Raw genomic sequence first — 54553 nt, forward strand, 5'->3', positions numbered from 1 at the left:
CCGCTGAGCACAAAAGACGCCCCGCGCTTACATCCACGGTCGGGGCGTTTCTGTGCGCGCGGCGCCTGCCGCGCTTTAGCTGTGCGTCTCGCCGGCGCTTGTGCGGTTTCAATCATAGCCCGCGGCGCAAATCCCTCGGCATGAGCGTCGCGCCGATGCTTCGCCGCCGTCCAGGCCGTCGCCAGGCATTGCCCGACTGTCCAGCTGAGCCCGAGGCAAACATGCCTGTCGCGGGCCCACCACCACAGGAACTTCGTGCGACGCCAGAGCGGGTTCATATTAATGCGGCTCGCATCCTGTGGCGGCGAAGAAGTTCGATGCTTGGCGACCGTTGCGTGCTTCCCTTTGGCTGTTGTCGCTGATGGGCGACATCTTTATGCTCGGGACGCTCCGCAGGGGGACTCGCCATGAAAAGCTTCAGCAGATTTTTTGCCGCCGCAATTTTATCGGCCGGCCTGGTCGCGGAGACGAGCGGCGTCGCTTGCGCCGAAGATTTCTCGTATTGGAGCGGATCAAGCTATGGCGGCGATCGAGTCGACTATAGCGCCCGGATGGGACTCGGCAGCGCCGCGCTCGGCGCTGCTTCCGCCCATGCCATCGCTCCCTATTACCGGATGCCGGACTATAATCCGGTCTGCTCGCACTGGGAACCGATCTGGCCGCTGTTCCCTTTCTTGGGGTATGAGCTCGTGCACGTCCGCTGCTGAGGCGCGGACGGCGCCTAAACAGGATCGACGAGCTTCGATTTGTCACCGACGCCCGCCTTGTTCACGCGCGTTGAGACGATCCATTCGCGCAGCAAGTCGGCTGGCGGCGGTCGCAGCAGCGCTTGCGGCGCGGCGCCATGCATCCAAATGTCCGCGGCGCGCCAATTGAGGGCGCGCCAATTGAGAATGACGGGCTTGCGGTCGTGATCGGCCTCCATCCAAAAACTCCCGCCCGCTCAATAATATGCTAAAGCAGACTCAATGAGCCGGCATGCATGCTCCTTCATGCATAAAATCCATTTTCAAACTGTCACACTACCGCTATATACGGGTTCTTGACCCCACGTAGCCCGATGGCTGCTTCCGATTTACATGTATATCCCAAGTTGATTCCTGCGCCCCAATCGGCGTTTAATAAGAGCGCGCTATGTGACCGAGCTTATGCTCAGAAAGCCTGGCAATTTTCACTGGCGTGCCCATTTAAGTGGGGTTACGGGGTATGAGCTGGGCGAGATATTTGATGAAGGCGAACCATACAGTTTTCGCGATGCTCGTTGTTGGATACGTGGCCGCCGCGACTAAGTTTTTAAGATCGCTTTCGAGAGGGCTTTTTGGACGCAATCGCCGGCTAGCGTTTTATTTGGATGAAATTGGTTATAAACGTATGTCGCGTCGTAATTATCGCCGTGGACCGCTGTTTGACAACGCGGTAGTCGTGAGCGCAGTGCCCATTCTAGACCTCGATGATTCGTCTTTAGGCGCGTGTAAACCGCGCGGTGGGCGCGTTCCGCGCTGGAAACGTCTGCTTGACGTTGTTGGCGTGCTGCTCTGCGCGGCGTGTCTATGGCCGCTTGTGATCATGATCGCGTTGTTGATCAAGATTAGCTCGCGAGGCCCGATCCTGTTTCGGCAGGAGCGCGTCGGTTTGTTCGGCAAGCCGTTTGTGATTTACAAGTTCCGCACGATGGTCGTCGGCGCCGATACATGCGTCCATGAAGCGCATGCGGCAGATCTCATCGAGAGCGGCAAGCCGATGACGAAGCTCGATTCGCGCGGCGACACGCGACTAATTCGGTTCGGAAGGCTGCTCCGCGCGGCGGGACTGGACGAGTTGCCTCAACTCATCAATGTATGGCTGGGTGAGATGAGTCTTGTGGGGCCGCGTCCCTGTCTGCCGGGAGAAGCCGAGAGATACCAGATCTGGCAGCAGGAGCGTTTCCTGACGCCGCCGGGCCTGACGGGCCTCTGGCAGGTTTCAGGCAAAAACAAAACGACTTTCAACGAAATGGTCCAGCTCGATATCGAATATGTGCGTAAGCGCTCTCTGCTCCTCGACCTGAAAATCATCTTCAGGACAATTCCGGCGGTCATGGGCGAAGTGCGCGACATTCGCGCGTCGCCCCAACCGGCCAGCTGCGAGACGTCCGAAAGTCAGAAAGAACAGTGAGCTTTACGGAGCGCTCGCGTCACAGGCGGCAAGCGCGTTTCAGGGAATGCGCGACGCGATTTTGCTCATCATCGGTCATCTGATGGTAGAGCGGCAGGATGATGGAGCGTTCCTGCGCTTGCTCGGAATGGGTCAGAGGACACCGCAGCACGGCGTCGCGATATGCGGGTTCGCGGTGGCTGCACATGACGCCGCGGCGCGTCGCAATACCTTCATCAAGCATTTGCTGCATTGTTTCACGCTGATCGATGGCGGGCGGGAGGCGCACGCAGAAGCTTTGCCAGTTGCTACGCGCCCAGACCGGCTCTGACGGCAAAACAAGACCATCGATCTCTCCGAGCAGCGCGCGGTAACGTTCGGCCAACTGACGGCGCTTTTCATAGATTTCCGGCAAGCGCTTCAATTGTTCGCGGCCGACGGCAGCTTGAATGTCGGTCATTCGATAATTATAGCCCAGCGATTCATAGGACTCGAAAATGACTTGGTTGGCGCGGTGACGCACCGTGTCAGGAACGCTCATGGCGTGCTGTCGCAGCAATCGAAAGGTCTTGTCCCACTCGCCATTTGCGGTTGTGATCATGCCGCCGTCGCCAGTGCTCATGATCTTGCGCGGATGGAAGGAAAAGCAAGCGATGTCGCCGTGCGGCTTGCCGATTCGCTCCCAGCTGTCGGCCCAGCGGATTTCGCTGCCGATCGCGCAGGCGGCGTCTTCGATGACCGGTATGCGGCGTCGCCGGGCAATGTCGACGATCGCCTCAAGATTGCACGGCATTCCGATCTGATGAACGCAGAGAATAGCGCGGGTCCGTGCATTGATCATGGGCTCGATCAGACGGGGATCGATATTGAAGCTGTCAGGCTCGATATCGACGAAGATCGGAACAGCGCCGCAATAACGGATAGCATTCGCTGTCGCGATGTAGGAATGGCTGACCGTGATGACCTCGTCGCCCGGCCCAACGCCAACGGCGAGGAGTGCGAGGTGCAGCGCCGTTGTGCAATTCGAGACGGCGCAGGCATGCGAAGCTCCGACGACCGCGCTGAACTCCTGCTCGAATGCGGCGACTTCCGGGCCTTGCGAAATCCACCCGCTGAGAATGACGCGTCGTGCGGCGGCCGCCTCCTCTTCGCCCATCGCCGGCCTGATTATCGGTATCATCATGCGACGTCGCTCCGTGTCGCGCGCCACCAGTCGACCAGCTGCCTCAGGCCATCGTAAAGTCCGACTTCGGCCCGAAAGCCCAACATACGCTCCGCCTTGCTGATGTCAGCCAGCCGTCGAGTTACGGAGTTGACCTTGCGTTCGGGACCACGTTCGGGAGTAAGCTCGCTGCCCATGACGCGAAGGAGAGTCGCGGCGAGATCGTTGAGGCTTGTCTCCGAGCCGCTCGCGACGTTGAAGACGTCATCCTGAAGGTCGGAGGCCAGCGCGAGAATGTTCGATCGCGCGACATCGTCGATGTAGATGAAGTCCATCGTCGTATTGCCATCACCAAGGATTAATGGCCCCTGCCCAGCTTCGATGCGCTCCATCCAGCGAATGAGCACTTCCGTATATTTGCCGTGAATATCCATTCGCGGTCCATAGACGTTAAAATAGCGGAGCGCGACATAGGGCAACCCATACATATCGTTAAACGACCGTAGCAGTCCTTCCAACATGATCTTGCTAGCGCCATACCAGGTGCGGTTGTTATAGGGATGGTGTGTTTCCTTAGTCGGAAAATCATCTGCAAGGCCGTAAATAGAGGCGGATGAAGCGGCGACGACTTTCTTCACCTTCGCTTCTTTCGCAGCCTCAACGACGTTGAAGCTTCCATCGCACATGACGCCCAACGCCTCGCGCGGTTCCGCCGCACAGGCGGTGATGCGGAGCGTCGCCATGTGGATCACGGCGTCCATTCCGACCATAAGCTTACGCGTTAGCTCGGCGTCGCGAATGTCGCCGCGCACCAGCGAAACGCGCGGATCCTTGAGCGCGGCGTCGACATTTTTCAGCGACCCGCGACTTAAATCGTCGAGAATGACGATCTGCGCAGGCGCGTAATGCCGCAAAAGGAGGTCAATGGTTGTCGAACCGACAAGCCCGCAGCCGCCCGTAATCAAAATACGCGAGCCGTTGATCTCCATTTTATTCCTCTGCTCGGGGCTGTTGACTGACTGGCCGCGCCGGGTTCCCGACGACAACGACGCCCGGTGCGACGTCGTGAATCACATTACTTCCAATTCCGAGCATGGCGCCAGCGCCAATCGTCGCGCCATTGATGATCGAGCAACCGCTGCCGACATAACAATTATCCGCGAGCGTGACGCCGCCCGCAATCGTTACATTGGAGCCGACGAGGCAATAATCCCCGATCTTCGTATCATGATGAAGCACGGAATTTGGCAAGATACAGACGTGATCGCCAATGCTGCAATTACTGGTTACGACCACGCCCGCCATGACGAGGGCATTGAGCCCAATTTTGGCAAGCGGGGAAATTCGCGCCATCGGATGGATTACGCGCGCAAATCTTTCATCAGGCAGCCCCAGATCGGAAATCGTCTGGCGTCGCGCGCGAAACGACGTTGGACTGCCCGGCGCGGCGAGAACATGTGCGTCTGGGAATTTTTCGAACGCGCCGCGATCAAAGACCGGGAAGCCACGAGACTCTTTTCGCTTCTCTGGACTGTCGTCGACAAATCCGACGAAACGATAGGCGTCGCCAAGGCAGTCGAGCGCCTCGAGGCCATTGCCATTGAACGGAAAAATGAGCAGCGACGCGCCGCTATAGGGAGTCTGGGGCACGCGCCGCTCCGAAAGATATGATGACGCTCATATCATTCCCTGCACGAAAGCACGGCCGCCACGACCTCGTCGATCTGCTCCGGCGATAATTCAGGAAACATCGGCAGCGAAAGCACTTCCTTCGCCGCCAGCTCGGCATGGGGAAAACTTCCGGCGCCATATCCGAGATCCGAAAAGGCCGGCAGAAGATGGATCGGGGTCGGATAATGTATGCCGGTGGAGACGCCTCTCGCCTGCAATTGTTCTTGCCAACGGGCGCGTTGCTGCGTGCGTATCGCGTAAACATGATAGACATGACGCGCATAGGGCATCGCCACAGGCGTCTGCACCCCGCTACCGTTGAAAGAGTGATCGTAGCGCGCCGCCGCCATGCGCCGCGCTTCGGTCCACGTCTCCAGATGACGCAACTTGATCCGCAACACCGCGCCTTGCAGGGCTTCCATGCGATAATTATAGCCCTTGAGGACGTGCTCGTATTTCTTTTCGGCGCCCCAATCGCGCAACATCCGAAGCGTTCGCGTCAGCGCTGCATCGTTGGTCGCGACCATACCGCCTTCGCCATAGGCGCCGAGATTCTTCCCTGGATAAAAGCTGAAACAGGCCAAATCGCCCATCGAGCCGACGCGCCTTCCCTTATATTCCGCGCCATGCGCCTGCGCGGCATCCTCTATGACCATAAGGCCGTGCGCCCGCGCGATGGCGAGCAGCGGGTCCATATCGGCGGGTTGGCCATAGAGATGCACCGGGATGATCGCCTTCGTCTTCTTCGTAATTGCGGCTTCCAGCAACTTCACGTCGATCGTGTAGGTTACGGGATCGATATCGACGAGAACGGGAGTCGCGCCGGTATATTGGATTGCCGACACCGTCGCCATGAAAGTGAAAGGAACCGTAATCACCTCGTCATCGGGGCCAACGCCCGCGGCCAGAAGAGCGAGGTGGAGGGCGCTCGTTCCGCTGTTGACGGCGACGCAATATTGCGCGTTGCAATAACGCGCGAATTCCTCCTCAAATGCGGCGACTTCAGGCCCAAGCGTGAAATGGCAGCTCTCGAGGACTCGTTGTATTGCGGCGTTTACTTCTTCTTTGATGCCGGCATATTGGGCCTTGAGATCAACGAATGGAATCACGAGCCTTTTCTCCAGTCTTAATTTCAACAGTTTCACCGCGGCGTTTCATCGAGGTCGTCGCCGCTTCGATAAGCTCAACCACGCGCAGCCCGAGCGCGCCATCGGTGATCGGCGTTTCTCCAGTGCGGATGCAGTCAACAAAGTGCTCGCCCGCGACCCGCAACGCTTCGGTCAATTCCAACTTCGGCGCCCACATGTCACCCGTGCGATAACCAACCAGACGCTGGTAGATTTCCCTTGGGTCACTGGTAAAGCTCACCCCACAGTCATAGACCTTTACTTTCTCGGACGGCGCCATGTCGTCATAGACGATCATCTTGTTGGCGCCGCCAAGTAGAATTTGCCGCACCTTCACGGGCGCAAGCCAGCTGACATTGGTATGTGCGATCGTGCCTGACTCATAAAACAAACTCACGAAGGCTAGATTTTCCGGCATGCCGGGAAAATGGGTCGTTCCGCTCGCCGAAACGGCGATGGGGCGTTCTGGCAGAATGAAATCCAGTATCGAAAAGTCGTGAACCGCAAGATCCGAAATCACGTTCACGTCGTGTTGGAAAAGGCCAAGATTTACGCGCGTCGAATCGTAATAGTAGATTTTGCCAAAATCGCCATGCGCAACAATTTCCTGCATTTTCCGGATTGCGCTTGTGTAGAGAAAGGTATGATCGACGAACAACGTCAGTTTGCGACGCTTGGCAACCTCGACGAGCTGACGCGCCTGCTCGGAGGTTTCGGTCATGGGTTTTTCGATCCAGACATGCTTGCCGGCGTTGAGCGCCGCCATCGCAAGATCGAAATGCGTATCGACGGGCGTTGCGATCGCGACTGCGTCGATGCTGCTGTCATCGAGAATATCCTCGAGCGCGGACACAGTGCGCAGGCCGCGATAACGCTGCTGGACCCGCTGGCATTTTCCGGGATCTGGCTCGACCACGGCCTGGAGGTTGGCGCAAGGCAGTTCTTCAAAATTTCGAACGAGGTTCGTTCCCCAATAGCCGTACCCGACAACTGCTAGGTTGATTTCCGGATCATCCTTCGACATGCCATAACTCCAGCGTGGCGGCGAATAGCGTTCGCCGCGTCAGAACAATTCAAACAAGCAAAAAGACGCCCCATGCGTGCGCCCGGCTTGTTGCTAAGCTTTCACAATGTTCGCCCCGCAAAAACCCTTGCGCGTGCATACGTTGCGCGTATCGACCACGAGCTTCGCGTGATTGGCGATGAGCGCGTAGTCAATATCGTCGTGATCGGTTGATATCAGAACAGCGTCATATTCGCCAAGCGCTTGCGCGCTCAACGTGATGGATTCGCGTCCAGCCAAGGCGGCGTGTTCGCGCGTTTTCGGAATGACCGGAACGAAAGGGTCGTGCACGTCGCACCGTGCGCCTTGCGTTTCAAGCAACTCGATGAGGAGGAAAGACGGGCTCTCGCGCGTATCGTTGATGTTTTTCTTGTACGACAGGCCAACAACAAGCACGCGTGCGCCATTAAGCGCGCAGCTTGCGCGCTGGTTCAATTCCTCGGCAAGGCGCGAAACGACATAACGCGGCATCGTCGTATTGATCTCGCCCGCAAGCTCGATAAACCGAGTTGGCAAGCCGAATTCGCGTGATTTCCAGGTGAGATAAAAAGGATCGATCGGGATGCAATGCCCGCCCAGACCCGGCCCGGGATAGAACGCCATGAACCCGAACGGCTTTGTTTTAGCGGCGTCGATGACTTCCCAGACATCGATCCCCATCGCCGCATAAAGAACCTTGAGTTCGTTGACGAGCGCGATGTTGACCGCGCGAAATACGTTCTCTGTGATTTTGACGGCTTCCGCCGTCTCAAGATTTGAGACGCGAACGGTGCGCGTTACGAAGGCGCTATACAATTCATCCGCGAGATTGAGCGCGTCCAGGCCGTCGCCGCCGACGACCTTGGGTATTTTGCTCGTCGAAAATTCAATATTGCCCGGGTCCTCGCGTTCTGGACTGAAGGCGATATAGAAATCCTTACCGCTGCGTAGATGCGATTCTTCCAAAATTGTCTTGATGAGGTCGCGTGTTGTTCCTGGGTAGGAGGTCGACTCAAGGATGATGAGTTGGCCCCGCCGCAAATTCGGCAGTATTGCCCGCGCCGTCGCCTCGACATAAGACAGATCAGGTTCGCGATGCGCCGTGAGCGGGGTCGGCACGCATATCAGTATGGCGTCCGCGACCCGAAGATCACGAAAATCGCTGGTCGGTCGGAACCGTCCTTTTCTGATCGCGGGGACGAACAAATCCGCCGAAACATGGCTGATATATGATTCTCCGCGCTTGAGCGCGTCGACTTTCGCGGGGTCGATGTCAAGTCCGACGACCTCAAACCGTTCGGCGACCAGCGCAGCGACGAGTGGCAGGCCGACATAGCCGAGACCTACGACTCCGATCGTCGCGGTACGATCACGATACCGCGCAAGTAACACCTCTACAGGCAAACGCTCGTTTTGCATGTGCATATTATCCTAAGCTCGGCAGGCTCCACGAGCCTATATAATTTTGAAAAAGAACTTGGCAATTGTCATCTTTGTGTTTCGGCGCGCAATTTTGTCCCCCCTAAGCCCGGGGGTCGGCGTCCAAAATTGACCCCCCTTGCGAAGTGTTTGCAGGTCTGTCCGCTTTGGCATCGAGCGGGCGGTGAAGGATGATGGTGGTGGAGATGATTGGCCGGATACGGCGGGAGCATTTTCAGAAGGGCAAGTCGATCTCTTTAAGATGCGGATCGAGTTCGTCCATTCGCCTTCGGGCCGCATTGCGCCGCTCGATAAAGAAAGCCGATTGGCGATGTCGTTCATAAGTAGAGCCAATCGGGATAGCGCCCAGCGCCGACACATGCGCGATCCTAACTGCAACAATGTACTCGGCTCGACGGTCGACTTGAGGCGCGCGTCTTGCCGCGGCTGTCCTGGCCGGCGATTGATTGCGCGCCAGACCGCCGCAATAAGGCGTCGAGATCGCCTTCTTGAGAGTCCTCCGATGAAACGGTCTGCAGGACGCCCAAGAATGCAAGAAGGCGAGAATAAAGAAAATTTGCTGTTCGCGGACCGGTCCGCCCGCTTGGCGAAGTCCGAACGAAGCCGGGCGCGCCTATGGTAACGCTCCCTCGGAGTCGAGCGGAACGGAAACAAAGAGTATTGCCCGGCGCCCAATACGCGCACGGATACTGCAATCCGCCACGCCAAGCATAATTGGGTTCGGCGGCCATTGCGCCGCGGATGCGGAATTTCGCTATGAGAATGTTGATCGTCGAGGAACCAGCTCGACTTGGCGGGGTTCATTGCTGATCGCCTCAAGCGGAGATAATTGCGCCTGCTTCCCGCAGGGCCGTCGAGAGCATCGTGACGAATCTGATGGAGAACGCGGCGCGTGCGGAACCGCCCGGCGGAACGATCACCATTCGTCTCGCCCGCGACCGCAATTTGGAAGTCATCGACCATGGCGTTGGCGTGGACGTCGAAGATCGAGACGCCGTTCGCCTGTTTTTGCCGCCGTAAATTCACTGCTGCCCAACGCTCGCCAGATAGGTCTTGCGGATGAATTGCGGGCCGCCAATTCTGTTTCCATGGCGCGCGTGACACATCATGGAATGGAACAACGTCCCGTGGCTTAAGGTGAAAGGATCATCCGAATAAAGACTGTGCTTGCCCGCACAGGACTGTCCCGTTCGACCCTCTATCGCGTGATCGCCGAAGCCGCATTCCCGCGCCAAGCGCCTAGCAGCATCAACGGCGCGGGCTGGCGCGAGTCCGCGGTCAATCGTTGGATTGCCAATCCTGCTGGCTATCGAGCCAATCAATTGGAGCGTCTGTTCTAGACGCTCCCTCAAGCAGCCCGGCATGTCCTGCGCGAAATTGTGATCACGCCAAAATATGCAGGCTGCGCGGACGCTCTCAGCGCCGATATTTGGGAGCGGTTGGCGCATCGGGGCAAGGCGAGGAAGCGCCAACAGCGAAATTTCTCCTTTGGTGTCCACAGCGTCGTCCAGACGGCGGCCGAAGCGGCATTCAAGAAAGCATATTCTATATATCTATTTGATTTTATTGGTGGGCGCACAAGGGCTCGAACCTTGGACCCGCTGATTAAGAGTCAGCTGCTCTACCAACTGAGCTATGCGCCCGTCCGTCCAGCGCAAGGCGCTGTTCGGAACGAGCGGTGCGAATAACAAAACCGCTCGCGGCTGTCCAGCGTTACGCGCCGCCGGTGGGCATTTTCCTTTGTCGGCTAAGGGGCGGGCGCCGCCGGCCACCCATGGATCAGGCGCGATTTGGTGACGAGATCGGCCCAGGGGCCCCGATAGGCGTTGCCGGCTTCGGCGGTCGGCGCGCTCTGCTTGCGCGCGCAAACCGCGCCGGCTTCGGCTGACTTCGGCCCTTGGGCGTAAAAATAGATGACGTTCATTTTGAGCCGGGAGGCCAATTGGTTGAGAACGGTACCCCTTTTCAGGACATTGACGCCCCAATGGGCGTCACGCGGCCCGCCAGGCTTGAAACCATAGCCGTAATCGCCCTCGCCGGCGATGAGATCGAAGCGGATGTAGCAGAGCGCGCCCTCAGGCGCCGGCTGCGCCACCATCTCGCGGGTGACGATGACGTCCTGATTGTTGTGGCGAACCGCGTAGTCGACGGGAAAATGCCAGACATCGACCTTGTCGAATTGGGTCAAAAGCTCCGCCTCGTCCGGATCCGACGCCCGCGCCGCGGCCGATCCCAGGAACAGCGCGCTTGTCGCGATCGCGGCGGCGAATATGCGCCTCGGCGTGAATTCTCTCTTCATTTGTCCGTAAGCTCCCTCGATCCTCGCAAGTAAGCAGCGCCGCGACGGCCCGCAATCCCTGCGACACTAAAGCGCGAGGCTCGCTGACGTTCCCCGATCACGCCGGTCCTTTAAGGCGCGCTCGCGCCGCAAAACCTCAACACGTCTTCCCACGGCCGCAAAAGCGCGCTAGCAGTTGTCGAGAAGCAAAGAACGAGTTTGGTTATGTCGCGAAGAAAAATCGCTTTGATCGGCGCCGGCAATATCGGCGGAACGCTCGCCCATCTCGCCGGCCTCAAGGAATTAGGCGACATCGTTCTTTTCGATATCGTTGACGGCGTGCCGCAGGGCAAGGCGCTGGACATCGCCCAATCGTCTCCCGTCGCCGGCTTTGACGCCAAGCTTTCCGGCGGCTCCGACTATTCGGCGATCGAAGGGGCGGACGTCGTCATTGTCACGGCGGGCGTGCCGCGCCAGCCCGGCATGAGCCGCGACGATCTCCTGTCGATCAATCTCGGGGTCATCGGCAAGGTCGGCGCCGGCATCAGGCAATATGCGCCCGACGCTTTCGTCATCTGCATCACCAATCCGCTCGACGTCATGGTCTGGGCGCTGCAGAAAGCGTCGGGCCTGCCGACGCAACGCGTCGTCGGCATGGCCGGCATGCTCGATTCCTCGCGCTTTCGCTATTTTTTGGCCGAGGAGCTTGATGTTTCGGTCGAGGATGTGAGCGCCTTCGTTTTGGGCGGCCATGGCGACGACATGGTGCCCTCGGTGCGCTACTCGAGCGTCGCCGGCGTGCCCCTGCCGGACATTGTCGCGATGGGCTGGACCACCCAGGAACGCATCGACGCGATCGTCGAGCGGACGCGCAAGGGGGGCGGGGAAATCGTCGGCCTGCTCAAGACCGGCTCCGCCTTTTATGCGCCGGCGACCGCCGCGATCGCCATGGCGGAAAGCTATCTTAAGGACAAGCGCCGGGTGATGCCCTGCGCCGCCTATCTGACCGGACAATATGGCGTCGACGGACTCTATGTCGGCGTTCCGGTCGTCATCGGCGCCACTGGCGTCGAGCGGGTGATGGAGATTAGTCTCGACGAGACCGAACGGGCGATGTTTGAAAAATCGGTCGGATCAGTCCGCTCGCTGATCGAGGCGGCCAAGTCGCTCGATTCCGCCTTCGCCTGAGCGTCTTCCCCGAAGTCCCCGAGGTCAGATTATTCGCGATATTCGCGCGCCGCGCCGCCTCTGTCGTCCGCTCCTGCTTGGGCGCGACAAGAGGAACAATCCTTGCAAGTTGGGGTTACTTGTCTGAAGCCCTGCTTTTCTTTGAGAGGCTCGGACTTGCAAGATGGATTTCGCGCCATGTTTGACCCTGACGCTTATGTCTTTGTCAAAGTCATCGCCGTCGCCGGCACGCTGTATTTCGCAGCGCGCGCGGCAATTCTTCTAGGGCTTGCGGCGATACATTCGGTTGCTTTGCTTCCGTAACCGAGCTGCGGCTTTTTACGATTGAAGCCGGGCCCGGGCAAAACCTGTACGGGTTCAGGTCACGGAGTGAAATTACCGGGTTTTCGGGCTTTCTCCCGCTAATTCCTTCGCATCCGTGTCGGCGCGGCTGCGCGCTCTCGCGGCGGATCTGATCCCTGTGGGAGCGATAAGCGAGGCTTTCGCCGGTTGTTCAGCGCCGCTGCTTTGGGCGGCCCCTTCAGCGCCGTCGGAAGGCTCCTTGGGCTCGGGCGCATAGGCAAGCGAGTCGCGCCTAGCCTTTGAATTAGACTTTCTTGCCGCTGTTTTGGGCGAGTCGACAAGCCGCGCAATCGCGCTCGTCGCCTTTGCATCGAAAGTTTCCGGCCGAGCCGGGGGCAGGGGGGCCGCCTTCGCGCGACGACGCGGCGGCGCATCGTCGGCCGACGCATCATTCGAACCGCGGTCCGACGCGTCATTGTCCCGATATTCGACCGCGCTTTGCAGTTCGCGCGACCGGTCCACGGCGGCGAGCGCCGCGGAACGGTCATAGGCCATCTCTTTGTCGGCGAACGCGGTGAGCGAAGCGGGGCGCTGCGGCGGCAGCGGCGCCCGGGCGCCCAGCGTCGCCGTTGGAGAGGCCGCCGGCTCGGGCGGCTCCGCGCCCGGCGCTGAGAGCGTGGTTTCGCCGCGCGGCAGATCGGCCTCGGCGCGCGCGATCTCTTGCGCGCGATAGCGATTGGCTCCGGCCCGGCCCGACGCGGCGCCTTCTTCTTCAGCCTCGCCCCCGCTCGCCCCGCGAGCGGATCGCGGCGCAAGCGAGGCCCACTGCTTGCGCGTGCTCGGCGCAGGCGCCGTGACTTCCGAATCGTCTTCCTCGCCGCCGCTTGCGCCGCCAAACAGCATGGCGAAGAACCCGCCGAAGGTGCGCCGCGGCGCTGACGCGACATAGGCGCCGTCGCCGCGGGCTTCGATCTCAGCGCGCGCCTCTTCATAGCGCGCCAGCGGCTGGTTGTTGGTCGGCAGATGCACGGTCTTGCCGTCGGGGAACAGCCGAACCAGCTCGTCATAGCTCATGCGCGGCCAGTGGCGCACATTGCCGACGTCGAGATGCACGAATGGCGTGCCCGCCGTCGGATAATAGCCGACGCCGCCACGCTGCATCCGCATCCCGATTTCGCGGATTTGCGACATCGGCATGCCCGGCATGGTGGTGTCCATCGCCTTGCCGAGCATGTGCTGGGAATATTTCGCGACGGCGCGCGAACGGGCGCGCAGCATCGCGTTGGTCTCGGGAGAACGATAGGCGGAGACGACGTTCACGACCTGGTCGCCGGCGCCGGCGTTGCGATAGGCCTCCCACACCACGTCGAAGAGGCGCGGGTCCATATTGGTCGGCTCGTCGCGCCGCCAGTCGCGCAGGAACCAGTTCAGTTGCTGGAGGACGTTGGGGTCGTATTGCCCGTTGACAAGATAGGTCGCCGAAATCGATTCATGCGTATGGGCGTGGTAAAGATAAATCGTCCTTGTGTCGCCATTGGCGACCGCGGTTTCGGTGATTTTCGGCGCGAGCGTCGCCAGGCAAAGGACGAAGAGCCCAAGCGATTTCGAAATAAGCGATTTCGAAATAAGCGCTTTGGAAAGCGGGACGAAATTCAGGCGCGCGCTGGAGCGAGGCGTCGTCAATGGGTCGCTTCCTCGTCTCGCTTGAAGCGCGCCTTATCCGACGTCGCCCCGGAAAACCGACTATCCTTTGAACCGTCCGGCCAAAGGGAGCTCGCCGCGCCGGACGGCGCGAGGGTGGCGAAAAATCATAACAGAATACGCAGTTAGAATGCGTCGCCCCGTTGACGGTCGTTACCGCCCTGATTCCCCACCAATTCCGACGCTAGGGGAACATCGTGGCGAAAAATTGCTCAAGCTTCGCCGGGCTCAATTCGACGCCACCGTGCGCACGAACTGCTGTCCGAGGATCGGCTGCGCGCCGCTGATCAGCTGCAGATAGGCGGGCGACAATCGCGCCGGCTCCAGCGCCGCGAATTCCTGCAGCGTCGGCCGGCGAGGCGGCAGCGGCGGCGAGTCGGGAAGTTGGCTCGTCTGCTCCAGCTCGCCCGGGACGCCGGAGACCGGCTGGCGGTCGGCGACGGCGACGCGAATCGACGCGGTCTGATCGCCTGCGCCCGAAAGCGCGGTGGCGACGGCGGACTGGACCTTGTGCGCGATGTCGCCGAACGAGGCGAGGCTCGCGGCGGATTGGCCATCGGAGAGCGCGCTGGCGACGCGGGTTGTCGGCGTGCGCTGTTTGCGGGCGGCGATCATCGTTGGGCCGCCTTCGCAATTGCGCATGCCGAGCGCGATCAGCTCGGTCCCGGTCAACACCCGATATTCCCTGGTCAGATAGCCGAGGCGGGCCTGAACGGCGGCGGGGTAGGAGGCAAACAGCCGAGACGAGACGCCGAGGTCGGTCTCTCGGTTGATGGCGTTGTAGGCCTGGTGAAATTTGACCTTGGCGTCCGGATAGACGCAGACATTCGGCAGGCTGAGCGCCAGCGTGCAGGCCGAGCGGCATTCATGCAGCCTGACCTCGCGGTTCTCGCTGCGATAGCGTTCGGTGATCGCCTCATAATCGCTGACGAGACCGCCGACGTCCTTGTAGACGACGACCGGCGCCGGCATTGGCGGCGGCGACAAATAGCCCAAGACGCACCTCTACTCTATGCATGGGGGCTTACGCTTCAGCAGAGGTTCACCATTTCGCGGTGAACAACGCCTTAAGGGACAAAATTCAGCCCCTGATGCCGACGCGAAGCCCTGGCGCTGGCCGTTCTTGCAGAACATTGCGGCGAAAATGAAATAGAGCAGCCGGGCGTCCGCCCGTTTTTAAAGACATCTCGCCAGTGGGTTCGACAATGGCGGTTGTTTCGACCAAACGGCGGAAGTTTTGCTTATGGAGGTGCCGTCCGGCGATCGCTTCTACTGTCCGCTGTAGCTCGGTCAGCGTGAATTCCGGCGCCATCAACTCGAAAATCACCGGCCGATATTTCATCTTCGCGCGCAATCTGCCCATGGCTGTGGCGAGAATGCGGCGATGGTCGTGGCGCATCGGCGTCCCGAGCGGCGCCAGCGGCCCTCTTTTTTTCGCCGCTTCGCGGCCGTCGCGCAGCGCCTCTTCGAGCAGGCCGGCCTCGTAGAGAAGTTCGTAGCGCTCCAGAACATTCTCTTCATTGAACGCCCGGCCCCTGGCGCCGAACAGAAGATTGACCCGCATTCTGCGGGAAAGGCCGGAGGAGGAGGCTCCGTCCGGCGATTCAGAGACCCAGTTCTCGAGCCCGGGCGCGATCGTTTCCTCAATGATCGCCGGGGCGCCTTTTCGCCAGTCTTCCCAAGGGAAGAAATCATGCCAGCTGCGCCAGAGGCCGCCACGCCGATCGGCGTCCTGGCCGATGCGGGTCAGCGCCAGATAGCCCACCGACACCACATGCGGGTCACGGTCGCCGGCCCGGGCGTGTCGTCCGCGATCGCCGAACGTATAGAGTTGCTCGACATAGCCGAGCGGCGCGCCGGTTTGTTCGGCGACCCATTCGCGCAGTCCGATTTCGAAGGTGCGATGCCGGATCGGATCGAACGGTCCGGAGGGCAGGGCGGCGACGCCGGCCGGCCCGTCGGCGCGCGTCGTCAAAATCAGCGGCTCGTCGACGCGGATGGCGACGATCGCGGCGGTCAGACCGATTTCGACGGGCGGCGAAACTGGCGCAAACTCAGGCGCGGGCTGGCTACGCGTCGGCGAATTCGAGGGCGAAAGGCGCTCCCTCATAGCAGTCGGCCCCTCGTCCGATCGCGGCGATCGCGGCCGACATTCGCCCGCCTCGGCCGAGCCTTTCGTCGGCGATCGCGACCAGCCGCCGGTTCGGGGTCGCGGTCGGCGAGACGCGGCGCAGTTGGCGCGCGATGTCCATTTCGCTGCGGCGTGGCGTCAAGGCGCAGGCCGCGACGAAGGCCGCTGCGGGCGAGCGGCTCACCCCGGCGTAACAATGAATGACAAGCGGCGCGGAGCGGTCCCATTCTTCAAGAAAAGCCAACAGCCGATCGATATGTTCTTCGCCGGGGAGGATGTGGCCCTCCCGCGGCGCGTCGATATCAGAGACTGCGATCCGCAAATGGCGCTCTGGCGCGATTTCGCAAGGTCGAACAAGCGACGCCCCGGCCGTGAGAATGGTGACCAGCGAGCGCGCGCCGCTGTCGCGCACGGTGTCGACCACCTTGGTCAGCGAACAGACGTAAAGGCGCCCATCCGACATGTCGCTCCTCGGCGTTCGTCTTCAACTTTCGTCGACCGCCCGGAATCGAGCGAGAAAACGCGCCTCCGTCTCCGCGATGGGCGCCGGGGCGAGTTCGTCCATGAAGGGCTGCGGCGGGATCGCCGGGCGGCCGAAGATGCGCTCGGCTTCGCGCCGTGTAAAGCCCGCGAGCGTCACCGCCTCGAAAAAAGCGGCGGCGCGGTCGGCTTTCTTGCAGAGCAGCCGCAGCGCCGGCGAAGGAGAAGGCGGCAGAGAGAAACGCAAGAGAATTGCGCCGAGGATGCGGTCCTCCACCGCCTTGTAGGCGTCGCCGATCACCGCCTTGAACGGCGAGATCATGTCGCCGATCACATATTCCGGTGCGTCATGGAGCAGCATGTAGAGCCGCTCGGTTCGGGCGAGCGTGGGATCGAGCGCGCTCGCGATCCTTTCGACGAGCAGGCTGTGTTGCGCGACGGAGAAAATATGCGGCCCGACGGTCTGGCCGTTCCAGCGCGCGACGCGCGCCAGCCCATGCGCAATATCTCCGATCTCAACATCGAGCGGCGACGGGTCGAGGAGATCGAGCCGGCGCCCGGACAACATGCGCTGCCAGGCGCGGGGGGCTTCGCCGCGCGCCACGCGCCGGCCCTTCATTGAGGGGGAGCGCGTTGCGTCAGCCAGCGTCGCCCCCCACATGCCGATGACACCCGACCAAATGGTCGTCGACCATGCCGACCGCCTGCATGAAGGCGTAGACGATCGTCGGGCCGCAGAATTTGAAGCCGCGCGCCTTGAGGTCCTTGGAAAGCCGTTCGGACAGAGGCGTTTGCGTCGGCACGTCGCTCATCCGCGACCAATGATTGACGATCGGCTTCCCGTCGGCGAACGCCCATAGATAATTCGAGAAGCCGATCGTCGCCTCGATCTCGAGCCACGCCTGCGCCGACAGCACGGCGCCTTCGATTTTTGCGCGATTGCGCACGATTGCATCATTGCTCATCAGCGCCCCGATTCGGGCCTGATCGAAACGCGCCACCTTGTCGGGATCGAAGCCGGCGAAGGCGGCGCGAAAAGCCTCGCGCTTGCGTAGAATCGTGATCCACGACAGCCCGGCCTGAAATCCGTCGAGGATCAGCTTTTCGAAGAGCGCCCGGCTGTCGCGCTCGGGCCGCCCCCATTCATTGTCGTGATAGTCGAGATAGAGCGGATCGGCGCCCGGCCAGGGACAACGCGTCACGCCATCGATGCCGGACAGGACCGTCAGGTCGCGCCAGCCTGCCGGCTGTTCCCTGACTCGCGCCAAGAGGCCATCCTTTCGAAACTTGATCCGTGCGAGGGCGGCGGAGAACGCCGCGCCGCGGCTTTATCGCGCGTTCGGATTGCGTTCACAACCAAGTTGGGACTATCGTCGCGGCGGCGGAGGCAGATGGCGCGCGTCCTGCTTTGTGCGCCCTCGCAATCACTGCGGCTCGGTTCGCGCCGTCCATCGATGGAGATTTATATGGGGATCGCTGTTTCTCACGCCGCGGCCGGCCTTTTCGCCCTAGCCGTCGGCGTGGTCGCCGGTTCGGAGGCGGCCTATGCGCAGGCCAACGTATTGAAGGAATGCGGCTCGCAATATCAGGCCGCCAAGGCCGCCAATGAACTTGCCGGACAGAGCTGGCAGGATTTTTTGAAAGCCTGTCGCGCGCGGTTGGCCGAGCAGGCGAAGCCCGCCGAGGAGCAGCCCGCCGAACCCAAGCCCGCCGAACCCAAGCCCGCCGAAGCCAAGCCCGAAACGCCGCCGCCCGCCGCCGCTGAAGCGCCGCCGCCCGCCGCCAAGCCCGCCGAGCCGCCGCCGGTGACCGAGGCGAAGCCGCCCCAGGCGCCGCCCGCGACGGAGGCGGCCAAGCCGGCGCCGGACTCGAAAACCGCAACGCAGGAGCGCCAGAAGAAATGCGCCGCCGAATGGAAGACGAAAAAGGCCGAGTTCAAAAAGGCCGGTTCAAAAATCACCTGGCCGAAATATTGGAGCGAGTGCAATAAGCGGCTTAAAGCCGCAGGCGAATAACGCCCGGTCAGGCGAGCTAAAAAACCCGACGGCTTTTGCTGTCGGGTTTTTCGTGCGCACTTGCTCGGCGGCGAGTCGCATGGCAAAGGCTCTTGGCAGAGGAACGAAACCTACCGACAAACGAGGGCGCGCGTTTGGACAAGGCCGAATTGCGAAAATTGCAGTCTTTCCTGCGCCGCTCGCTCGGCAATGACGGCATTCGCGTCGTCGCGGATCCAAAAAATCCCGACGATGCGGCGGCGCATCTCGGCGAACGCAAAATCGCTTCGATCTCGGTCGACGACGAGGATGGAGATCGCTCCTTCGCCTTCGAGATGAAAATCCCGGTCGGACGCGAGGCGCTGCAATCCTATTTGCGCAAGCTGTTCGAGAATGACCGCCTGTCGATCGCGGCGCGCGGGCGCAAGACCGATTCCGTCGAGCTCAACGCCGATGGCGAATTTCTCGGCGTCATTTCGGCCGACGACCCGAAGCTTTCGAGCTTCACGCTGCAAATCGCGATTCTCGATTTCGATCTCGAGGACGAGTGAGCGCGGCGAAGGTCGCCGGCTCTCGATCGCCGTCTGCTTGCATCGCTCGCGTCAAAATCCCGGCAGTCGAAGCTCTGCGCGCAAACCGGCGGCCGGACTGTCGTCGAGGCGCAGCGAGCCGCCATAGGCGGCGGCGAGATCGACGACGATCGACAGGCCAAGACCCGATCCGGGCTTGGTCTCGTCGAGCCGCCGGCCGCGCTGCGTCGCCGCCGCGCGAAGATGCGGCGCAAGTCCTGGCCCGTCGTCGTCGATCGTGAAGCGCAGCGCCGGCCGCGCCGCTTCGCCGCCGTCGACGGAAACCTCGATCGTTACGCTGCTCTTTGCCCATTTGCCGGCGTTGTCGAGCAGATTGCCGATCATTTCTTCAAGGTCCTGGCGTTCGCCAAGAAAGCGCAATTGCGGATTGGCGCCGCCGGAGAAGATCACGCCCTTGTCGCCATAGATTTTGCTGAAGGCGCGCAGCAAGGCCTCGATTGACGGCGCGACCGGCGTCGCCGCGCCAAGCGCGCCCCCGCGCGCGGCGGCGCGGGCGCGATCGAGATAGAAGGAAATCTGGTCGCGCATGATCTGCGCTTGTTCCTGAACCTTCTGCGCGAGCTGGCCCGGCGCGGAGTCGGCTTCGTTGACGATGACGGAGAGCGGCGTCTTCAGCGCATGGGCGAGATTGCCGACCTGGGTGCGGGCGCGTTCGAGAATGTCGCGATTGGCGCTGATCAGCAGATTGAGCTCGTCGGCGAGCGGCGCGACTTCGCTCGGATATTTGCCCATGATGCGCTCCCACTCGCCACGGCGGATCGATGCGAGTTCGCGCTGCAACTGCCGCAGCGGACGCAAGCCGAAACGGACCTGAAACGCGGCGCCGATGGCGAGCGCGATGGCGAGCGCGGCGAAGGCGACGGTCAAGGCAAAGCGAAATCGCGCGATCTGCTCTTCCATCTCTTCGCCGCTGCCGGCGACCTGCACGAGATAAATGCCGACGTCGCCAACGTCGATGATGCGCTCGACAATGCGCAACCGTCGCCCGTCGGGTCCCTGCGCATAGCCGCGACGAAACCCGCCGATTTCCGCCGCGACGCCAAGGTCCGAGAGCTTCGGCAGCGTTCCGGCGAAGAGCGAGCGCGACGCTTTTATTTCGTGCGATTTGTCGTCGAGCCGGGTGATCTGCCAATACCAGCCGGAACCCGGCAATTCGAATTGGGGATCGCCGAGCTGGCCGGGGCCGGTGCGTCCCTCCTGGCCGGATTCGGAAACGTCGGCGACGATGGCGCGCAGATAGACGTCGAGGCGCCGTTCGAAAACTTCTTCGGCTTCGCTTCGGTAATAGGCGGTGAGAAGAATGCTGGCGACGAGCAGGACGACGAGGCTCATCGCCGCCGCCGTCAGAAAGAGCCGCGCCGCGATGGAGCGAAAAGAGCCGATCGCCAGGCCGCGCATGGGCCTAGCGCTTGTCGCCGGCGTCCTGTGCCGGCGCGGCCGCCATATAGCCCAGGCCACGCACGGTCTGAATCAGGTCGACGCCAAGCTTCTTGCGCAGCCGGCCGATGAAGACTTCGATCGTGTTGGAGTCGCGATCGAAATCCTGATCGTATAGATGTTCGATGATCTCGCTGCGCGACACGACGCGTCCGCTGTGATGCATCAGATAGGCGAGCAGCCGGTATTCATGCGACGTGAGCTTCACCGGCGCGCCGTCGACGACGACGCGGCCGGCTTTGGTGTCGAGTCGGACCGCGCCGCAGACGATCTCATTCGTCGCATGGCCGGTGGCGCGGCGCAGCAGCGCGCGGATCCGCGCCAGCACTTCCTCCATGTGGAAAGGCTTCGCGACATAATCGTCGGCGCCGGCGTCGAAGCCCTGCACCTTGTCGCTCCAGCGGTCGCGGGCGGTAAGGATCAGCACCGGCATGTCGCGTCCGGCGGCGCGCCATTCTTCGAGAATGGTCACGCCGTCCTTCTTCGGCAGGCCGATGTCGAGAACGACGGCGTCATAGGGCTCCGTCTCGCCGAGATGCCAGCCTTCCTCGCCGTCGAAGGCGCGGTCCACCGCATAGCCGGATTGTTCGAGCGCGCGAACGATCTGGCGGTTCAAATCCTTGTCGTCTTCAACAACGAGCAGCCGCAACGAGTCCTCCCTGCATGCCTGGGCTCAGTAGTCTATAGCGCCGGTATGAGCCCGGCCGCTGAAAGCGTCGACGCGAATTTTGACAATATGGCCATCGCGGCGCAGCAGGCTGATCTCATAGATAAGTCCTTCGCCCAATTGGCACAGTTTCGCGCCCAGCGGCTCGCCTTGCAGCCGCACGGCGGCCTCCCGCATGCTTCGGAACGGATCGGCGAGCTTATGCGCTTCGATCTTGCCGCGCGCCTGCGCCATGGTGAAACATTGCATATGCGCGGGAGGCGGATCTTCGGCGCGCGCCGAACATGCGGCGGCGGCCGTCGCCGCGAGGGCGGCGACGGCGAACGTCCGTAGTGCAAAACATCCGGCGGCCGGCATACGCCTCTCCCCGCCGCATATTCGGCCGAAAGCCATGAATGCGCAATGAATAGCCGCGCCCCCGCCGCGCTCAGCTTCCGGAAGCGCGGCAGGCGTCTCGCGTTTTCTTGTAATCGACGATCATCGCGGCGAGAGGCGCGCCCTTGGGCAATGCCCTCAACTGCTTCGCCGCGAGTTTCTGGTCTGCGAGCGAATAGGCGACGAGCGGCGGACAGCCGCCGCCCGTCGATCGGCACGCCGCAACGGCGAAGCTAAAAACGACCAAGATCGAGATCTTGCGAAACATCCTCGACGCTCCTGCGCTCGACCATGATTTCCGCCTGCCGCTTCGCGGCGCGCAAATCCGCTTCGTCGCGGCGCGCCTTTTCCTCCTCGCCGCCGCCGGCGACGAGGCGCGCGAGCAAGGCGCGCCCCAGACCGTAGAGGACGAGGCCGGCGACGACGACGAGACCGAGTTCGGTCAGCCGCGACATGTCACGCGGTTCCGGGCGGCGTCGACGTAATGCTGCGCATGATCGCCATCAGCGCCGCCGATCCGACGGCGACGGCGCCGGCTTTCGGATCATTGAGGACGGCGATCCAGTCGGTCGAGGCGAGCGCGCCGAAAAGCGCGACAAGTCCGGCCGCGATATAAGTGCGATAGCCTTGCATGTTGAACTTCCTTTCGTAATGCCGGAAAGCCGCCGGCGCGGTTTCACTTGCGGCCGAGCACGCGCGAGACGAATGGGTCCATGGCGAAGGCGGGGCCGGGATCGCGCTTACGCGTCGGCGCGATGTCGTCATGACCGGCGATTTCGGCGATGCCATAGGTCTGGCAGATCGCTTTCGCGATATCGACGGCGGCCGAGATTTGAACGGCGGGATAGATCATCCAGGGCTTCTGCGCGCCCTTGTCCAATTTATGCGCGAGCATCGCCACTTGGCTCGCCGGCACGCTTCTTCCGTTGCAGTCGGCGAATTTGCCATTGGCGAGCTTCGTCAATGGACCGGGATTGGTGAGCTCGATGCCGATCGAAAATGAGTTGCAGTTCGAGCGCCGTTTCCAAACGCTTTTACCGGCGTGCCACGCGACGCGATTGAAGGGCGCGAGCTGAGTCGCCGTTCCGTCGAGATGGATGACGAGATGCGCCGAGGCTTTCGCATTCGGATTGCACAGTCAGGAGATCGCGCCCGTCGCCGATTGAGAGGCGGTGTAATGCATGATCAGCAGCGAGGGTTTGAGAACGCCGCTGACGTTTGGCGTCGGCCTTTGCGCGACCGGCTTGTCGTCGAGATGCAGGACATGATTCTTCACGGCGTAGGCCATGAGCCGACTCCTTCCAGTTTCGTCGAATGGGCGTGTTGAGGCGCGCGAACTCTCTCGCGCGTCGCCGGCGATTCACGGCTCGATGGGAGTCGAGCGGGAGCGCCGCCAGTTCTTGGTCAGGGTTCGCCTGGGGGCGCCTGAATCAGAAGAATTCGAAGATGATGGCGTAGCCGGCGCCGCCTGCGCCGCCGGCGCCGGACGCCGCGCCGTTGCGCGACGCGCCGCCCCCGCCGCCGCCGCCGCCACAGAGTCCGCCTGCGCCGCCCGCGCCCGGCGCGGTGAGATCGGCGGCGCCGCCGCCGCCCCCGCCGCCCGCTTGTTCGAGCGGACCGACGCCGTTCGACCATGCGCCGCCAGCGCCGCCATCCTTGACGCCGCCCGTCATTCCCGCGCTTCCTGCGTTGGCGGCGCCGGCGACATAAACCGTGCCGCCGGCGCCGCCATTGACCGGCGTATTGCCGGCGGTAATGCCGCCGCCGGCGCCGCCGCCGGAAGGACCGGGCAGATTGAGGCCGCCAGCGCCGGCTGTCGCGCCGGTCGCTGAACAGCCGCCGCCGCCGGAGCCGAAGGGCAGGGAAAGATTGGCCGCGCCCGCGGCGGCCGAGCCGCCGCCGCCGACTCCTAACGCGCCAGCGCCGCCCGTCGCGCCTGAACCGTTCGCGCCCGCCATGACGGGCGAACCGCCAGCGCCGCCGCTGGAGCCGCCGCCGATCTGTCCGCCCGCGCCGGACCCGCCGCCGAAGGCGATCAACAAGGCGCCGAAGGATGTGTTGCCACCCGTCGCGCCATTCGCCCCGGCGCTGGAGTCGACCGTCTGCGGCGCGCCGCCTGCGCCGCCCGCGCCAATCATAATCGCTTGCGAAGCGCCGATTTGGGCGGCGGCAAAGCGGCCGCGCGCGGGTGCGCCGCCGCCGCCGCCCGCGCCAAACAGCAACACATCGGCGAAGCGCAGGCCGGGCGTCGGCGTATAGGTTCTGCTCGACGCAAAGACGCGGACCTTCGTCGGGCCGCCGCTCGGAAAGGCGACTTCGCCAGTCGTCCTGTCGACGACGACCGCTTCCTTCCAGGTTGCGCCGTCGGCGGAGACCTTGACGTGAAAATCGTCGTCGCCGGTCAGGCCCGTTTCGGCGCGAGCGGAAGAGCTCGATTCATAAAGTTGGGAGACGGTTTTTGCCGCGCCTTCCTTGTTGAGCGCGAAGCGCAGATCGCCGGAGCCGCCTTCGCCGACAGTTCTTGCGGTAAACAGCGTCGCATTGAGTTTCGCGAGCAGCGGATTGGCGACGTCGGCGGTTGCGCCGACGCCGAGCAGCGAAAGATTCTGCAGCTGGCGAAACGACAGGCCGCAATCGATCCATGCGGCGCCGTCATGGAGCAGCAGGAGCTGTTCCGCTTCGACATAGGCGCGCCAGCCGGGCTGCGGCGAAAGAAAACTCCAGCCGCCCGCAAGAAATGTCGCGATCTGATCGCTCTTGCCGGCAAAGTCGCCCGTCGCGCCGGCGCCGATAAGCAAACGATCGCCTTCCGTCGGCGTTGTCGGCGGCGACGTCACGTTTCGGGCTGAGACCGCGAGCTGCGTCAGCGCATCGATCAGCGCCAGGGCTTCATTATGCGTGACGTGTTTTTGCGCTTGCGCCGCGTCGAGAAAGGGCAGCGCAAGATGCGTGGTTTGCGTCATCGTTTCGCCTATTGGACGGTGAGAGTCGTCGTCAGCGGAAAGCCGCGTCCGACCGTCGCGCTCATTTGATAGAGCGAGAGCGTCAGTTCGCTTTGCGGCGCGCCGAAATCGGCAAGTTCATCGGCGGCAGGGTAAAGAAGCGTCGCTGCCGCTGCGGTCAGCGTGCGCTTGTCGCTCCCAGGCAGCGCGATGTCGGCTTGGTAGGATTCGCTTTGCTCGCCGAGCGGAATGTCGAACGCTTCCCAGGCGTCGGAATCGAGCCGGCCACGCCGCGTGAAGTCGATGACGATTCCCGCCGGCGTGCGCAGCGCCCGCGCTTTGGTCGGCGGATAGGGACGTAGAGCCTTGTTCGTCGCCGTGACCGTCGGCTGAACGAAGATCGGCTCGGCATAATCGCGATTGACTGGGCCGATGCGATAGGCGATCGGCGCGCCGATGTCCGAGACCTTTCGCGCCAGCGGCGCGATTGCGTCATTGAGCAGCACGATTGTCGAACCGGCCGGCGCGACCCGCGCCGCGAGATGTTCTTCGCCGCCGAGTCCGCGAATGAGCCGCGACAGGCGATAGGTCCTTTCACCGATCAGCTCGGCTTGCGCGAAAGCGAAAATCTCCCACTCGTCGTCGACGCGGATCGCCATCGCCGTGCGTCCCGCAAGCGCGGCGAGATCGCCGACCGACGAGAGTTCTCCGGCGCCGATTTTCACGGTGACGGCGTTGCCCCTGTCGAAACGCCCGAGCGGACCGGCGTTCAAGACATCGAGCGTCTCGCCGATGATCGCGCGTTTTTCGATTGTCGCGACCTGGTCGTAGCCGGCATCGAAGCTGGATGCGCTTCTCCATATTGCAAGAGGGCCTGGCCATGGATCGGCGAAGGCCGCGACATAGGAGAGCGCCTTCTCGTCGCGCGCGAGCGCGAGATCGAGAATTTCCACCCGCGCCGGGCCGACGATTTTCGGCGAAACGACATTGGCGCGTCGAAGCAGCGGCGCCGCCGCGTCGTAGACCGAAGCATCCGCCGCGCGGGCGCTGATCCGCCGCGCGGCGCCGTCGGCGACGCGCTGGATTTGAAACAGCCGGTTTCCGCCCGCCGCCCCGAGCCTGATAAGATCGCCGGGCTGCAAGGCGATGAGGCCCCGCCGCACTGCAAATTCCGCGGTCTCGCGTCCGATCCACAAATCCTGGAGCCAGATTTCCGCGAGCGCCTGGGCATTGGCGCGATGCGTCATCACCGCCGCCTGCGCTTCGCTTTGTCGCGCCGAACGGCCTTCGAGTCTGCGCGACAGGACTCGCGCCGTCTGGAAGTCGTTTTCGGAATCGGAGAAGGAGAGCGCAATCTCGTGGGGCAGTTCGCTTTCCTGCGTGCGAGTCAGCGTGACGAGCGACGCGGCTTTTCCGCCGACAAGATCGTCGTCGCCGATGTCGCGCACCGGCTGACCTCGCCGCTCGACGAAGCGCAATGCGCCGCCGTTCGCCACCGCTTCAAAGCCAAAGAGCGCGGCGAGCGGATCAATCGCCTCGCGCGGCGACATCGGCCGCTCCAGCACATAGCCGTCGACGAATCCGCCGATGTTCGGACGCTGCGCAACGACTTCGGGCGCGGAACCCGCGGCGGCGAGCGTCGGCAGCAGGCGATCGAGCGGCGCGCCTTCGAGGCGCCCGTTCAGCCAATGGCCGGTCTCCCAATTGGCGGCGTCGCTCCATACGTCGCTCTGAGTGGGAAAGGCGGGGAAGGGGCGGGCGTCCCAGCACCAGATATGCAGCCGCGACGGATCGACCATCGGTCCGCCATAGACGCTCGACGTCGGATTGCGCGCGGCGCCGCCAGGAGAAGACGGATCGAAATGCGCGATCATCGCCTCGATGAATCGCGCCTGCATGAGATCGTCGCGGCCATTGCGCGAGAAATAAGGGAGCCCGCCTTCGCTCGATCGCGGATCGGGAAAGACATTCGGCGCATTGGCGCCGCGATCGACCGCGGGGCATCCGGTCTCGACGATCCAGATCGGCTTTGATTGCGGCGTCCACGCGGTCGGCGCGGCAAGCTCGGCGCCGCCGACTCGCTCATAATGCGGCTGCGACCACCAGGACAGAATGTCCTTCTGGCGAAAGACCCAAGGCTTACCGAGCCCGTCGCTGATCGGCGCGCGATCCTGCGCCGCGCGCGCATTGGCGTCGGCGTAATACCAGTCGTAGCTTTCGCCCGAGTCGACGCGCGATTTGAGATAGGCGAGCTCGTAAATGCTCGCCGCTTCCTGTGCGTCGAGATGGGCGTCGCCGTCGCGCCAGTCGGAAAGCGGCCAATAGACGTCGATCCCGACGAAGTCCACGGCGCTCGACGCCCACAGCGGATCGAGCGGAAAGCGCACTTCGCCGCTTGCAGAAACATGCGCGCCATATTCGGTCCAGTCTGCGGAATAGGAGATTTTGGTTGGCGCGCCGAGGATCGTTTTCGCTTCCGCGGCGAGCGCCGTCAGCGCCGCGACGGCGGGATATTCGCCCGGACCCGAACGCACGCGCGTCAGGCCGATCAGTTCGGAGCCGATGAGGAAGGCGTCGACGCCGCCAGCGGCGACGCAAAGATTGGCGCAATGCAGAAGAAAATCGCGATAGCGCGTAAAGAAAGCGTCGAGCTGCGTCGCCGCCGCGGCGCTCCCGTCAGGCGAACCGGGCCGTCCAGGCGCCGGATCGCAAGTGATGCGTCCCCGCCAGGGAAACACCGGCTGTCCGATCGCGCCCGTATAGGGATCGGGCAACGCATTGCCCGGCGGCACGTCCATCATCACGAAGGGATAGAAGGTCACCGCAAGACCGCGCGCCTTGAGGTCGGCGATCGCCGCGATGACCGACGCGTCGCTCGGCGTGCCGCCATAGGCGGAGCGTCCGTCGATTTGCGACACAAGTCGCGCGGTCGAACGAACCAGTCCGGCGACCGACCAATCCGGCGGCCAGAAGGGGCCGAGCAGAAAGTTGAACTGACCGATGGTTTTGAAGAGCGAGTCAATGCGCGGCGCGATCGCGCAATGTTCGGCGCGAAGATCGTCGCCGAACCAGGCGACGACCAGCGCGACGCTTTCGAGATTGGGGCAGAGCGCCTGCAAGGCGTCGATCGAGGCGGCCCAGTCGGTCGCCGCGGTGAGCTGATGGCGATTTTCGGCGGCGGTGGCGCCAGGCGAATAGAAATTGAGTTTGAGGCCAGGGTGATAGCCGGCTTCCGACGCGCCGGGAATAAGATCGACCGCTCTTATCAGCGCGCCGATTCCGTTGACCGGCTTCACCACTTCGAAGGTGAATTGCGGAATGCGATTGCCGAAAGCAGCGAGCGGCAGATCGTCAAAAACGATATAGGCGAGTCCGCGATAGGCCGGCGCGTTTTCTGCTCCTTCTTTGGCCGCGATCAGCGGATCGGGCTCTTGATCTTCGGTTCCCATATAGATGCGGATCGGCAAAGTTGTCATGTCGAGCTCGGACCCGTCGGCCCAGATTCGTCGCACGAAGACGATCGGTCCTTCGCACAGTCCGATCGCGAAATTCGCGAAATAGGAATAGGTGAATTGAATGTTGAGGACCTCGCCGCCGCCGCCGCCCTTGCCCTGTTGCTGCGCCTGACCAAAGGAGACGTTGACGCGTTCGAGAAAACGCGTCGCCCAGATCATCTGGCCGCCGATGCGCGCCCTTCCATAAATGCGCGGCACGCCGGCGCCTTCAGTGGACGTAATCCCGTCCATCGATTTGAGCCGTGGACCGATTGAATAGCGCGGCGAGGCGTGCGGTTGCAGCACCGAGTCGATGACGGAGCCGCCGAATCCGCCGAGGAGCCGGCCGATCGTGGAGCCGACAGGTCCGCCGATCGCGCCGCCGGCGACCGAGCCGATGGTCTGCAGAACAAGTGTGGCCATGAGGGTCTCGCACAGAATCAGCATTGTCATTCCCGACAGGCCGGAGGCCTGATCGGGAAATCAGAGCAGCTTCATGAATCTCAGGATATGTTCTGCGTTCCCGATCGCGCCCGTCGCGCGCGTCGGGAACGACAGACGTGTAGCTTCTTCAATCCGCAACGCCCGGAAAGGCGAAGGCGGCGACAAGCTGCTTGCGCCAATGCGCGCCGATCGCGACTTCCGCCACGCAGGCGCCGGCATGCGCGTGAATCATATGTGTCGCCGAGGTCGCGACGCCGAGATGTTTCGCCGGCAGATAGTCGCGAAAGCGAAACAGGAGAGTATCGCCCTCGCGAAACTCGCTTAAGGCGACCGAGCCGAAATGCCGTTTCGCGGCGTCAAACAAAGTCTCGGTGCCCGAAGCCTCGGCCCAATCCGGCGTGTATGGCGGCGCCGCTTCCGGTTCTTCACCGATCACCTCGCGCCAGACGCCGCGCACCAGTCCGAGACAATCGCAGCCGACATGGATGAGCGACGCCTGATGCGCGTAAGGCGTGCCGATCCAGCGCCGCGCCGCCGCGACGATATCGGCGCGAGTCATCTAAAGAAGCTCCCGCCGTCCATCGCCGGCGCGAGCGAACTCGGATAGGCGATGACCCGGTCATTGCCGGGCATATGCGGAAAGCCGCGGAAGTTGACGATATTGCCGAACTTCAAGAGACAGGTTGTCGGCGACTTGTCGCATCCGGCGGTCATCAGAACTTCGTCGCCTGCGGTGATGGCGCCGCCGGGCGTTGTCCATAGAGCGACGGTCGCCCGCAAATTCTCCTGACGATGCGACTTCACCGTGAATCGCGCGTCTAGATTGGCGCCGCTGGCGAAGGAAAAAACGCCGCCGGCAAAAAAGCCGCTGTCGAAATTTTGCGATAGATCGATGTCGATCACGCCGCCGGCGAAGGCGGCGACGACTCCCGTCGCGTGAAAGCCTGGCGTAGTTAGATTGAAGCCGCAGCGCGCATCGCCGAGATCGGCGGAGCAATTGCGCTGAAAGGCGCGGCCCTGCTGCTGATCGAAGAGATGCGCGCTCGAACGCAGCTCCGCAGAGAAGGCTTGCTCGCCGCGACGCACTTCGCCGATCGTCGCAATGTCCAACAAAGCGCGATCGGCGACATTGGTCCAATCGACAAGCCATGTCTCGACCGACGCGCCGTCGTAAATTCCATTCAGAAGATCGGACTCGGTAAGACTGTCATCGCTCAAGGCGCCGGCGGCTTCGCCCGTTCCCGGCGCAAAGCCGACGCCGGATTCGAGCTGCGACGCCGAGAGCCCGGTGTTGGCGCGAAAGGTGACGCCGTTGAAGGTCAGATCGCGATCATGGTCGGTAAAGCCCATCACCGTCGCGTCGTTTCGCGACACGCGCCAGCACTGGCAGAATGTCGTGGCGCGCCGATCGAGCTTCGCCTGCATCGAAGGAGAGAGCGACAACATGAAGTTTTTTCCAGTTGATTGATAATTCCCGCGTCATTGCGAGAAGCGCGGCGACGAAGCAATCCAGAGCCGTGGGCGCGACTCTGGATCGCTTCGCTCGCAATGACGGGTGGCCTATGGAACTATCTCGATGATCGGAATATTGGGAATCGCGCCGGCTTCGAACGCCTGCATGTCGATTTCCAAAAAGTCCGTATCGAAGCGCGCTGGCACGTCGAAGTAAAAGCCGGCGGTGACGATGGCGTCCGTCGCGGGAATCGCGCTTGGCGCGAAAGACGCGATCCCCGTCACGGCGTCGACGCTCACGTCAAGCGCCGATTGTTCGACGCCATCGACCGCGATGCGCGCCGTTCCCGCGACCGGCTTGACGATGTCGCGCGCATAGGGCGAAAACACGCCGCCATATGTCTTCACAAGCTGGAAGGCGGCGCGCGCGCCGTCTCCCGTTCCTATGATTTGGTCCGTCGGGCTCGGCGCGGCGCCGGGCGGACAGGAGGCGCAGTCGGCGCGGTCGCGCCAGCGAAAGCCGTAAAGCCGACCGCGCCGTTCCTCGAAAAATTCGATGATCTGCGCAAGCTGCGCGAGACTCTTAACGCCATAGCCCGCTTCATAGCGTCGCCGCGAATGAGCCTAGCGGGCGTTGCGCGCTTCGCGATTGGAGCCGAGCGTGACGATTTCGGTGCGCCGCTCAGGCCCGCCGCGTCCGCCTAAAGAAACATCGAGCGGAAAGCGAACCTCGTGAAAATCGCTCATGCCGGCTGCGCCTCGTTATAGATTGCGCTGGCCGCGCGCGACGGCGCGCGCCAGCGCGCCGGTAATCTGCGCTTCGGAGTTGCGGAAACTTTCGACATCCTGCGCCGCGATGTTGACGGTGACCGAAACCGGGCGCGCGCCGCCGCTCTGCGCGACGACGCCGAGCCTGCCGTCCGAACCGCGGGCGAGCGGCATGACCGCCTCGGCGCCGCGTTCGCCCATCAGCCCGATCGCGCCGCCGTTCGCGAAATAGGTTGGGCTCGCGACGACCCCGCCTTGCGCGAAGGGCAAGATGTTTCCGGCGCCGCTGAAGGCGCCGGAGAATAGGCCGCTCAAGCCGCTGACCAGTCCTTCAGCGAGCGCCTTGGTTCCCTCGCGCAGCGCCAGGCGCGCCAGAGATTGCGCGATCGTCGAGAGCACGTCGTTGAAGCTGCGGCCGCTCGCCGACGCCGAGCCGAAGCCGAGTTGCAGCGTCTTCGAAACATTCGCGGCCGAGACGTTGATCTGATCGAGCAACAGCTTTGTCGTGCGCAGATCCGGCGTCGCGATCGGCGCATTGGCGCCGGCTTCGTTGAACGGATCCGGAAACGGGTCGAAATTCGTCGTCATGTCGATCCTGCGGAGTCGGGAAAACGGCGCATCAATTCGTCAAGCGCGGCGCGCGAGGGCGCGCCCGGCGCCTTGCCGTAAACGCCCTCCGCCGCGCAAAAGAGTTCGCGCGGCGTCATCGACCAGAAGTCGCGCGATGAATGCCGCAGGACGCCCAGCCCGAAGGCCATGGCGCGCACGAAGGGAAAAGGCGCGCGTTGAGAGGGGCCACGCGCCAATCCTTCCGCTTGCATCAGGCGTCCTGCGGCGTCGGAGGGTTTGCAGGGGCGCCGTTCTCCGGCCCATCGCCGAAGGTCGCGGCGAGGAGGTCGGCCGCGATGCGCACATAGCCTGCAAGCCCGTCCGAAACTTTCATTCTGGCGACCTCTTCGTCGCTGATGTCATGCCCCGCGCCGCGAAGGCCGCAGCCGATGATGCGCAGAATGTCGCGCGCCGCGAGCCGTCGCTCTTCGAAGCGGCCGGCGAGCGCGATGAGATCGCTGGCGCCAAAGCCGCTCTCGAGTTCGGCAAGCGCGCCGAGCGTCAGGCACAGCCTGAATGTCCTGCCGTCGAACGTTGCGTCGATTTCGCCGCGCTTTGTGTTCGCCATGTTTTCCTCACAATGCCGCGAAGGCGAGCGCGCCCGCTGATTCGAGCGAAATGTCGAAGGTGACTTCCGCAGCATATTCGCCGCGGTAGTCGAGATTGGCGATTTGGAAGAGGCCGGAGAGAACGCCGAAATCGGGAATGACGATCTGCCACTCGCGTAGCAGCCCGTCAAAAAAGGTCTGGCGCAGCAGCGCATCCGAGGCCTGATCCTTGAAGACGCCGGTTCCCGAGACGCTCGCGCGCTTCACGCCGGCGCCGTCGAGCAATTCGCGCCAGCGACCGCTCGACTCGGCGTCGGTCACATCCACGCTGTCGGCGTTGAGGGCGAGACGGCGCGTGCGCAATCCGCCAATCGTGACGAAACTTGCGCCGTCGCAGATTTTGAGCAGCAGATCCTTGCCTTTCTGGGCGGACATTACGAGGCTCCGTTAAAGATATTCGGTCGTGGCGCGAAAGCGCAGATTGACCCGGGCGAAGCGGCCGTTCTGGTCGCGGCGCGTCTCCATGGATTGGAATCGCAAATCGATCAGCCGATGGTCTTGCAGATTGAGCGGCGCCTCATTGAGGAGACCGACGATGCGCTGGGCGAGTTCGAGCGCCTCGGATAATCCGCGCATCGTCGACGTGACGCCGAGGGTGAAGAATTGCTCGGCGCCGGGCGAAAGATCGGCCGACCAGTCGCGCAGCTGCACGTCGGCGAAGAGCACATAGGGCGGCTCGACGCCGCGCGGCGCCTCGTCGTAGAGCTTGTCGCCGAGCGCGGCGGCGAAGCCTGAATCCGCGAGAAGAAAAGCGCGGATCGCCTTGCGCAGCGCGACGACGGGTGAAGCGCTCATGTCGATTCCCTTAAGAAAGCTCTTCGCATTGGCAAATCAGAAAGCGCCGACGCTCGTCGGGATCGACAACGGATTGGATGCGAAGCTTGCGGTCGCGAAAGAGGAAGCGCATGTCCTTTGCGACGCCGTCGCGCCAGCGGATGGTCACCACATGGCTTGTCGTTTGCTCGTCGCGCTGCTCGACGAAATCCTCGCGGGCGCCTCCCAGCGCAACGCGCGCCCAAAGATCGGTGACCGGCGCGAAGCTGCGCGAGAACCCGCCGGCGCCGTCGGGCGCGTCGATCGGCGACTCCAGCGTCACCCGATGGCGCAAGGCGCCAATTCCAGGAAAGGCGCTCACCGTAGCCGCTCCCGTCGAAACGGCGCTGCAAGCTGCGCGACCGCGTTCGGCAAGGCGTCGTCGCCATCGTCGCCGCGATGTTCGCGCCAATGCGCGACGAGGACGAGGATCGCGTGACGCAGCGGCTGCGGAACGTCGCTCGCGAGCGCGCCATAGCCGACCTCGAAGTCGATTTCGATTCCATCCGTCGCGCGTCCCGGCGCCGGCGGCGCCGAAGCGAAGCCGATGCGTCCGCCGTCGTTCGACGGCGGCGCCCGATAGCTCGCTGCAGCGAGCGTCTGCGCCACGTCGTTGGCGTCGAAAACGCGGATCGCCGTCGCCGCCTCGAAAGGCGCGAAGGGGATGTAGAGCGCCGCGCGCGAAGCAACCTCATCCGGCCAGCAGTCGAAAACGAGACGCCAGCTTTGCGTGATGAAGAAGCGCCGCGTATAGGATTCGAGCGTCATCCGCGCGGCGACGATGAGCGCCTGGATGAGTGCGTCCTCGTCGGCGCCGTCTTCGCGCAGCCATGATTTGGCGTCGGCGAGCGAGACGGGCTCGATCGCCGGCGCGCCGATCAGCATCGGTCGCATCGGGCGTCCTGCATTGTGAGAGAGAGAAAGGCCGCGACGTTCGCCGCGGCCGTGGTTGCCGGTCCGCCTTACGACGCCGCGAACTTCAGCAGCTTGATCGCCTCGAAATTCTGCACGCCGCCGCCCACCCGCTTCGTCGTATAGAACAGCACATAGGGCTTGGCGGAATAAGGATCGCGCAACACCCGAATGCCGACGCGGTCCACCACCACATAGCCGCGCTCGAAATCGCCGAAAGCGATGGAGAGCGAATTGGCGGCGGGGTCGGGCATGTCCTCGGCTTCGACGACCGGGAAATTCATCAGCGAAGCGGCGCCGTCGGCGGTCGCGGGCGGCGCCCAGATATAATCGCCGGTCGTCGTCTTGAACTGGCGCACTAGCGATTGCGCGCGGCGCCCCATCACGAATTTGCCGTTCTGGCGGAAGCCGGCGCGCAGCGCATAAACGAGATTGATGAGCGCGTCGGAAGGGTTGCTCGCGGCGAAGGCGCCGGCGGCGCCGGTCGCCACATAGCCGACATTGCCCCAGCTCCAACTCGAATCGGCGACCGTCGTATAGGAGAGAAAGCCCTTGGGCTTATTCACCCCGTCGCCGCTGACGAAGGCGGCGCCTTCCTGTTCGGCGAAGGCGGTCTGCACTTCCTCGGCGATCCATTGTTCGATGTCGACGACGGAATCGTCGAGCAGCGCCTGAGTCGCCGCCGGCATGGCGTAAAGCTCCATCGCCGGAAAGGTCATGTCGGCGAGTTGCTGATTGCCGGTCTGCGGTCGCGGATCGGCTTCCGCCACCCATCCGGCCGCCGGCCCGCTCGTCGAAAAGGCGCGGCGCAGCGAGGCGCCGGAGATTTCGCGCACGCCGGAGATGGCGCGGATCGGCGACAGCTTCGCCAGTCTGCGCAGCACTTCGCGTTCAGTCGGCAGCGGCACGAGATAGCCGCCGTCAGCGCCGGAGCCGCGCGACAGCGCCTTGGCTTCGAGCGCCTTGAGGCCGCTCGCTTCGCCGGAGCGCATATAGTGATTGAAGGCGCTTTTATGCTCGCGCCCGCTCACGTCGTCGACGATTTTGCCGCCGATGCGCGGTCGCGACATGTCGAGCGCCAAGCGGTCGAGCCGGCTCTTGGTGTCGTCGAGCGCCTGGTCGATGCGCACGAGCTTCTCTTCGGTCACGACATCGGCGCCGAGACGGCTCTCGAGCTGCGTCAGACGCTCGTCGTTCGTCTGCTTGAAGGCGCTGAAGGCGCGATTGAGATCGGCGAGAATGTCGTCGCCGGCGGATTTGGTTTCAACTGCTGACATGTGTAGAGCCTCATGCTTGGCGCCGGCGTGAAAAAAGATCCCCGCGCGACTCGCGTCGCCGGGATGAAGTCCGCGCGGGGGAATTCCGTCTTGGAATGAGTCGATTGCGCCCGACGGCGAGAGCGCGGATCGATGTGGCCGCTCAGGAGCTTTTGGACACGCGTCGTAACGCATGGGCGAATTCAAGCTCGGCGCGCTGCGCTCTTAAGCGCGCGAGCTTCGCGACAAGCGTCTCCATGCTCGGCGCTGCGCTGTAATTATGTTTCACCGCGCCGATGCGCGCCTGTGGCAACATCGGAAAGGTGACGATCGAGATTTCCCACAGATCGACCTCTTCAAGCCGCCGCACGCCGCTCGATTTTTCGGTCGTGGCGCGCTGCGTGCGAAAGCCGATGGAGAGGCCGTCGATCGCCCCCTTGCGCATCAGCGACAGCGCCTCGCGCGCCCGCGCCACGGAGAGATCGAGGCGGCCTTCAACCTTGAGCCCACGCGAATCTTCGACGATCGAGGTCCACATCCCGATCGGCTCGGCGGCCTGATGCTGCCACAGCATTTTCACGCCCTGGGCGCCGCGCTTGATCAGCGAGCGCGCGAAGGCGCCGGCCATCACCATGTCGCCGCCCGAGTCGACGACGCCGAAGAGGCTGGCGTAGCCGGAGAAGGCGCCGGCCGCATTCGCCTGCGGCGGCGGCTGTTCGGCACGCTTTGTTGCGGGCGCGCCAATTCTTCGCATTGCCGCCATCAGCTCTTCTCCGCCTCTGCGTTGATCGGCGCATGACTCGCCGCGCGGGCCTCGGCGCGTAGCTGCGCCAGCAATTCGACGAAGGTCTTGAAGACGGCCGAGTGGTCTTCGCGCCGGCGCGCGTTGCGCGCGCGCTGACGCCTGATGAGAGGCGGCAGAAAATTTTTCCTATTCATCAATCGCTCCTGCAGCGTCGATTGAAGCGCGCGAGTTCGCGCACGAAGGCGTCGAGGCGACGCGTCGCCTCGCTGAGTTCACGCAAGGCGAAATAGGCCTGCGCGGTGGCCGCGCAGGCCCAGAGGAACAGCGCGAGATGCGCGAGATCGCCGCGCTCCAGGATGGCGTCGAGAATGGCGGACATGAACGATGGCTTCTTTCGATCGAAGCGGCCTTGCCGACGCGCTCCCATTCGCTTGCGCGCTCGCTCGCCAGCGCTTCGAGACGGTCGGCGTTATAGTCGAGGCGAAAGGGACCGAACCCCGGCTGCAGCCAGGCCTGAAAGCTCTTCTGCACGCGCGCGACAAGCGGCAGCACGGTCTGGCGCCAGAAGGCGCGATTGGCTTCAGTATAATTGCTAAACGTATTGTCGCCGGGCAGACCCAACAGCAGCGGCGGCACGCCGAAGGCAAGCGCGATCTCGCGCGCGGCGCCTGCCTTCGACTCGGTAAAATCCATGTCCTTTGGCGAAAGCGACAGCGCTTTCCAGTCGAGCCCGCCTTCGAGCAGCAGCGGCCTTCCGGCGTTGGTCGCGCCGCTCTTCGAAAGCGTGAGGCTTAGATCGAACTTTTCTTCTTGCCGGAGATTATATCCATTAAATCGGATTTCGAGATTCTCTGTCCGCGATCGGTGATGTGAATATATTTGTCGGGAATATCGTCGAGTATCGCCGTGTCGACTTCCAGACCGTTGCTCGCCAGGAGGTGAGCGAGTACATATTTCGCGTCAAGGACGAGCGCGCGAAAATTGTCCCATTCCTCTGCCAACGGCGCTTTTCTCAATTCCTCGATCGCTTCCATATCGCGGCCCAGCCGGCGCAAATTCTCCGCGATCTTTTTGGAAACTCTTGTCTGGCATCGACAATCCGATCCGATCGCGCGCAGTGTGTCGATGGCCTCCTCATGCCGGCTCTCGGCAGAAAGTGCGGTCGCGCGCCAGTGCTCGATTTGGCTTCGTTCGTCCGGATCGCGGCCAGGGGAGGCGGTATCCAGAACGGTATGCAAGGCTTTCCAGTCGCGCTGGCGGTAGAGATTGCTGCAATGATCGTCGATGTTCATCATAACACCCGTTCAAACTGTATTTCCGCCACACGCCGCGCTATGTACTGAGACGCTTGCTTAACCCATCATAGAAATTGCCGCCGCATCTTAGTCGCCTCAGAAGTCATCTCGCTTGCATGCATCCGCAGCCCGGACTTTTCCCGGGAATCATCGCCAGCAAATCGGCCTTCGTGATCCTCTTGCCGCGCGATGTTATGTGTATGTAGTTCTCCGGGATTTCGTCGAGAAGCGACGGTTCAACGTCGAGTCCATTCGTCGCCAAGAGATGCGCAAGAAGATATTTGGCGTCCACGACGAGCGCCCGATAACGCTCCATTTCCTCATCCATCGGCGCTTTGTTTAATTCGTCGATCGCCTCCAAATCCCTTCCGAGCCGTCGCAGATTTTCTGCGATATCCGCGTGAACCATTGTTTTGCATGAAAAGTCATCTCGATTTGCAGTCAGGACGTCGATTGCCTCTAGACAGCGGTCTTCCGCCTCCAGCGCCGTCGCGCGCCAATAGGCGACGCAGCAGCGCTCCTCTGCGTCATAAGGCGCCGCGGCATCGAGAGCGCTATGCAAGGCGGGCCAGTCGCGCTTGCGATAGAGCTTCGAAAATTCATCGCGCAATGCCATGGTCGCCTCAATGGGCCGGCGGGAAGCTCAGATCGAACTTTTCTTCTTGCCGGAGATCAGATCCATCAAATCGGATTTCGAGATTCTGTGTCCGCGATCGGTGATGTGTATATAGCCATCGGGAATATCGTCGAGGATCGCCTTGTCCACTTCCAGACCGTTGCTCGCCAAGAGGTGAGCGAACACATATTTCGCGTCAAGAGCGAGCGCGCGAAAGCGATCCCATTCGTCGGCTATGGGCGCGTTCTTGAGTTCCTCGATGGCTTCCATTTCGCGGCCTAGGCGGCGCAGATTCTCGGCAATGTGTTTAGACACGGTCGATCTGCATCGACAATCCGATTGAATCCCTCGCAGTACGTCGATGGCCTCGTCATGCCGGCCTTCGGCCGAAAGCGCGCTTGCGCGCCAGTGGGCGATTTGACCGCGTTCGTCCGAGTCGCGGCCAGGGGAGGCGCTATCGAGCATATCGTGCAGAGCTTTCCAGTCGCGCTGGCGGAAGAGTTCGCTGCAATTGTTATGGATTTTCATCACAATCTCGCTCAAACGGCATTGCCGCCACACGCAGCGCTGACGAAGCCTCGCGCGCAATTTTCGACATCGTTGTAGCCGCCCGTCAAGCCTAATGGCGGATTGTCTAGATTCAATAGGCTTTCACACTGCCTTCGCGCCCACGCCCATTCCTCCGCGCAGTGTTCATCTAGCGCGAGCAGGTCATAGTCCCCGTGCCGCTTCATCTTTCCGCCACACCTGCACGGAGTCCGGGCCGGGCCATAGCCCAGCGCGTCGCGCTGTTCGTCGAGCGTGAGGAAAGCCGCCTTGCCGACGCGCTCCCATTCGCTTGCGCGCTCGCTCGCCAGCGCTTCGAGACGGTCGGCGTTATAGTCGAGGCGAAAGGAACCGAAGCCCGGCTGCAGCCAGGCCTGAAAGCTCTTCTGCACGCGCGCGACAAGCGGCAGCACGGTCTGGCGCCAGAAGGCGCGATTGGCTTCAGTATAATTGCTAAACGTATTGTCGCCGGGCAGACCCAACAGCAGCGGCGGCACGCCGAAGGCAAGCGCGATCTCGTGCGCGGCGCCTGCCTTCGACTCGGTAAAATCCATGTCCTTTGGCGAAAGCGACAGCGCCTTCCAATCGAGTCCGCCTTCGAGCAGCAGCGGCCTTCCGGCGTTGGTCGCGCCGGAGAAATTCTCCTCCAGCTCTTCTTTCAGCCGCGAGAATTGCTCGTCGGTGAGATGCGCGCCTTCCGGCCCCGCATAGACGAGGGCGCCGGAAGGCCGCGCGGAATTGTCGAGCAGCGCCTTGTTCCAGAAGCTCGCGGTGTTATGCGTGTCGAGCGCCACCTGCGCGGCGGCGAGCGGCGGGAAGCCGTAATAATCGTCCAGCGGGTTGAAGAATTTGATGTGCAGGATCGGCTCGATCCCTTCGCCGCGCATCTCGTAGCGCGCTTCCTGTCCGAGCGCGCGATAGATGAAGGCGGCGGGCCAGCCGTTACGCCCCGCCTCGACGCTCATGCGGTCGGGCCGCAGCGCGTAGAGTTCGCGCAGCTCCTCGTCGATCAGAACGGATTCGACATAGGCGTTGCCGTAAAGTAGCAGATTGGCGCAGATCGCCTCGATGAAGGAGGCGCTGGTGTCGAGCGGATTGGGCCGCTCGATGAGCGAGATGAGCGGATGGTCGATCGCCTCCTCGCGACCCTCGTAGACGAGCCAGGGCACCGAGGCGGCGGCTTCCGCGACCATGCGCACGCAGCGATGGCAGACGGCGTTGCGCTCATAGCCTTCGCGGGTCAGCACCGTCGAATTGCGCGCGCTCCAATGCGGCTGTCCGAGCGGATGCATGGCGAGGAGCTTCGCCGCGCGCGAAGTTTTGGTTTCGCGCGCCGGCGCGAGCGCGCCGATGAGTCGCGAGAGCAGTGAGGGCATGAAAGGTCCTTTAAAAGGGATGCGTCTCGCGGCGCGCCAAACCCCACGCCCCTCACCGCACCTCTCCCCGCAAGCGGGGAGAGGGGGCGTCAGGCGTTTCGCGAAAAAATCGCGCGTTCGCATTGTCGCTGGTGCGTTGCGTCGCCATCCCTTCTCCCCGCTTGCGGGGAGAAGTGAGATGAGGGGCCGGGGGTCTTATCCGAACGAAACGATCGGCGCGATGTTTCGCTACACTCTTCGCATGCGCGGCTCCGGCGCCTTCGGAGTCAGCGCCAAAGCCGTGATCGCCCAGACCAGCGCGTCGAGCCGGTCGGGACTTCGCCCCGACGAAAGCCCGTCGGCGGCGAAATCGCACATCTCGTCTTCGAGCGCCGGAAAGGCGCCGACATGTTTGACGCGGCCCTGTTCGTAAAGCTGCGCGACCGGCGCGGCGCGCAAATATTTGCCGCGCGTCGCCCGCGTCATTGTCACCGGGACGGAAGGGTCGGCTTCGTTCAATACGGCGCGCACCATTTCGCCGCCCTGATTGACCTCGGCGACCAGCGCGTCGGCGGAGAGCTTGTGATAGAGCGCGATCGCCGCGCGCGCCCATTGCGCCGGCCGCGCCGCCGACAAGGTCGCGTCAGCGAGCACGTAGAGCGCGCCCGCCTCTTCGATTCCCGCAGCGACGAGGCCGCAATTGTCGGCGCGTTTGCCGGAGCTCGCCGGCGGATCGACCGCGACGACGATGCGCTTTAACGGCGGCGCCTCATGAACGCGGGCGCGCTCCAGCATGTCGCGGGTCCACAACGCGTCCGTTCGCTCATCGAGAATTTCGCCGTCGAGTTCCTGACGCCCCAATCGCGTGCCGGCATATTGCGCGACGACGCTTTCGAGAAAGGACGGCGCCAGATTGGCGGCGTTCTCGCGCGTCAGCGCGCGGGTCACGACGCTTGTCGGGTGAGCGATCAGCTCTTTTAAAAGCGGCAGCGGACGCGGCGTCGTCGTGACGAGCTGGCGCGGCCAGTCGCCGAGACGCAGGCCGAATTGCAGCATGTCCCAAGTCTCCCTGGCGTAGCGCCATTTGGCGAGTTCGTCGCACCAGGCGGCGTGAAACTGAGGGCCCCTCAGGCTCTCCGGATCTTCCGCCGAAAAGGCCTGCGCCACAGCGCCTGTGTCCCAGACGAGCCGCCGGCGCGTCGTCTCCCAGCGGGGCCGCTCGCGTTGTCCATGCACGGCGAGAAGACCTGAGACGCCTTCGACCATCACCTCGCGAACGTCAGCCGCCGTCTCGCCGACCAGCGCGATGCGGCCGAGCGGTGCGAGCGAAAATTGCGCGCGGCCGAGCGCCAGAGCCTTCACCCATTCGGCGCCGGCGCGAGTCTTGCCGGCGCCGCGCCCGCCGAGGATGAGCCATGTGCGCCAGGGCGCGTTATTGGCGGCGAGTATCGGCGGCCATTGATCCTTGCGTGCGACGAATTCCCAATCGTCGAGCAGCCGCGCCAGTTCTCTTGCGGTCAGACCGTCGAGCGCGTCATTCAGTCGGCCCTGGGCCGCGCAATCGTTCAAGCCGTCGAGCAAGCTCCGCGCGGAGTTCGGCCAATTCGCGGGGCGGCGCGTCGCCGCCTCGCTCGCTTGCGGCTTCTTCGTCGTCATCTTCGGCGTCGTTCTCGCGATCCTCATTCTCGCGGCGCATGCGCTTTAATTCGGCGAGCGTCTTGACGAGGCTTGCGAGCGTGCGGGCGCTCGCCTCGATGGACTTTGGCGCAGGTTTGGCGAGCGCCGCTTCGGCGCGGGCGAATTCCTGTTCGACCGCGTCTTCGAGCCGGGCGATGAGCCGGTTCGCGTCGCGCGGCTTCTTCGCCGGCGGCGCGTCGTCCGCCGCTTTCTTGCGCGGCGCGCAGGCGGAGGCGCGCAGCGGCCAGCCGTTGATTTCGCCAAAGCGGCGGAACTGTCCGACGCTCATGCCGAGCAGGTCGAGAATTTCGCCGATCGGCGTCACGCCCGAGTCATAGAGAAGCTTCGCCTGCGCGATTTTTTCGTCGCAAGGCGGGACGGATTTGGCTCGCATCCGCGAGTCTCCGAAAGAGCAGGCGACTTATGGGGTTGCGCCGCGAAGCCGAAGAGGCATTGTCATTCCCGACAGGCCGAAGGCCTGATCGGGAATCCAGAGCAACAACAAGCGTGTTTGACTTTGCCCCTGGAATCCCGATCGCGCTTCGCGCGTCGGGAATGACACGAGTTGAAAGCTTCAATTTGATCCAGACGTTCAGCTCACCGGCAGGACTCTATTCACCCAATGGCTGATCGTCGCGCTCGCACAATCCCAAGGCCTCTCAGCACTCGAAATTTAACTCACCGTTTGCAACGATGCCGCTCCTTCGTGCATGAAGCAGGTCTTGGTGAAGAGCGCCAAGTTAATCGGATTCGGAAGGCGAACATCAGAGAGCTCGGGCAGGTGTTTGCTCTTGAGTTCAAAGGAGCGATGGATTTGTGATATCGTCACCACGATCGATGGCGTTTCATGCGCCAAACTTCGCAGCTCTTCGAGTTGAACTCCAAGCTCGGAATTGCTGCGCTTCTGATCCAATATCTGGAGATAGTCGATCACCACGACGCTGTCGGCAAATCCATTTCGGACTCGTTCTCCGATGTAAGTTGCACAGATATCGTCTGACGTATCGATGATAAGAGAATCTCGGATTGCCTTTTCATCAGCTCCAAGAGCCCGAAGCCGGTCGAACACAGCCGCTTCATTTACTTCCAGGCTAAAAAAGTAACCCTGTCGCCCGGTTCTAACCGCCTCTATGGCCAGATCAATGCCAAGCAATGTTTTGCCGTGTCCAGGGCGCGCGCCGAGCAGCACCAGATCGCCAGAGACAAGCTCTCCAAGTATCTGTTTTGCCCGTCGATGGCCGGAATTTGAGTCAGATAAATGGCTCCAGCTTCGGTAGCCCTCCCGCTGCGCAATCTGATCAAGAGCTAGGTGCAGCGGAGCGCTTTTTTTTCGGGCGAGCAGCTTGGCTTGTCGCCTCAGCCGAAAAATTGGTGCAGACAGTTTCATTCGACGAGCCTCCTCCTTCGAGCAACGTCTGCAATCCCTCCTTATGCATCTGCTCGAACAGAGTGGGTCCGACGAACTGGCCGCCCCGCATGTGGGATGCTTCCCCGAAATTGGAGGGAGGAGGCACGGGCCATGCCTTGCCGGCGATGTTAAAAAGCAGCGCAAACCAACGCAAGCCGCAGCGACAGCCGTCCACTGGCATTACGGGAGCCCGCTCTCGGTCCATCCCCGGAGCCTGAAAAGCGCGCTTTTCAGCGAAGCTCCAAAAATCCCCTCGGCCGCAAGCCGCGAGCGCGTCTCGAAGCGCGAGGGGACGGGCGCGGGGGGAGGGGAGGACGCCGCGCCCTTAAACTCGTTCGCGCCGCTCAAGCGCAATTTTGGAGCATGGCGCGTTTCTATAGGACCATCGTCCCGCTGTCAAGGAATAAATTCCAGTTGCGCAAAAATATCTCTCACCACCGCGCCTTCTTCGGCCAGCGCTTCGGCCATAGCCTGATAAAATCCGGCAGATCGTCGGTGTCGACCTCGTCCTCGCCGGCCTCGATCCGGCCCCGCGCCGAGACTCCGGCGCGATGGACGCTCTCGGAATCGCCGGAAATCAGCGGATGCCAGGGCGCGAGCGGCTTGCCGTGAAAGCGCAGGAGATAGGCGCAGGTCGGCGGCAGCCAACGAATATGCTTGAGCTTATCCAAGGTTAGCCGCACGCAGTCGGGCACGTAGCGGCGCCGATGGGGATAGTCGCCGCAGCGGCAGCTCCCTTGGTCGAGCAATTTGCAGGCGACGCTCGTGTGATAGATCGTCCCGGTGTCGTCGTCTTCGAGCTTGACGAGGCAGCAGCGGCCGCAGCCGTCGCAGAGCTTTTCCCATTCCGCGCGGGTCAATTCCGCCAGCGGCTTCTCCCAGAACGGCGTCTCGGCCGGCGCGGCCGGAAAAGCATTTTCGCCTTTTTTTAACGCCATCCTCTTCTTTCGGCTTGCGCTTTGCGCGTTAGAAACCATAACGCAATGTGGGTCGCGGGGACTGTCGTCAAGATGGTTTAAAAAGTGTTAATGTAGAGAAAGCGCCGGTAAGTATTGTCGGCGCGGGGAGCACGCGAGCAGTGTTGAAGCGTTTCCAGGCTTCCGACTTCGTCAAGCGCGTCAGGCGCATCCTGCTCGCCATCGACGCGCTGATCGATTCCGCCATGTTCCAGAGCGGGCGGCGCGCCCGCGAGCTCTATGAGGATTTCTCGACCTTCATGGAGCGTTTCCATGTCTCCGGCCTGGCGCGGGTCGGCGTGGAGCTCTCTTGCGAGGCGCTCACGCTCGGGCTCGGCGCCGGAATCGTCGCGATGGCGCTGGCCTCTTCGGCCTTTCAGATGACCAGCGACGAGAATTGGCTGAAGCAGACCGATCTTGCCGTCACCTTCCTCGACCGCTACGGGGCGGATGTCGGCCAGCGCGGCATCAAGCATGACGACGCGGTGCCGCTCGAACAATATCCCGACCATCTGATCAAGGCGGTGCTGGCGACCGAGGACCGCCGCTTCTACGAGCATTTCGGCATCGATGTGATCGGCACGCTGCGGGCGCTGACCGTCAATGCGCGTTCGTCCGGCGTGGTGCAGGGCGGCTCCTCGATCACCCAGCAGCTCGCCAAGAATCTATTCCTATCGAACGAACGCACCATCACCCGCAAGATCAACGAGGCGTTTCTGGCGCTCTGGCTCGAGCACCATCTGACCAAGCGCGAAATCCTCAAACTCTATCTCGACCGCGTCTATATGGGCGGCGGCGCTTTCGGCATTCAGGCGGCGGCCGAATTTTACTTCGGCAAGTCGGTCAAGGACGTGACGCTCGCCGAGGCGGCGATGCTCGCCGGCCTCTTCAAGGCGCCGACGAAATATGCGCCGCACGTCAATCTGCCGGCGGCCCGCGCCCGCGCCAATGACGTGCTGAACAATCTCGTCGACTCGGGCTTCATGACCGATACCCAGATCATCGGCGCGCTGCGCAATCCGGCGACGCCGATCGACCGGGCGCGGGAGACGAGCCCCGACTGGTATCTCGACTACGCCTACAGCGAAATCCGCAAATTCGCTCAGGAAGGCAAGCTCGGCGACAATCGCGTGCTCAGCGTGCGCACCGCGCTCGATTCCAACATCCAAAGGCGCGCCGAAGAGGTCATCGAGACCAATCTGCGCGAGCAGGGCCGCAGCTTCCACGCCAAGCAGAGCGCCGCGGTGGTGATGGAGCCGGATGGCGCGGTTCGCGCTATCGTCGGCGGCCGGGACTATGGCGCGAGCCAGTTCAACCGCGCGACCGACGCCGCGCGCCAGCCCGGCTCGTCGTTCAAGCCTTACGTCTATCTCACGGCGCTGATGACCGGCAAATTCAAGCCGACGACGATCGTCACCGACCGCCCGACCTGTATCGGCAATTATTGCGTCCACAATTACAGCGGCGGCTACGCCGGCTCGATGCCGCTCGCCAATGCGTTGGCGCGCTCCTTGAACACCATCGCCATCCAGCTGTCGCAGGCGATCGGCAATGGCGATTCCAGGATCGGCCGCGCCAAGATCATCGACACCTGCCGGCGTCTCGGCATCAGCACGCCGCTCGAGGATACGCCGTCGCTGCCGGTCGGCCAGAGCGACGTCATTCCGCTTGAACATTCGGCGGCTTATGGCGCCTTCGTCAACGGCGGCAAGAAGGTCACGCCCTATGCCGCCGTCGAAATCCGTAACCGCCAGGGCGATCTGCTCTACCGCCATGACCGCGACGCGCCGCCGCAAAAGCAGGCGGTGCCCTTCGACAAGGTCGTCGAACTCGCCGGCATGATGAAGAAGGTCGTCGAGGAAGGCACCGGCAAACGCGCCCAGCTTGGCCAGGGCATCGACGTGATCGGCAAGACCGGCACCACCAATGGCTACAAGGACGCGTGGTTCTGCGGCTATTCCGGCACGATGGGCGGCTGCGTGTGGTACGGCAATGACGACAATGCGCCGATGAACAATATGACTGGCGGCACGCTGCCGGCCGGCACCTGGCATGACATCATGGCCTATGCGCATCAGGGCGCGACCTTGAAGCCGATCGTCGGATTGAAGCCCGATCCCAAGGGCGCCACGGCCGTCGCCAACGCCAATGTGGTGAAGCCGCTCGAACTCGGCGCGCCGCAACGCCCCGCGACCCTGTCGAAGAGCGCGATCCAGGCGCTCGAATCCATCCAGATGAAGATCAAGGCGGTCGGCGGCGACAAGCAGAGCGCGCTCGAGGCGCCCGAATCCGCCGCGTCCGACGCCGCGCCGCAAGCGCTGCGCGAAAGCCACGCGGCCGACGGCGGCGTCATCAGATAGCGGCGGGAGCGCTTCCTTGGACCTCAAGCCTTATGCGAATTATTTGCGCGCCGGTTCGGCGATGATCGCCGGCCTCGCCATCGGCCTGCTGGCGACCGTGCTGTCGCTCAACGCCGGCTACGGCTTTAATTCGCTGCGCGCCGGCCCGTGGACCTCATGGCCGCATATCGGCGGTGCCGACATCGACCCTTATGCGCGGGCGGTGATTTCGCGCTCCGGCGAAGCGCCGCTCGGCCGCGATCAGGGACTGGCCTTCATCGCGCGGACCGACTCTGATGGCGCGCCGCTCGACGGCGCATGCGACTATCGCATCGTCGATCCCTTGCCGGCGGCGCGCTACTGGACGATGACGCTCGCCAGTCCCGACGGCAGGCTCGTCGCCAATCCCACCGAGCGCTACGGCTATTCCTCGGTCGACATTCTGCGCAAGGAGGGCGGCGCTTTCGACATCGACATCGCCCGCGAGGCGCGGCCCGGCAATTGGCTGTCGCCGGGACAGGCGCAGCGCTTCGTCGTCATGCTGCGGCTCTATGATACGCCGCTCGACATCGACTCAACTCCCGATCCCAATAGCTTTCCAAAGATAGTGAAACTTGGATGCGCCTGAATATTCCCGACCGCTTTCTCGACCTTCTGCCCTGGCTGCTCGCCACGCTGCTCGTCGCCGGCATCGTGCATATCGTGTCGGTGCTGCTGATGCCGACGGTCGCGCCGCGCGACGCGCTGGGGCGGCTTGCGGCCTATGTGAAAAGCGCCGCGCCGGCGGAAGGCCTGGTGATGCTGCCGCAGATGGCGCCCGGCGACGAGACGCTGCCCTTCGAGGATCCGGCCTTCGCCGAGGCGGTCTGCGTTTACGATCTCGGCAAGGGTCCGCTGCGCGTCAAGACAAGCGTCGACGGCGAGGATTTTCTCGGCCTCTCCTTTCACGCCAACGCCGGCCGCATCTATCATTCGATGACCGACCGCTCGGCGATCAAGGGCAAGATCGACATCGTCGTCGGCGACGCGCGCCAGATCGACGCCCTGACCAGCGCCGACGAAGGCGACGCCCCGCCTCCCTCGGAAGTGCGGCTGACGGCGCCGACGAAGCGCGGCTTCGTGCTGATCCGCTCCTTGGCGAAGCGCCCCTCCGATCAGGACCGCGCGCGCAACCGCTTAAGCACGATCAGCTGCCAGAATTTCGATCTGCCGCAGGGATAAGGCGCCGTCGGCGTCACTGCGACGCGAGCGAAGCGATACGGAAGCTGTCCTGATTTATCATAGGGCGCCCATCTGGCTTGTTCGCTTACGGCTCGCAATGAAGAATCACATTACGGTGTCATTCCGACAGGCCAAAGAGCGCAAAATTAGCCGAAGAGCCCGTTCGTGATCTATCCTCGCTTTCGGCTGAAACACGCGCGCGTGAAGCGCACGCTTAATTTCGCCTTTTCCGGCTTGCGCCAGCCGCAGTGGCCTGGAACGCACGCGAATTTACTCGCGAGCGAATATCTGTTGTATGCGAAGAACCATGTCGATTCCACAATAAGATGTTCGCTAGAGAATGCTTATACCGCCCGCGACGCGTTCCACGCTCCAGAATGCGGCTACCGCGATGCAGCCAGTGGCGAGACAAATGCGACCGATCCGCCATGCATTCTCGTTCGCTCTTTGAAGAAGCAAAAGCGTTGGCCACACAGCTATGACAATGGCTAGCTGACCAATTTCGACGCCAAGATTGAAGGAGAGAAGGCTTTGCCAAATATCGGGGGAGTCTATTTTTAGGATTTCGTGCAACACGAAGGAAAAGCCAAGGCCGTGCAGCAAACCGATCGCGGCGGTGACGAGGAACATTCTTCGCGCGCGGCCGGCGCGCTCCTGTAGCGGCATAAGGGCGATGACGGCCGCATAGATGATCGAAAGGGCGATGCCCGTCTCAACGGTCGGCGCGAACCAAGTCCCTTTCGGCACGTAACCGAAGAACCCCGCCGTCAATGTCACGCTATGTCCGACGGTGAATCCTGTTGCCCGCGAGATAAGGCTGCCAAAGCCCGTGGCGCCGAGCACAAGGCACAGAACGAAGAGCACATGGTCGAAGCCTCCGAGGATGTGACGGACCCCCTCCCAAATAAATGTTGAGGCTGCAGCGAAGGTTGACCGCGTTATCATTACCGGGGCGCGCATCAGCCCTCGAGTTCTGAATACCTTGGCGCCGCCAGGGCCATGATCGAGGATCAGATTGGCTGTCTCTTCCTGTCCGGGCAGCCCTGGATCAAGTCGGCTGGAAAGCTCGTAATTGTTGATCGTCGCCGCTGCGTCATATCTAACGAGCACATCGACAATCGTGTCGCCAACATAAGCGTCCGGCGTATCCTTCGGGAAGATTGGGTGGCCCTGGTGAAGGGCGGACCGGGCCTCTTCCAACGTTGCGAAATCGGGCTCTTGCCCAATCGGATAGACGCGCAGCATAACGACTATGGGTTCAAGAACGCGTCCGTCGACCTCTAATTGGAGTCCTTCCGCAGCGATCTGGCCAAGCCCCAATGGATCGCTACGGAGGGAAGCCGCATCGACGAAATGCACTGTGCGCTCGCCTTCCTTACGGTTGGTCGTAAAGGGCGCCGGCTGTGGCAAGCCATCCTCGCCGACCGGGCCAGTCTTGTCGCCTACCAGATAAGGCATCGGCGTTCGCAGGTAGACGCGTAGACCGTCACCGAGATGTTCGACATGGATGATGCGGACATTCATATTGAGTTTGAAATGAGCGCGCGCCGTCGCTCCGAAGCATAGCCCCACAATCATGACGATCGCGGCCATCGATTTAGCGGGAAGCGCCACCCTCACGTGCTTGGCCTCGCGCTGAGGATCGTCAGTCCGTGCACCTTCCAGACGCCGTCCGCCTCGGCGACGTCGATCAGGGCTCGGAACTGGATTTCGCGTCGGTGCATGTGGCCCCAATGGCCGCCGCTGACCAGAGCCTTCCAGGTCGCCAGAAGGCTCAGACCTTCTCCCCGAGTATCGATTTTCTCGACAGCCACGTCCCCGATCGATTCCGTCAGGGCGTGCGCGCCTGAAGGCAAGTTCACCGAGAGGCCACGCCGCATTTCGTCGCCAACCGCCCCGATCGCGTCGGCTGATACGAAGGGGGCAAGTGCGGCATCGAACCGTTCCGGCCGTATCTCCAGCATTGCGACGGCGGCGTTACGGATCATCGCGGATGAGATAGCGGTTGCCCTTGCTTCATCCGGGCGGCCGCCCGGCACGGCGACTCTCAAACCCCCGAGCGGAAGCGTCACGACTGCTATGAGGCAAGCCGCAACGGCTGCGCCGATCCATCGCCACGGCCGCGATCGGCGGAAGGCCAATGCCATCGCGGCGGCGCCCAAGCCAACGAACAAGGCCGAGAGCATGGGGATGCGCACCGCGCGATCCAAATCCAAGTTAACCGGAGACGCGACAGGGTCCTTCCATGTTTTCAGGTAGTTTGTCCACGAGACCTCTGGAACGTCGGGCGTGATCTGGCCGGGGACGCCACCAGCCGGATCGGCGACCCATGACGGGACCGTCGTTTCCCCATTAGGGAACAGCTGCCATTTCACGCTGAGCCGGGCGGGCAACCTGCTCTGCGGATAGGACAGGATGATCCCCAAAAGAGCGGCGGCGCGGTCAAGAGTTTTCAAATCCTCCATGATCTGCAATCCCGCAACGCCGATATCCAGGACTTGGACGTTTACCGCCGCCGGCTCTATGGCCACGCCGTCGATCGTCATCGGATTGCGTTTCGCCAGGCATCGCGCCGCTGCGCGTTTCACCGAGTCGATCTGCGCGGCGGCGAGCGTGCGGCTCTCGAGGAGGTTGAGGTCGCACCATCCTTCGAGATCCCGGAGACGTGAAATGATCTCGTGGCGAACCTCGCGCGGCTCGATCGAAATGAAGGACATCAGCGCCGAGCGGTGATGTCGCGCCAGATTCGGGTTCTCGAAGGCGCTGTACCACGGGTCGTTCCAGTCGAGGCGCAACGCTTCCAATTGCGAGAGATAACGATAATCGGTGATCGGCACGTGGCCGTGACGCGCAAGGAAGCCAAGAGAAACGATAGCCCGCCCTTTCGCATCGAGTGGCGGCGCGAAGCTCAGGCGAGTCGGCCGACCTTGAAAAGGGAATTCAAAAACCGCGCGTATTACCTCAGCGCTGCGCGGTGGGCCGGGCGGAGGCGCGGGCATCCCCGCAGGTCGTATTGCAGTCGGCTTGGGCGCTCGCGGTCGAACATCCAGTTCGACGAGGTTTCCTATAAGACGGACCTCCCCGTCGGCCTGGACTGCGAAGGCGTTGTTTGGGGACGCGGCAATGCGGCTCAGATCGGGCGCGGCGCCTGCTGAGCCGGCCGCCGCCGCTCCAGGCGCAAAGGCGGCATGGTCGGCGGGGTCGATCTCCAGCGTTACGCGCGCACGATCTTCGAGCACGTCGATCTCAGCGAAGTTCGGCGCCGTTTCCGCCCCAGTCATGTTTAGCCAGTCGGCAGCCGCATCGCGCGAGGAAGCGATCGTGATGCACGCGGCAAGCGCCAGAACCACCGCTGCGAAGTAGGCTCTCATTACAGAAAACGACGCGCTGGCAGCCGTTCGGAACCAGATGATGCCGGCGAGGAATTTCGAAAAGCTCTCGCCCGGGTTGCTGACGCGCTGAAGGGCGCTTGGAGTCACTTCTTGTCGCTGGGATAGGGGAAATCCCGCCCGAGCGCCTTGCCGGCTTCCTCGTAGATCGGCCGCAGCACGTCGTCGACGTTCCACTTGCCGTTGGCGATGAAGTCGGAGTAGCCGATGGCCTCAGCGGGCAGCCCCTTCTGCTTCGCGAATTTGGCACGATCGTCCTTGCCGGGCGCGATGTTCGGTCGGGTGGTCGGCGGCGACCAAGTGCTTTCCTCAACGACAGCCATGCGTTCGCGGATTTCTTTTTTCGTCACGTTCCACACCATGAAGTCCTCGGCGAGGCTGAGCGGTCCGTCATAGGTCTTGCGGACGCGCTTGTACACCTGCGCTGTCGTGTCGAAGTCCTTGAAGAAGTGGTAGGCGACCGCCATGCGCGGCTTCACTTCGCTCATCACCTTGCCGAAGGCTTCCGGGGCGGTGTGGATCTGGGTGCCGACCAGCAACGCGGACTCCGGCGTGAAGCCCAGCTTCGAGACGATGTCGGGCACAGCGATGAAGCACTCGTGGATGGCGAGGTCTGCATTCCTGGCGTACTTGTTAAACCACTGGTTTGGGAAAGTGTCAGAGCCGAACACGAACTTCAGGCCGTTCCATTCCAGTGCGTAGCTGACCGCGCCGTCGATCGAGTGGATCGCCGGGAAGGAGCGGATCACGACGCCATTCTCGTCGTAGACAACTTGGTTCTCGCCCTTGTAGTCGAACTCGTGGACCTCGAGCCTGTAGCCGCGCGGATCGACGTTACCGACTCGCCCGGTGATGTCCCACAGATACATCTTCTGCATGGCGTCTAACGCGGCAGCGGTACCGAGCTCGGGAATCCGGCCGCTTGGCCCCCAGATGCGCAGCGGCTGGTTGCGGCCCATGAGGGCGCCGCCAATCCAGTACTCCGGCACCGCGCCAAAGTGGTCGCTGTGCAGGTGGCCGATGAAGATCTTGTCAAGATAGTTGTAAGGGATTTGCAGCGCGGCGATCCGCTCGGCGGAGCCGCTGCCCGCGTCGAACAGGAATTTGTCCCCATTGCCGAGCTCCACGAGGAAACACGCGGCGGCTTGTTTCATGCGGGTCGTCGGCATCCCGGTGCCGCAGGCGATGACCCGCATCTCATCGGGCTTGAGGTCCTCAGTGTTCGGGTAGTAGGTGTCCCGCGGACGCGCCAGCACGGGAGAAATAGCCTCCTTGGAAGTCTCCTCATTTGCGGCGCGCTGTTTTGCTTGGGCAGCTATCGGGATGACCAGCGGGTCGATGGTGTTGCCCACTGCCGCAGCCTTCTGTCGAGGCGCGGAAATCCAAACTCCCGCAACAACACCGATGCCCACGAGCGCCAAGCTTGAGACTACTTTTGAAAGATTCCACATGTAGCCCTCACCTAGATGCATCTTTTCATCAAATTGTCGCCTCTGACAATAAGCGCCCGTCTTGCAAGCTCACCGGAACGCAGGATCGCGAAGCGTCCGGCTTCCTGCCCGGGCAGCAGGTGTATCGGCTTCATTGTCATGGGAAGCGGCGCATGACGCATGCAGCGGCTGAAATTGCGGCGGAGACTCGGCGCATACGTGGACGAAAACCGAAGGCGCCTCAATATTACAGCTTCAGCGCGGCGCTTACTGTGCGCCCGCTTTTCTCGAGCTTGCGAATAGGGAGCGCTTGCAGCAACGCGGTTCGCTGCTCGCCAAGCCTGGCAGGCCGGCGAACTGAATGACGGACAGTTGTGATGACGGCGCAGAACATGCGCCTCATCGCGCGCGCATTCTGTGGAACAACACGACGCTTGCGGCGGCGCGCATCGCGGAAGAGCGCATTAGCAGATTGAACGCCGCGTCGCCCGATTCGGATTTGCGTTCGATGATGGTCGCCGCGACGCCGCGTTCGGCGAGCGCCTGAGCGCAGGCCAATCCGGAAAAACTGGCGCCGACAATGACGACCGGCGCGGGCAAATTCAGTTGCCGTCGCCGGGCAGTCCGGGAAGCGGCAAAATTTCGATTCCCTCTTCGAGCAGCGCCTTGGCTTCCTCGAAAGTGGCGCGGCCGCGGATCGCGCGGCGCTCGGTTTCGCCGTCCTCCATCGCGCGCGCTTCATCCGGAAAGCGGTCGCCGACGTCTTCCGTATGCGCGACGACCGTGTCGTGCAATTCGCGCAGCTTCATGCGCAATTCACGCCCGTCGCCGTCTCGCGCCGCGCCGTCGCGATGCTTGGCGACATTTGGCGCCATCACGTCCCGCGCGATTTTGGTCGAATCGCAAAAGGGGCAGGAGACCCGCCCTTCCGCCGCCTGCTTGTCGAATCCTGAGCTGTCACGAAACCAGCTGTCGAAACTATGGCCGGCGTCGCAGATGAGCGAATAGCGGATCATGCCGCCGCTCCGCCGGCGAGAAGCGCGTCGAGCGCGCCCTCGCTGTCGAGGGCGTAAAGATCGTCGCAGCCGCCGATATGCCGGTCGTCGATGAAAATCTGCGGCACGGTCGAGCGGCCGTCGGCGCGTTCGCTCATGCGCCGGCGTCCGAGCGGATCCCAAGCCACCGAGATTTCTTCGAAATCGGCGCCCTTTTGCTTCAGCAACCGCTTGGCGGCGAGGCAATAGGGGCAGGTGGGCGTGGTGTAGATTTCGATGCGGGGAGCCATGGCGCGCTTATACTCTGGCCTTCACGCGCTTGTCACGGCCCGGGCGAAAACCAGGAGATCGACCCGCGCCGCGCCCGCCCTCAGCAAGGCGCGGGCAGCCGCATTGGCGGTCGCGCCGGTAGTCAGCACGTCGTCCACCAGCACGACATTGCGGCCAATGATCGCATCGGCGCGGTCGGGCGAGACGCGAAAGGCGCCGGAGAGATTGGCGGCGCGCTGCGCCCGGGTCAGTCCGACCTGCGGCGCCGTCGGCTTGACGCGCTCCAGCGCCATCATCTCCGCCGGAACCGCGCTCTCGCGCGAGATCGCCTGGGCGAGCGCCGCCGACTGGTTGAAGCGGCGCGCCAGAAGCCGCAGCCGGTGCAGCGGGATGGGCACGATCACATCGGCCTCGGCGAGGAGTTCGGCGCCGGCCCGCGCCATCCAGCGGCCGATGGGATCGGCGAGCTCCAGCCGGTCGTAATATTTCAGCCGATGCGCCAGGGCGCGCGCCTTGTCGCTGTCATAACGGGCGACGGCTCTGGCGCGGCCAAAGGCCGGCGGGTTGGCCGCGGCTTCCAGCGAGATCAGTCCCGGCTGGGCGAGGTCGCGCTCGAACGGCGTGCCGAGCCGCTCGCAATAGGGGCGTTCGATGAAGGCGATGTCGCGCCAGCATTCGGCGCAGATCGCGCCATGGGCGGCGACAGCCTTTCGGCAGACGAGACAGGACGGCGGATAGACAAGGTCCAGAAATGCGTTCCCGACGCCTGCGAGGTAACGAGTGAGGCCCGTCGCGGCGCCCAGCGTCATCGGTCGAAAGCCGTTCAATCCGCTATGCCAAGTCAAGCTTCGCCGTTTCGCCGATAAATCAGGGGTTGAGCGCGAATGGAACTCTAACGCATTGTATGGACCAGGAAAAGAATCGCTTGTCCGCGTCGCGCCGTCGGCGATTTGCGGGCGCTATGCGAAGTCGAGCCCAGTAGGAAACGGACGCCCATGAGAGAGTTCCACGCGATCTTTATCATCTCCTGCATCGCCGTGCTCGCGCCGCTGCTCAATCGAATTCCAATTTTCGCGCGCGCGCCGATCGTCGCCATCGAACTTCTCCTGGGCATGCTTGTCGGCCCAAGCGGCGTGGGACTGGTAAGCGCGGACAGCGCGTTGAACTTTCTCCGGGATTTTGGGCTCGCCTATTTGTTTTTTCAGGCGGGTTTCGAGTTCAATTCGAACGAAATTAAAGGCAAGCCGCTTCGACTCGGATTTTATTCATGGGTCGTTTCATTGGGGCTTTCGATCGTCATTTCGGGCCTGCTCTA

At 62.8% G+C, this 54553-nt stretch carries 62 protein-coding genes, 1 tRNA gene and 4 pseudogenes (1 of these 67 cut by a window edge); 11 read left to right on the forward strand and 56 right to left on the reverse strand.

Going from position 1 to position 54553, the window contains the following annotated elements; genetic code table 11:
- The first annotated feature begins 407 nt into the window (after nt 1–407).
- Complete coding sequence (locus tag U1E20_RS15730; protein WP_409981576.1) at nt 408–707, forward strand: hypothetical protein; 300 nt, start codon at nt 408–410, stop codon at nt 705–707.
- A 14-nt stretch (nt 708–721) separates the two neighbouring features.
- On the opposite strand, the gene U1E20_RS15735 is transcribed toward U1E20_RS15730, so the two are convergent.
- Nucleotides 722–925: a hypothetical protein gene (locus U1E20_RS15735; protein WP_409981577.1), complete on the reverse strand. Its 204-nt coding sequence runs from the start codon at nt 923–925 to the stop codon at nt 722–724.
- Between the two features lie 302 nt (nt 926–1227).
- Here U1E20_RS15735 and U1E20_RS15740 point away from each other — a divergent pair, with 302 nt between their 5' ends.
- Nucleotides 1228–2154, forward strand: coding sequence for a sugar transferase (locus U1E20_RS15740; protein WP_409981578.1), 927 nt, complete (start codon nt 1228–1230; stop codon nt 2152–2154).
- A gap of 19 nt (nt 2155–2173) precedes the next feature.
- Here U1E20_RS15740 and U1E20_RS15745 read toward each other — a convergent pair whose 3' ends face one another.
- The 6 genes from U1E20_RS15745 to U1E20_RS15770 form a co-directional block, all read right to left on the reverse strand.
- Nucleotides 2174–3313 (reverse strand): DegT/DnrJ/EryC1/StrS family aminotransferase, encoded by a 1140-nt coding sequence (locus U1E20_RS15745; protein ID WP_409981634.1) that lies wholly within the window; start codon nt 3311–3313, stop codon nt 2174–2176.
- Complete coding sequence (locus U1E20_RS15750) at nt 3313–4278, reverse strand: NAD-dependent epimerase/dehydratase family protein (protein ID WP_409981635.1); 966 nt, start codon at nt 4276–4278, stop codon at nt 3313–3315. The genes U1E20_RS15745 and U1E20_RS15750 overlap by 1 nt, the downstream gene beginning before the upstream one ends.
- 7 nt (nt 4279–4285) lie before the next feature.
- A complete protein-coding gene (locus U1E20_RS15755; RefSeq protein ID WP_409981579.1) occupies nt 4286–4945 on the reverse strand; it encodes an acetyltransferase in 660 nt (219 codons plus the stop codon).
- A 32-nt stretch (nt 4946–4977) separates the two neighbouring features.
- On the reverse strand, nt 4978–6075 hold the full coding sequence (locus U1E20_RS15760; protein ID WP_409981580.1) for a DegT/DnrJ/EryC1/StrS family aminotransferase: 1098 nt from the start codon (nt 6073–6075) through the stop codon (nt 4978–4980).
- On the reverse strand, nt 6059–7117 hold the full coding sequence (locus tag U1E20_RS15765; RefSeq protein WP_409981581.1) for a Gfo/Idh/MocA family protein: 1059 nt from the start codon (nt 7115–7117) through the stop codon (nt 6059–6061). The genes U1E20_RS15760 and U1E20_RS15765 overlap by 17 nt, the downstream gene beginning before the upstream one ends.
- Nucleotides 7118–7210: 93 nt before the next feature.
- Nucleotides 7211–8554 (reverse strand): nucleotide sugar dehydrogenase, encoded by a 1344-nt coding sequence (locus tag U1E20_RS15770; protein ID WP_409981582.1) that lies wholly within the window; start codon nt 8552–8554, stop codon nt 7211–7213.
- 849 nt (nt 8555–9403) lie between these two features.
- Here U1E20_RS15770 and U1E20_RS15775 point away from each other — a divergent pair.
- Together U1E20_RS15775 and U1E20_RS15780 are read left to right on the forward strand one after the other, a co-directional pair.
- Complete coding sequence (locus U1E20_RS15775) at nt 9404–9595, forward strand: ATP-binding protein (protein WP_409981636.1); 192 nt, start codon at nt 9404–9406, stop codon at nt 9593–9595.
- Nucleotides 9596–9720: 125 nt separating this feature from the next.
- The gene (locus U1E20_RS15780; RefSeq protein ID WP_409981637.1) at nt 9721–9915 is read left to right on the forward strand and encodes a helix-turn-helix transcriptional regulator; all 195 of its coding nucleotides are present in this window, start codon (nt 9721–9723) and stop codon (nt 9913–9915) included.
- A 227-nt stretch (nt 9916–10142) separates the two neighbouring features.
- On the opposite strand, the gene U1E20_RS15785 is transcribed toward U1E20_RS15780, so the two are convergent.
- A tRNA-Lys gene (locus tag U1E20_RS15785) sits at nt 10143–10218 on the reverse strand.
- A gap of 104 nt (nt 10219–10322) precedes the next feature.
- Nucleotides 10323–10874, reverse strand: a complete 552-nt coding sequence (locus U1E20_RS15790) for a hypothetical protein (protein ID WP_409981583.1) — start codon at nt 10872–10874, stop codon at nt 10323–10325.
- 204 nt (nt 10875–11078) lie between these two features.
- Between U1E20_RS15790 and mdh the strand changes: the two genes are divergently transcribed.
- Nucleotides 11079–12041 (forward strand): malate dehydrogenase, encoded by a 963-nt coding sequence (gene mdh, locus U1E20_RS15795; RefSeq protein ID WP_409981584.1) that lies wholly within the window; start codon nt 11079–11081, stop codon nt 12039–12041.
- A gap of 375 nt (nt 12042–12416) precedes the next feature.
- Here the strand turns inward: mdh and U1E20_RS15800 are convergent, their stop codons facing one another.
- The 6 genes from U1E20_RS15800 to U1E20_RS15825 form a co-directional block, all read right to left on the reverse strand.
- Nucleotides 12417–14006, reverse strand: coding sequence for a DUF882 domain-containing protein (locus U1E20_RS15800; protein ID WP_409981585.1), 1590 nt, complete (start codon nt 14004–14006; stop codon nt 12417–12419).
- Between the two features lie 246 nt (nt 14007–14252).
- The gene (locus tag U1E20_RS15805) at nt 14253–15020 is read right to left on the reverse strand and encodes a hypothetical protein (protein WP_409981586.1); all 768 of its coding nucleotides are present in this window, start codon (nt 15018–15020) and stop codon (nt 14253–14255) included.
- Between the two features lie 85 nt (nt 15021–15105).
- Nucleotides 15106–16134, reverse strand: coding sequence for an NUDIX hydrolase (locus U1E20_RS15810; RefSeq protein ID WP_409981587.1), 1029 nt, complete (start codon nt 16132–16134; stop codon nt 15106–15108).
- On the reverse strand, nt 16094–16618 hold the full coding sequence (locus U1E20_RS15815; protein WP_409981588.1) for a tyrosine phosphatase family protein: 525 nt from the start codon (nt 16616–16618) through the stop codon (nt 16094–16096). The genes U1E20_RS15810 and U1E20_RS15815 overlap by 41 nt, the downstream gene beginning before the upstream one ends.
- Before the next feature lie 21 nt (nt 16619–16639).
- Nucleotides 16640–17254, reverse strand: a complete 615-nt coding sequence (locus tag U1E20_RS15820) for a hydrolase (RefSeq protein WP_409981589.1) — start codon at nt 17252–17254, stop codon at nt 16640–16642.
- 19 nt (nt 17255–17273) lie between these two features.
- On the reverse strand, nt 17274–17903 hold the full coding sequence (locus tag U1E20_RS15825) for a DNA-3-methyladenine glycosylase I (RefSeq protein ID WP_409981590.1): 630 nt from the start codon (nt 17901–17903) through the stop codon (nt 17274–17276).
- Between the two features lie 198 nt (nt 17904–18101).
- Between U1E20_RS15825 and U1E20_RS15830 the strand changes: the two genes are divergently transcribed.
- Nucleotides 18102–18650, forward strand: coding sequence for a hypothetical protein (locus tag U1E20_RS15830; protein WP_409981591.1), 549 nt, complete (start codon nt 18102–18104; stop codon nt 18648–18650).
- Between the two features lie 134 nt (nt 18651–18784).
- Nucleotides 18785–19180: a DUF3126 family protein gene (locus U1E20_RS15835; RefSeq protein WP_409981592.1), complete on the forward strand. Its 396-nt coding sequence runs from the start codon at nt 18785–18787 to the stop codon at nt 19178–19180.
- A 51-nt stretch (nt 19181–19231) separates the two neighbouring features.
- Here U1E20_RS15835 and U1E20_RS15840 read toward each other — a convergent pair whose 3' ends face one another.
- The 33 genes and pseudogenes from U1E20_RS15840 to U1E20_RS16000 form a co-directional block, all read right to left on the reverse strand.
- The gene (locus U1E20_RS15840) at nt 19232–20617 is read right to left on the reverse strand and encodes an ATP-binding protein (protein ID WP_409981593.1); all 1386 of its coding nucleotides are present in this window, start codon (nt 20615–20617) and stop codon (nt 19232–19234) included.
- A 4-nt stretch (nt 20618–20621) separates the two neighbouring features.
- Nucleotides 20622–21305, reverse strand: a complete 684-nt coding sequence (locus U1E20_RS15845) for a response regulator transcription factor (RefSeq protein ID WP_409981594.1) — start codon at nt 21303–21305, stop codon at nt 20622–20624.
- A gap of 24 nt (nt 21306–21329) precedes the next feature.
- Nucleotides 21330–21680: a PepSY domain-containing protein gene (locus U1E20_RS15850; RefSeq protein ID WP_409981595.1), complete on the reverse strand. Its 351-nt coding sequence runs from the start codon at nt 21678–21680 to the stop codon at nt 21330–21332.
- A 70-nt stretch (nt 21681–21750) separates the two neighbouring features.
- Nucleotides 21751–21966, reverse strand: a complete 216-nt coding sequence (locus tag U1E20_RS15855; protein ID WP_409981596.1) for a hypothetical protein — start codon at nt 21964–21966, stop codon at nt 21751–21753.
- Entirely contained in the window at nt 21932–22153 is a 222-nt protein-coding gene (locus tag U1E20_RS15860; protein WP_409981597.1) for a hypothetical protein, read from the reverse strand. The genes U1E20_RS15855 and U1E20_RS15860 overlap by 35 nt, the downstream gene beginning before the upstream one ends.
- 1 nt (nt 22154) lies before the next feature.
- Complete coding sequence (locus U1E20_RS15865; protein ID WP_409981598.1) at nt 22155–22331, reverse strand: hypothetical protein; 177 nt, start codon at nt 22329–22331, stop codon at nt 22155–22157.
- A gap of 43 nt (nt 22332–22374) precedes the next feature.
- Nucleotides 22375–22836 carry an N-acetylmuramoyl-L-alanine amidase gene (locus tag U1E20_RS15870; RefSeq protein WP_409981638.1) on the reverse strand — a complete coding sequence of 154 codons (462 nt, stop codon included), beginning with the start codon at nt 22834–22836 and terminating at the stop codon, nt 22375–22377.
- Nucleotides 22837–22986: a hypothetical protein gene (locus tag U1E20_RS15875; protein WP_409981599.1), complete on the reverse strand. Its 150-nt coding sequence runs from the start codon at nt 22984–22986 to the stop codon at nt 22837–22839.
- A gap of 142 nt (nt 22987–23128) precedes the next feature.
- Nucleotides 23129–24661 (reverse strand): DUF2793 domain-containing protein, encoded by a 1533-nt coding sequence (locus tag U1E20_RS15880; protein WP_409981600.1) that lies wholly within the window; start codon nt 24659–24661, stop codon nt 23129–23131.
- Nucleotides 24662–24669: 8 nt separating this feature from the next.
- Nucleotides 24670–28557 (reverse strand): glycoside hydrolase/phage tail family protein, encoded by a 3888-nt coding sequence (locus U1E20_RS15885; RefSeq protein WP_409981601.1) that lies wholly within the window; start codon nt 28555–28557, stop codon nt 24670–24672.
- A gap of 148 nt (nt 28558–28705) precedes the next feature.
- Nucleotides 28706–29137, reverse strand: a complete 432-nt coding sequence (locus U1E20_RS15890) for an NlpC/P60 family protein (RefSeq protein ID WP_409981602.1) — start codon at nt 29135–29137, stop codon at nt 28706–28708.
- Nucleotides 29134–30024 (reverse strand): DUF2163 domain-containing protein, encoded by an 891-nt coding sequence (locus U1E20_RS15895; RefSeq protein ID WP_409981603.1) that lies wholly within the window; start codon nt 30022–30024, stop codon nt 29134–29136. Before U1E20_RS15895 ends, U1E20_RS15890 begins: the two co-directional genes overlap by 4 nt.
- Before the next feature lie 114 nt (nt 30025–30138).
- A pseudogene (locus U1E20_RS15900) lies at nt 30139–30777 on the reverse strand (TIGR02217 family protein).
- Nucleotides 30778–30792: 15 nt separating this feature from the next.
- Entirely contained in the window at nt 30793–31386 is a 594-nt protein-coding gene (locus tag U1E20_RS15905) for a phage tail tape measure protein (protein WP_409981604.1), read from the reverse strand.
- Nucleotides 31383–31619 (reverse strand): rcc01693 family protein, encoded by a 237-nt coding sequence (locus U1E20_RS15910; RefSeq protein ID WP_409981605.1) that lies wholly within the window; start codon nt 31617–31619, stop codon nt 31383–31385. The genes U1E20_RS15905 and U1E20_RS15910 overlap by 4 nt, the downstream gene beginning before the upstream one ends.
- On the reverse strand, nt 31619–31975 hold the full coding sequence (locus U1E20_RS15915; protein WP_409981606.1) for a gene transfer agent family protein: 357 nt from the start codon (nt 31973–31975) through the stop codon (nt 31619–31621). The genes U1E20_RS15910 and U1E20_RS15915 overlap by 1 nt, the downstream gene beginning before the upstream one ends.
- Nucleotides 31976–31982: 7 nt before the next feature.
- The gene (locus U1E20_RS15920; RefSeq protein ID WP_409981607.1) at nt 31983–32390 is read right to left on the reverse strand and encodes a phage major tail protein, TP901-1 family; all 408 of its coding nucleotides are present in this window, start codon (nt 32388–32390) and stop codon (nt 31983–31985) included.
- 12 nt (nt 32391–32402) lie between these two features.
- Entirely contained in the window at nt 32403–32810 is a 408-nt protein-coding gene (locus U1E20_RS15925; protein ID WP_409981608.1) for a DUF3168 domain-containing protein, read from the reverse strand.
- A gap of 10 nt (nt 32811–32820) precedes the next feature.
- A complete protein-coding gene (locus U1E20_RS15930) occupies nt 32821–33150 on the reverse strand; it encodes a phage head closure protein (RefSeq protein ID WP_409981609.1) in 330 nt (109 codons plus the stop codon).
- Complete coding sequence (locus U1E20_RS15935) at nt 33147–33722, reverse strand: head-tail connector protein (protein ID WP_409981610.1); 576 nt, start codon at nt 33720–33722, stop codon at nt 33147–33149. Before U1E20_RS15935 ends, U1E20_RS15930 begins: the two co-directional genes overlap by 4 nt.
- 68 nt (nt 33723–33790) lie before the next feature.
- Nucleotides 33791–35017: a phage major capsid protein gene (locus U1E20_RS15940; RefSeq protein ID WP_409981611.1), complete on the reverse strand. Its 1227-nt coding sequence runs from the start codon at nt 35015–35017 to the stop codon at nt 33791–33793.
- A 142-nt stretch (nt 35018–35159) separates the two neighbouring features.
- On the reverse strand, nt 35160–35759 hold the full coding sequence (locus tag U1E20_RS15945) for an HK97 family phage prohead protease (RefSeq protein WP_409981612.1): 600 nt from the start codon (nt 35757–35759) through the stop codon (nt 35160–35162).
- Nucleotides 35759–35935: a histidine kinase gene (locus U1E20_RS15950; protein ID WP_409981613.1), complete on the reverse strand. Its 177-nt coding sequence runs from the start codon at nt 35933–35935 to the stop codon at nt 35759–35761. Before U1E20_RS15950 ends, U1E20_RS15945 begins: the two co-directional genes overlap by 1 nt.
- Nucleotides 35935–36120, reverse strand: a complete 186-nt coding sequence (locus tag U1E20_RS15955; RefSeq protein WP_409981614.1) for a hypothetical protein — start codon at nt 36118–36120, stop codon at nt 35935–35937. Before U1E20_RS15955 ends, U1E20_RS15950 begins: the two co-directional genes overlap by 1 nt.
- 26 nt (nt 36121–36146) lie before the next feature.
- Nucleotides 36147–36521, reverse strand: a pseudogene (locus U1E20_RS15960) (phage portal protein); the annotation flags it as partial.
- An 11-nt stretch (nt 36522–36532) separates the two neighbouring features.
- On the reverse strand, nt 36533–37036 hold the full coding sequence (locus U1E20_RS15965) for a hypothetical protein (RefSeq protein ID WP_409981615.1): 504 nt from the start codon (nt 37034–37036) through the stop codon (nt 36533–36535).
- 103 nt (nt 37037–37139) lie between these two features.
- A complete protein-coding gene (locus tag U1E20_RS15970) occupies nt 37140–37652 on the reverse strand; it encodes a hypothetical protein (protein ID WP_409981616.1) in 513 nt (170 codons plus the stop codon).
- Nucleotides 37653–37679: 27 nt separating this feature from the next.
- A complete protein-coding gene (locus U1E20_RS15975; RefSeq protein WP_409981617.1) occupies nt 37680–38195 on the reverse strand; it encodes a hypothetical protein in 516 nt (171 codons plus the stop codon).
- 221 nt (nt 38196–38416) lie between these two features.
- A pseudogene (locus tag U1E20_RS15980) lies at nt 38417–39574 on the reverse strand (phage portal protein); the annotation flags it as partial.
- A 228-nt stretch (nt 39575–39802) separates the two neighbouring features.
- Nucleotides 39803–41122, reverse strand: coding sequence for a DNA-packaging protein (locus U1E20_RS15985; RefSeq protein WP_409981618.1), 1320 nt, complete (start codon nt 41120–41122; stop codon nt 39803–39805).
- On the reverse strand, nt 41088–41624 hold the full coding sequence (locus tag U1E20_RS15990; protein WP_409981619.1) for a hypothetical protein: 537 nt from the start codon (nt 41622–41624) through the stop codon (nt 41088–41090). Before U1E20_RS15990 ends, U1E20_RS15985 begins: the two co-directional genes overlap by 35 nt.
- A gap of 279 nt (nt 41625–41903) precedes the next feature.
- Entirely contained in the window at nt 41904–42617 is a 714-nt protein-coding gene (locus tag U1E20_RS15995) for a DNA helicase (protein WP_409981620.1), read from the reverse strand.
- Between the two features lie 452 nt (nt 42618–43069).
- Nucleotides 43070–43576, reverse strand: a complete 507-nt coding sequence (locus U1E20_RS16000; RefSeq protein WP_409981621.1) for a YcgN family cysteine cluster protein — start codon at nt 43574–43576, stop codon at nt 43070–43072.
- 143 nt (nt 43577–43719) lie between these two features.
- Between U1E20_RS16000 and U1E20_RS16005 the strand changes: the two genes are divergently transcribed.
- Genes U1E20_RS16005 through U1E20_RS16015 form a run of 3 tightly spaced genes read left to right on the forward strand, consistent with a single transcriptional unit; the run spans nt 43720 to nt 47154 of the window.
- A complete protein-coding gene (locus U1E20_RS16005) occupies nt 43720–45954 on the forward strand; it encodes a transglycosylase domain-containing protein (RefSeq protein WP_409981639.1) in 2235 nt (744 codons plus the stop codon).
- Between the two features lie 16 nt (nt 45955–45970).
- Nucleotides 45971–46561 (forward strand): DUF1214 domain-containing protein, encoded by a 591-nt coding sequence (locus tag U1E20_RS16010; protein ID WP_409981622.1) that lies wholly within the window; start codon nt 45971–45973, stop codon nt 46559–46561.
- A complete protein-coding gene (locus tag U1E20_RS16015; protein WP_409981623.1) occupies nt 46552–47154 on the forward strand; it encodes a hypothetical protein in 603 nt (200 codons plus the stop codon). The genes U1E20_RS16010 and U1E20_RS16015 overlap by 10 nt, the downstream gene beginning before the upstream one ends.
- A 333-nt stretch (nt 47155–47487) precedes the next feature.
- On the opposite strand, the gene U1E20_RS16020 is transcribed toward U1E20_RS16015, so the two are convergent.
- The 8 genes and pseudogenes from U1E20_RS16020 to U1E20_RS16055 form a co-directional block, all read right to left on the reverse strand.
- A complete protein-coding gene (locus tag U1E20_RS16020) occupies nt 47488–48747 on the reverse strand; it encodes a HupE/UreJ family protein (protein ID WP_409981624.1) in 1260 nt (419 codons plus the stop codon).
- A gap of 23 nt (nt 48748–48770) precedes the next feature.
- Entirely contained in the window at nt 48771–50633 is a 1863-nt protein-coding gene (locus U1E20_RS16025; protein WP_409981625.1) for a hypothetical protein, read from the reverse strand.
- Nucleotides 50630–51895, reverse strand: a complete 1266-nt coding sequence (gene gntH / locus U1E20_RS16030; protein ID WP_409981626.1) for a guanitoxin biosynthesis MBL fold metallo-hydrolase GntH — start codon at nt 51893–51895, stop codon at nt 50630–50632. The genes U1E20_RS16025 and gntH overlap by 4 nt, the downstream gene beginning before the upstream one ends.
- A 477-nt stretch (nt 51896–52372) precedes the next feature.
- The gene (locus U1E20_RS16035) at nt 52373–52531 is read right to left on the reverse strand and encodes a hypothetical protein (RefSeq protein WP_409981640.1); all 159 of its coding nucleotides are present in this window, start codon (nt 52529–52531) and stop codon (nt 52373–52375) included.
- A pseudogene (locus U1E20_RS16040) lies at nt 52520–52582 on the reverse strand (hypothetical protein); the annotation flags it as partial. The pseudogene U1E20_RS16040 and the gene U1E20_RS16035, both read right to left, overlap by 12 nt.
- Complete coding sequence (locus tag U1E20_RS16045; RefSeq protein ID WP_409981627.1) at nt 52576–52989, reverse strand: DUF1178 family protein; 414 nt, start codon at nt 52987–52989, stop codon at nt 52576–52578. The pseudogene U1E20_RS16040 and the gene U1E20_RS16045, both read right to left, overlap by 7 nt.
- Complete coding sequence (gene grxC, locus U1E20_RS16050; RefSeq protein ID WP_409981628.1) at nt 52986–53258, reverse strand: glutaredoxin 3; 273 nt, start codon at nt 53256–53258, stop codon at nt 52986–52988. The genes U1E20_RS16045 and grxC overlap by 4 nt, the downstream gene beginning before the upstream one ends.
- Before the next feature lie 21 nt (nt 53259–53279).
- Entirely contained in the window at nt 53280–54047 is a 768-nt protein-coding gene (locus U1E20_RS16055) for a ComF family protein (protein ID WP_409981629.1), read from the reverse strand.
- Nucleotides 54048–54233: 186 nt separating this feature from the next.
- Here U1E20_RS16055 and U1E20_RS16060 point away from each other — a divergent pair, with 186 nt between their 5' ends.
- Nucleotides 54234–54553: the 5' end (the start) of a cation:proton antiporter gene (locus U1E20_RS16060; RefSeq protein WP_409981630.1), read on the forward strand. It continues 1003 nt past the right edge of the window; the window shows 320 of its 1323 coding nt (coding positions 1–320); its start codon is at nt 54234–54236; its stop codon lies off the right edge, out of view.

The organism is Methylocystis sp. (genome assembly GCF_046349115.1).
Taxonomy (GTDB): Bacteria; Pseudomonadota; Alphaproteobacteria; order Rhizobiales; family Beijerinckiaceae; genus Methylocystis.

What these genes read in the sequence shown, in the direction of transcription:
- U1E20_RS15915 (WP_409981606.1), bottom strand. Translation starts at nt 31,975, where the DNA reads ATGGCGAACACAAAGCGCGGCGAAATCGACGCAACGTTCGACGGCAGG.
- U1E20_RS15865 (WP_409981598.1), bottom strand. Translation starts at nt 22,331, where the DNA reads ATGCAAGGCTATCGCACTTATATCGCGGCCGGACTTGTCGCGCTTTTC.
- U1E20_RS15815 (WP_409981588.1), bottom strand. Translation starts at nt 16,618, where the DNA reads ATGTCGGATGGGCGCCTTTACGTCTGTTCGCTGACCAAGGTGGTCGAC.
- U1E20_RS15955 (WP_409981614.1), bottom strand. Translation starts at nt 36,120, where the DNA reads ATGTCCGCCATTCTCGACGCCATCCTGGAGCGCGGCGATCTCGCGCAT.
- U1E20_RS15860 (WP_409981597.1), bottom strand. Translation starts at nt 22,153, where the DNA reads ATGTCGCGGCTGACCGAACTCGGTCTCGTCGTCGTCGCCGGCCTCGTC.
- U1E20_RS15905 (WP_409981604.1), bottom strand. Translation starts at nt 31,386, where the DNA reads ATGACGACGAATTTCGACCCGTTTCCGGATCCGTTCAACGAAGCCGGC.
- U1E20_RS16000 (WP_409981621.1), bottom strand. Translation starts at nt 43,576, where the DNA reads ATGGCGTTAAAAAAAGGCGAAAATGCTTTTCCGGCCGCGCCGGCCGAG.
- U1E20_RS16020 (WP_409981624.1), bottom strand. Translation starts at nt 48,747, where the DNA reads ATGGCCGCGATCGTCATGATTGTGGGGCTATGCTTCGGAGCGACGGCG.
- U1E20_RS15735 (WP_409981577.1), bottom strand. Translation starts at nt 925, where the DNA reads ATGGAGGCCGATCACGACCGCAAGCCCGTCATTCTCAATTGGCGCGCC.
- U1E20_RS15895 (WP_409981603.1), bottom strand. Translation starts at nt 30,024, where the DNA reads ATGTTGTCGCTCTCTCCTTCGATGCAGGCGAAGCTCGATCGGCGCGCC.
- U1E20_RS15875 (WP_409981599.1), bottom strand. Translation starts at nt 22,986, where the DNA reads ATGGCCTACGCCGTGAAGAATCATGTCCTGCATCTCGACGACAAGCCG.
- U1E20_RS15880 (WP_409981600.1), bottom strand. Translation starts at nt 24,661, where the DNA reads ATGACGCAAACCACGCATCTTGCGCTGCCCTTTCTCGACGCGGCGCAA.
- U1E20_RS15890 (WP_409981602.1), bottom strand. Translation starts at nt 29,137, where the DNA reads ATGACTCGCGCCGATATCGTCGCGGCGGCGCGGCGCTGGATCGGCACG.
- U1E20_RS15970 (WP_409981616.1), bottom strand. Translation starts at nt 37,652, where the DNA reads ATGGCATTGCGCGATGAATTTTCGAAGCTCTATCGCAAGCGCGACTGG.
- U1E20_RS15730 (WP_409981576.1), top strand. Translation starts at nt 408, where the DNA reads ATGAAAAGCTTCAGCAGATTTTTTGCCGCCGCAATTTTATCGGCCGGC.
- U1E20_RS15830 (WP_409981591.1), top strand. Translation starts at nt 18,102, where the DNA reads ATGGGGATCGCTGTTTCTCACGCCGCGGCCGGCCTTTTCGCCCTAGCC.
- grxC (WP_409981628.1), bottom strand. Translation starts at nt 53,258, where the DNA reads ATGGCTCCCCGCATCGAAATCTACACCACGCCCACCTGCCCCTATTGC.
- U1E20_RS15965 (WP_409981615.1), bottom strand. Translation starts at nt 37,036, where the DNA reads ATGATGAACATCGACGATCATTGCAGCAATCTCTACCGCCAGCGCGAC.
- U1E20_RS15940 (WP_409981611.1), bottom strand. Translation starts at nt 35,017, where the DNA reads ATGTCAGCAGTTGAAACCAAATCCGCCGGCGACGACATTCTCGCCGAT.
- U1E20_RS15790 (WP_409981583.1), bottom strand. Translation starts at nt 10,874, where the DNA reads ATGAAGAGAGAATTCACGCCGAGGCGCATATTCGCCGCCGCGATCGCG.
- U1E20_RS16055 (WP_409981629.1), bottom strand. Translation starts at nt 54,047, where the DNA reads ATGACGCTGGGCGCCGCGACGGGCCTCACTCGTTACCTCGCAGGCGTC.
- U1E20_RS15745 (WP_409981634.1), bottom strand. Translation starts at nt 3,313, where the DNA reads ATGATACCGATAATCAGGCCGGCGATGGGCGAAGAGGAGGCGGCCGCC.
- U1E20_RS16045 (WP_409981627.1), bottom strand. Translation starts at nt 52,989, where the DNA reads ATGATCCGCTATTCGCTCATCTGCGACGCCGGCCATAGTTTCGACAGC.
- U1E20_RS15885 (WP_409981601.1), bottom strand. Translation starts at nt 28,557, where the DNA reads ATGGCCACACTTGTTCTGCAGACCATCGGCTCGGTCGCCGGCGGCGCG.
- mdh (WP_409981584.1), top strand. Translation starts at nt 11,079, where the DNA reads ATGTCGCGAAGAAAAATCGCTTTGATCGGCGCCGGCAATATCGGCGGA.
- U1E20_RS15945 (WP_409981612.1), bottom strand. Translation starts at nt 35,759, where the DNA reads ATGGCGGCAATGCGAAGAATTGGCGCGCCCGCAACAAAGCGTGCCGAA.
- U1E20_RS15810 (WP_409981587.1), bottom strand. Translation starts at nt 16,134, where the DNA reads ATGAGGGAGCGCCTTTCGCCCTCGAATTCGCCGACGCGTAGCCAGCCC.
- U1E20_RS15910 (WP_409981605.1), bottom strand. Translation starts at nt 31,619, where the DNA reads ATGCAAGCGGAAGGATTGGCGCGTGGCCCCTCTCAACGCGCGCCTTTT.
- U1E20_RS15740 (WP_409981578.1), top strand. Translation starts at nt 1,228, where the DNA reads ATGAAGGCGAACCATACAGTTTTCGCGATGCTCGTTGTTGGATACGTG.
- U1E20_RS15920 (WP_409981607.1), bottom strand. Translation starts at nt 32,390, where the DNA reads ATGTCCGCCCAGAAAGGCAAGGATCTGCTGCTCAAAATCTGCGACGGC.
- U1E20_RS15925 (WP_409981608.1), bottom strand. Translation starts at nt 32,810, where the DNA reads ATGAGCGCTTCACCCGTCGTCGCGCTGCGCAAGGCGATCCGCGCTTTT.
- U1E20_RS15935 (WP_409981610.1), bottom strand. Translation starts at nt 33,722, where the DNA reads ATGCGACCGATGCTGATCGGCGCGCCGGCGATCGAGCCCGTCTCGCTC.
- U1E20_RS15950 (WP_409981613.1), bottom strand. Translation starts at nt 35,935, where the DNA reads ATGAATAGGAAAAATTTTCTGCCGCCTCTCATCAGGCGTCAGCGCGCG.
- U1E20_RS15990 (WP_409981619.1), bottom strand. Translation starts at nt 41,624, where the DNA reads ATGCGAGCCAAATCCGTCCCGCCTTGCGACGAAAAAATCGCGCAGGCG.
- U1E20_RS16015 (WP_409981623.1), top strand. Translation starts at nt 46,552, where the DNA reads ATGCGCCTGAATATTCCCGACCGCTTTCTCGACCTTCTGCCCTGGCTG.
- U1E20_RS15855 (WP_409981596.1), bottom strand. Translation starts at nt 21,966, where the DNA reads ATGTTTCGCAAGATCTCGATCTTGGTCGTTTTTAGCTTCGCCGTTGCG.
- U1E20_RS15820 (WP_409981589.1), bottom strand. Translation starts at nt 17,254, where the DNA reads ATGAAGGGCCGGCGCGTGGCGCGCGGCGAAGCCCCCCGCGCCTGGCAG.
- U1E20_RS15850 (WP_409981595.1), bottom strand. Translation starts at nt 21,680, where the DNA reads ATGCCGGCCGCCGGATGTTTTGCACTACGGACGTTCGCCGTCGCCGCC.
- U1E20_RS15770 (WP_409981582.1), bottom strand. Translation starts at nt 8,554, where the DNA reads ATGCAAAACGAGCGTTTGCCTGTAGAGGTGTTACTTGCGCGGTATCGT.
- U1E20_RS15765 (WP_409981581.1), bottom strand. Translation starts at nt 7,117, where the DNA reads ATGTCGAAGGATGATCCGGAAATCAACCTAGCAGTTGTCGGGTACGGC.
- U1E20_RS15840 (WP_409981593.1), bottom strand. Translation starts at nt 20,617, where the DNA reads ATGCGCGGCCTGGCGATCGGCTCTTTTCGCTCCATCGCGGCGCGGCTC.
- U1E20_RS15995 (WP_409981620.1), bottom strand. Translation starts at nt 42,617, where the DNA reads ATGAAACTGTCTGCACCAATTTTTCGGCTGAGGCGACAAGCCAAGCTG.